Here is a 56116-nt window from a genome sequence, read left to right on the forward strand (position 1 = left end):
CAACTGCTCTACCGACTGAGCTAACGACCCATATTGTGGTGCAACCTGTTATCAGACTGCGGACTTCCTCAAAGAGAAAGTGGTGGGTCGTGAAGGATTCGAACCTTCGACCAATTGGTTAAAAGCCAACTGCTCTACCGACTGAGCTAACGACCCACAAGGTATTATCGATGAACCCCAAAACCTTAGTTAGATACTGCCATAAGACAATGCTAACTTGTTGATTTGGTGGGTCGTGAAGGATTCGAACCTTCGACCAATTGGTTAAAAGCCAACTGCTCTACCGACTGAGCTAACGACCCATTCATCGTGCTTCGTTGCGGACTGTGCCGCTCCGAGGGCGCCTATAATACCTTTTTCGGCTTTGCATGCAAGTGCAAAATCCTGTTTTCCAATCGCTTGCCTGAAAAACAGACTAAGCGCATATTTTTTAATTAATTAACCTTTAAGACCAGCTAATTGTTGAGCAGCAATACGGGCTGAGGAGGTATCGGCGTACTCTTTTTGTACCTGCTGATAGAGATTTCTGGCCGACGTTTTATCGCCATTCTTCTCTGCGATCAGTCCCAACTTCAATAAACTGTCTGCACGTTTATTGGAGTCTTTATAACGAACAGCCACTGACGTAAACGCCTGCTTGGCTGCCGCATAGTCACTCTTATTATATTGCAGCTGCCCCAACCAGTAGTAAGCGTTGGCGATCAGGCTGGACTGTGGATACTGTTTGATGAAATCCTGGAACGCGAGGATAGCATCATCATACTTACGCTCTTTCTGCACCAGATCGAGCGCATGCTGATAACTGGCCGTCTCGCCAAGTGTTGCCGTGGCGGCGCCGGTTCCTGTTGACATGGGTGCAGTTGCCACTGGCGTGACCGCAACACTGGTTTTTTGTGCTGATAACTGAGCGATTTCGTCATACAACTGACGCTGACGCTCGAGCATTTGATTAAGTTGATAATTCTGCTGCTCAACCAGGCCTCGCAGATCCAGCACTTCTCTTTGTAGAGTATCGACCCGGTTCTGCAGTTCAAAGTCTGCCTGTTGCTTGGCTTTAATAATTCTTTCCAGGCGTGCCACTCTATCGGTGGCACTACCGCTGCCCAGATCTTCAACCGGAGCAGGGCTGGCGATTGCCGCCCCCGCTCCCATGAAAATCAAGCCGGCCAAAACCGCTTTTTTCATGTGTTGTTTTCCTGACTATCAGTACACCAATACGGCGCGACGATTCTTGGCAAATCCATCATCGGTACGGGACAGATCCAGTGGCTTCTCTTCACCGTAGCTGACAATGCTCATTTGTCCTGGCAGTACGCCCATGCTCTGCAGGAACTTGGCCACGGCTTTGGCGCGACGCTCACCCAAAGCAATGTTGTATTCAGGAGTGCCACGCTCATCGGCATGACCTTCAATCAACACCCGCACATTGGGATTCTCCACCAGGTAATTGCCATGAGCCTGAATAATTTCCAGAAACTCTGGCTGTACTTCACTGCGGTCAAAATCGAAGTAAATGACATGTTCACGGCGCAGCTCCTGCTCTTTCTGACGCTGCTGCTCTTCCGGTGTCAGCATCTGGCTGGCACTGCCAGTTTCTACACCACCGGTTACTGAGCCAGATGAGCTGGTGCTGCTGCCGACACCTTCGGTGGCATCAGTGCCAGACTCGGAAGTTGAGCTACAGGCGCCCAGTGCCATCAACGGCAGTGCAACGGCTATGGCTTTCAACAATTTGTTCAGTTCCATGTTTTTATCCTTTTCGTTTGAATCGTTAATCAGAGAAATGGCGACCAGGAAGGTGATTTCACATCTCCCTGCCCCGCCGGCAATCGAGCCTTAAACCGTCCGTCCATCGACACTGCAGCCAACACCTGACGACCATTGTGGGTAGTGCCATAAATCACCATAGTACCATTGGGCGCCACACTGGGCGATTCGTCCAGACGTGTGGAAGTCAAAACCTGCATAAAGCCGGTTTGCAGATCCATACGGGCAATGTTGAACTTGCCATTGGTCCGGTTGACAAACACCATACTGCGGCCGTCGGGCGTAATGCTGCCGCCCAGATTCCACTCGCCTTCAAAGGTCATACGGGTAATCTTGCCGGAAGCCAGATCAACCTTATAAATTTGAGGACGCCCCCCCCGCTCTGAAGTAAACAGCAGGGCGTTGCCATCGGGGAACCAGGATGGCTCGGTATCGATGGCATAGTGATTGGTAATACGCTTGATGGCGCCGGTGGCAATGTCCACCGTATAGATTTCCGGTTGACCGTCTTTTGACAGGGTTACCGCCAGTTTCTTGCCGTCAGGTGAGAATACCGGTGCACCATTGATACCGGGAAAACTGGTCACCTTTTTGCGCACCTGGGTATAAATATCCTGCACAAAAATCTCGGCCTGTCGGTTCTCGAAACTCACATAGGCCAGCTGGCGACCATTAGGTGACCAGGAAGGCGACATCAGCGGCTCAGGTGAACTGAGCAACATCTGTTCGTTGAAACCATCATAATCGGCAATCATCAACTGGTATGGTTTGGGCTTGGAATGATCCACCACCACATAGGCGATGCGGGTCAGGAATGCACCGCGAATACCGGTCAGCTTCTCAAACACCACATCACTGATCCTGTGACCATACTGGCGGAATTGGCTGGCGGAGATCACGGTCTGGCGGCTGTCCATCAGCAAATCGGCCCTGTCGGTTTTGCCCTGGGCAACCTGCATCTGGTTTTTGATCAAATCAATCAGTTCAAATTCCACCAGATACTGGTTCGTGCCATGAGGCTTGATGGAGCCCATCACCAGCGCCTCTGCATCAACATTGGCCCAGGCAGAAGGATTGAACTGCGCCACCTGACTGATGTTTTGCTGAGGCAGCGCAGTCAGGGCGATTGGCTTAAAAGTACCGCTGCGGGTCAGATCCGACATCACCACATTGGCAATTTGCTCTGGCACCGGGCCTGTCCCCTGCCAAACAAAGGGCATCACCGCTATCGGACGTGCGGTATCGACCCCCTCGGTAATCACAATATCCAGCGCGGCCTTTGACGGCAGGCTGACCACAATCAACAACAGGGCAAAAATTTTCCCCAGGATTTTCATGAGACGTCCTTAATTAAACTCAGGTTGTACTGTGAGATTGATTTCTTTGAGCTGCTGGTACACATCGGCCTCAGGCGACACCGGCAGGCGTCCGGCCCGGGTAATGGCCGCCTCGGCCGCGCGGCAAACTGTCGAGTCCCCGGAGAGCACCCTGGTTGCCGTCACAAAGCCATCCTTCGCCAGACGAATATACACCTGACAGGATTTACCCCGCATCGCCTCGTTTACCACCAGATTTCGCTGGATGGTGGCTTTGATCATGGCAGTGTAACGTGATACTTCCGATACTACCTGCTGATTACGTCTCGATGCCAGTGCAGCCTGCTCAGCCGCCATGGCTTCTTCCATCATGCGCTCCTGCTCACGACGGGCTTTCTCTTCAGCCTGGCGTTTTTTCTCTGCTTCTTCGCGGCGTTTACGCTCTTCAGCCGCTTTCTTGGCCGCCGCCTCTTCTGCCTTGCGTTTTTCCTCCGCTTTACGGGCAGCTTCTTCTGCCGCGGCCTTCTCCACTTCCTTACGCTTACGCTCAGCTTCCGCAACAGCCGCTTTCTGTTTTTCTTCCTGCTCTTTTTGCTTGGCGACCCTAGCCGCTTCTGCAGCACGTTTGGTTTCCTGCTCCTGCTGCTTGCGTTCAGCTTCCAGTTTGCGGATACGCTCCTGCTCGCGCTCGCGGGCCTGTTTGGCTTCACGGGCTTTGCGATCCAGCTCCTCCTGACGGGCCTGCTCTTTGCGTTGCTCATCCAGCTTTTGCTGCTTGAGTCTTTCCACCTGAGCCGCCACCTTTTGCTGATCGACCACCACGGCCTGCACAATAGGCTCATTCACTGGCTGTGGTATGGGCTTGGGCGCGTCAACCGCAAAGTCGACACCCAGTACCAATAAGCCTATGATGCCAAGATGAATTCCGGCTGAAATCAGCATAGGAACCGTTAAATCCTGTTTTGCCAACTCAGTTTTCCTCCGGTGATTCGGTCATCAGGCCAACAGACGGCACACCAGCCCCCTGCAAGGTCACCATTAGTTGGATCACTTTTTCATAGGCGATGGATTTATCAGCCTTCACCACCACAGGACGTTCTGGCTCCAATTGCACAATCGCGGCCACACGCACCGCAATCTCTTCCAAATCCAGGGTTTCATGGCTGGCCGCAGCGCCAATATCCAGATAGTAATCGCCAAACTCATCAATGGAGGCCACTACCGGCGGTTTACCTTCGGCAGGTAATGCCTCGGCCTTGCCCTGAGGCAAGTCGACCTTGACACCCTGAGTCACGATGGGCGCGGTCACCATAAAGATGATCAGCAACACCAACATGACGTCGATATAGGGAACCACGTTGATCTCCGCCACCGGCCGCCGGCGTTTGCGTTGATAACCCTGCATCATCACACGGCTTCCTTCTCGCTGTAGGCCTGACGATGCAGGATGCTGGAGAACTCGTCCATAAAGTTGGCGTAGGCCAGTTCAAGCTTTTCTACCTGAGTGGCAAAGCGGTTGTACGCGATAACCGCCGGAATGGCGGCAAACAAACCGATGGCCGTGGCAATAAGCGCTTCAGCAATGCCGGGAGCAACCATAGCCAAAGTGGCATTTTCCACCGCGCCAAGAGCAATAAAGGAGTTCATGATGCCCCACACAGTACCAAACAGACCAATATAAGGACTGGTGGAACCAATGGTGGCCAGCAGCGGCAGGTTGGCTTCCAGCGCCTCAACTTCGCGGTTGAGCGACACCCGCATCGCACGGTAACTGCCATCCATCACCGCAGAGGGCGTCCGGCCACTGAGTTGACTTAAACGGGAAAACTCTTTAAAGCCGGCAACAAACATCGCCTCCATGCCGGAGTTTTGCTCCCCCCGGGCCTGCAATTCAGCATACAGTCTGTTCAGGTCAACACCGGACCAGAATTTGTCTTCAAACTTGAGCATGTTGGCCCGAGCCTTGGTCAGCAGACTGCGACGCTGAATAATCACCGCCCAGGACATAATGGACAGACTCAGCAGTGTCAGCATCACCAGTTTCACCAACAAACTGGCCTGCATAAACAGCCCGACAAACGACATATCAGCGTGCACTTTCAAACTCCTGAACAATAAAAGGGGGAATTGCATGAGGTTTCATGCAGGACAACTGAACGCAGGCAACGGTAATTTCTGCCTCGCAATAACACTGACCATCGGCATCCACCAGACGCTGATGAAACTTCAGTGATGCCCGTTTCAGCTGACTGATGCTGGAGACCACCTCCAGCGTCTGCTCAAACTTTGCCGGGCGCCGGAAGTTGATATCGGCGTGACTGACCACAAAGGCAATATCCTGAGCGAGCAGTTCAGTCTGCCCAATCCCCATGGATTTGAGCCATTCCGTCCGGGCTCGCTCGAAAAACTTAAGATAATTGGCATGGTATACCACACCACCGGCATCAGTATCTTCGTAATAAACAGAAATAGGCCAATAAAACATAAAGTCGGTGCTGCAATTTCAGTGCGTTAAGAGATGCCTAACTATACCTGTCCCGCAACGGGAAGTGAATGCCACCACATATAACGCCCGCATGCAAATTGACAGATAAAGCAATAGACACAAAAAAGGGGCAAAAGTGCCCCTTTTCATGCTTTTTGTCGCTTTTTACAGACTCTTTGGCATCTTCAGACCAAAGTTTTCCCACAGGAAGAGATAAATGTCAGCAAACTCGTCAATGCGCATGGCGGTCGGTTTACCTGCACCATGACCGGCTTTGGATTCAATACGCATAATCACCGGCGCATCCCCCAGCTGCTTTTGCTGCATCATGGCACCAAACTTAAAGCTGTGTGCCGGCACCACGCGATCGTCATGATCAGCGGTCATCACCATGGTCGCAGGATATTCACGCTCAGTCAGATTGTGATAAGGCGAATAGGCCAACAGCGTCTTGAATTGCTCAGCATCTTCAGCGCTGCCATATTCACTGGCCCAGGCCCAGCCGATGGTGAACTTGTGGAAACGCAACATGTCCAGTACCCCGACCGCAGGCAACACAGCGGCAAACAGCTCAGGGCGCTGAGTCACCGCCGCGCCCATCAGCAAACCACCGTTACTGCGGCCATAGGCACCGAGCTTGCCCGGATTGGTGTACTGCTGGTCAATCAGGTACTCGGCAGCGGCATAATAGTCATCAAACACATTTTGCTTTTTGTCCAGCATACCGGCCTGATGCCAGGCTTCGCCATACTCAGCGCCGCCGCGCAGATTAGGCACAGCGTACACACCGCCCATATCCATCCAGGCGATGTTGGCCGGGCTGAATCTTGGGGTCAGGGAAATCGAGAATCCGCCATAGGCATACAGCAGAGTCGGGTTATCACCGTTGCGCTTGAGCCCTTTTTTGTAGGACACCATCATGGGCACTCGGGTGCCATCCTTGCTGGTATAAAACACCTGCTCAGACACATAATCCTGCGGATTGAATGCGACCTTGGGCTCAGCAAATACAGTCGACTCACCGGTGCGGAAATCGTATTTGTAGATGGTGGTTGGCTGCACATAGGAGTTGAAGCTGTAGTAGAAGTAATCCTTGTTGCGCTTGCCACTGGCATCGGACACTGTGCCCTGCCCCGGCAATGCCACATCCTGACGCTTCACGCCGCCCAGGCTGTAGATAGACATTTTACCGAGCACATCATGCATATAGGTCGCGACAAAATGGTCGTTGACGATGTCAACACTGCTTAAGGTGTCTTCACTTTCCGGGATCAGCGTCTGCCAGTTGGCTTTGGCTGGCCTGGTCACATCGATGGCAATTACTTTGCCCTTGGGTGCATTCAAATCGGTCTTGAAATAAAACACAGCACCATCATTACCGATAAAGCTGTATTCGGCCTCAAGCTCGCTCACCAGCTCAACCACAGGCGCATTTTTCTGGGTCAGTGACTTATAGAAGAAACGGTTCCGGGAATCCGTCCCCTGGGAGACTGAAATCAGCAAATAGTCGCCTTTATCAGACACTGTGCTGTAAAAACCCCAATCTTTATTCTGTGGGCGCTCATAGATCAGCAGATCGTCAGTCTGAGGAGTGCCAATTCTGTGGTAGTACACCTTCTGATTGAAATTCACATCCGCCAGTTTGTCGCCACCGGCCGGTGCATCGTAACGGGAGTAGAATACGCCCTTGTTGTCGTGATCCCACTGGGCAGATGAAAACTTGATCCACTCCAGTTTATCACTCAGCAATTTGCCACTGCCGACATCCATAAACTGCCACTGCTGCCAGTCTGAGCCAGAGCTGGAGACACCATAAGCCAGAGTTTTACCGTCATTGCTGACAGACAAACCTGACAGCGCCACCGTGCCATCCTCAGACAGCTTGTTGGGATCGAGCAGCACTTTTTCCTGACCGTCTTTACCCTTGACGTACAACACGGACTGAGCCTGCAAACCATCGTTACGGAAATAGAACTGGTTGTCACCGTGTTCAAATGGCGCGGTTACCTTTTCGTAGTTCCACAATTCGGTAATCCTGTCCACCAATACCTGCTTGCCGGGAATATTGGCCAGATAATCCTGACCGAAAACCTGCTGCGCTTTAACCCAGGCTTCGGTTTTGGCGTCATTGACTTCAAGGAAACGATAAGGATCAGCCACCTGCACACCATGCAGGGTTTCAACCAGATCATCGGTCTGGCTGATGGGGTATTGGTATGCTCCTGAAGTGGCGTCAGTCGCTGGAGTATCTGTGGAGTGACAGGCAGTCAATGCGCTTCCCAGCATCAGCGCAATGGCGCTGTGCTTCATTCCTGTGAGTATTGTCATCTTGGTTCCTTGTTATCTTTCTTGTTTGTTCCCGGCGAATTTGGGTCTGGAACGATGCTGCAGATTGGCCGCACAGCACGAAACCGGGCAATCTGAAAGGAACATGCAGGGAGTGCCCTTTGTCAGTTGATTGCCCCTGTGACAAGCGCTGCAGGCGCTATCCGGCATGGCCACCCGGGGTTTGGCTACTATACAAAGAATTGATAACAAAGCAACGCCGGTCCGCTCCTGGACTGTCAACAAATGTAAGTCTGTAATGGCAAAGGATATCGCCAAAGCAATCTGCCGCTTCCTGTTTGCGATATCTGCAAATCAATCTATCGATTGTGCCTCACCGATCACCGCTTTTAACAATTCGTTTTCATAATGCGATGCAGTGAACCGCTTAAATATGCAAATATTCTGAGTATCTTACTGTTAATGACGATTTCACTGAATTTGCGTGACCTGGCTCACCCAGAATGCCATTAGATTTACTTATCTGAAATCAGAATATTTCTCGTTTGGCAGAAGCTCCCTTTCGACCTAAAATTCTCCTCGTTTTCAGGAAGCTCCCGCCAACTGCGGGCAGTGAAAACAAGAACTTCTGACTTGTGTGAAATCTTTCACATCTGTCAATCCCTGGTTCTTATGCTTGACTTCCTTCCTTCAATTTGTTGATTGCAATGCTTTATTTTGCGGCCCGCTACCCCTGATAGCGGGCTTTTTTTTATCCGCAGCATTCCTGAGCCAACAAATTCACCGGCAACAATTCAAAGCAAAAGGCCCGGTCTTGTGCAGACCAGGCCTTAAAAAGATCATTGCCCCAGCTTTATTTACTGATTCTGACCACAACCCGCCGATTCAGAGCCCGCTGCTCCGGCGTTCCATCCGGCCCGATGGGACGGGTTTCTCCATGCCCGGCCGTTAAAATACGCTCTTCCGGTATTCCGCCTGACACCAACAGTGCTTTCACGCTCCCCGCTCTTTGCTCAGAGACCCGTTTGTTGACACTGCGACCTCCATAGCTGTCGGTGTAACCATCCACCAATACCAGTTCGACCTCAGGATCATAAGTCAGGTATTCCTGTACCCGTGCAAGCTGGGTCTTGGAAAATTCAGTCAGTTCAGAGCCGCCACTGTGATAACTGAGCACAGTAAAGGCAATATCATCGAAACTGTACGGCAACAGCGATGCTAGACAAGCCTTGAAGTCTGTATATTTACCACCGAAATTGACCGCAGAGAGTCCCACCGCCACCTGATTGGAAGCCTGATACCAGTCTCTGTAGTAAAAAGTCGGCTCCATCCCCCGCTCCAGCTCACTGAGCATCGACCAGGCCGCTTTTTTAGGTACTTCGCCATTAAAGTATTTGTGATAAGTCAGCGAGGTGATCTCATGGGACGGAACTCCGGGGCGCCAGCGCGGCGCATTGCTGATAAGTACGGCTTTGGTGGCTGCATCAGGTTTTGCCCACATATCCAGAGTAAAAGCCATATTCAGCTCTTTTCCTGCCCGGCTGACAAAAACCGCCTTGCCGTATGCAGGAATATCGTGTTCCAGACGACATTCAATACGGGGACTGGCTGAAAAACGCCACTGAGAATCATCCAGACCTGCCCGATAATGCCTGAGTTCAGCCACTGCAGAAAAGGAGATCCCAAGGCAAAGCAGGCACAGCAATGTTTTCGACATAGCGCTCGCGACTCCCGGGAAGGCTTCAAACTAATCCTTTATCGGCAAAAATATTCGAACCTTTAGCTGATAATTCAGCCAATCAGGCATGACACTTAAGGCTATCTTTAGCATAATACCGGCTCGATTTTTTGCCCGAGAGAGTTATGAGCGAGATTAGCGACGCCAACAAGATGAAATACCGTTTCCGCGGCTATTTCCCGGTAGTGATCGATGTGGAAACGGCAGGGTTTAACGCCCAGACCGATGCGTTGCTGGAAATTGCCGTAACCATGCTCAAGATGAACGAGCAGGGCGAACTGGAGCTGGATCAAACGCTGCACTACAACATTGAGCCCTTTGAAGGTGCCAATCTTGAAGCAGAGGCGCTCGCCTTTAACGGCATTGACCCAAACAATCCTCTGCGCGGGGCGGTGAGTGAAAAAGAAGCCTTCCTGGATATTTTCAAAAAAGTGAAAAAAGCCCAGAAAGCCGCGGACTGTCACCGCAGTATCATAGTGGCGCACAATGCCGCCTTTGATCATGGTTTTGTCAGCAAGGCCATTGAACGTAACGATATCAAGCGCTCGCCTTTCCACCCCTTTGCCACCTTTGATACGGCAACCCTGGCAGGACTGGCTATTGGTCATACCGTTCTGGCGAAAGCCTGTAAAATGGCGGGGATTCCCTTCGATAACAAAGAGGCCCACTCCGCACTGTACGACACAGAGCGCACCGCTGAGCTGTTTTGTTATATCGTCAATCGCTGGAAAGCCCTGGGCGGCTGGCCAATACCTGTCCTTGATGCTGAGTCTGAATCAGCATCCAGTGACAATGATAACTCAGCAGAGTAACTCATATTTCAGTGATAAAGAGCCGGACTTGAGTCCGGTTTTTTATTGGCTAAAAGCCTGCTGCGGCGTAATGCACTCGTCCACAGCAAGAGGCTGAGGCTGCTTCCAGCTGGTCGTCCAACACTCATCATAAATGGAGCAATAGCAGAGTTTAAGCTCTGTTTCTGATGATGCCTTATGGAGTAAGGCAATCAGCTCTGGCTTGTCACTGGACATCACCTTAATCTGTTTGGTCGCTGGTAGAACACTGGTTGAGATATGGGATTGGCTATAGTGAATCGTATCAGCGTCCGGCTTTTTGTCCCCCGCTATGCTGGCCATGTACTGATCCCAATGAATTTGAGGTTTGCCTTTCAGCGTCAGTTCGGCCCATTTTACCACTGCTGGTCCGGTACCATTATTGGTGACCAGATAGGCATAGACGTCAGAGTTAAATGATCTGCCCACCTCCAGCCTGGGCCAAACAGAGGCTCTGGCATAAGCTCTGTCGATATACGCTGAGTACAGCGCTACCCCCACGGCCACCAGACTGACCAGAAGTGCCGACAGCCCAACGATCATCTCAGGTTGTTGAAACCAGCTTTTATTTTCCATACCGCCCTGTCTCCCAATTTTTTTAGGATAAGCTAATCAACGAAGGCGTCAGGTTCAAGACAAGCATAAAAAAAGCTGCCCGCAGGCAGCTTTAAAGGAACTTATCGCAGAATCCCTGTTACAGGTCGTCAGCGTTTTCAGCCAGGTAAGAAGCTACGCCGTCTGGGTTGGCAGACATGCCCTTCTTGCCTTTTTCCCAACCAGCAGGACATACATCACCGTGCTCTTCGTGGAACTGCAGCGCATCGATCATACGCAGCATTTCATCAACGTTACGACCCAGCGGCAGATCGTTCACTACCTGGTGACGCACCATACCTTCTTTGTCGATCAGGAAAGAACCACGGAAGGCAACACCGGCTTCTGGGTGCTCAACATCGTAGGCTTTACAGATGTCATGCTTCACGTCAGCAACCAGAGTGTACTGCACCTGGCCAATGCCGCCCTTGTCAACCGGGGTGTTACGCCATGCGTTATGGGTAAACTGAGAATCAATAGACACGCCGATCACTTCAACACCACGCTTCTTGAATTCGTCCATACGGTGATCGAAAGCGATCAGCTCAGAAGGACACACGAAGGTGAAGTCCAGTGGGTAGAAAAATACAACGGCTGGCTTGCCCTTGATGGCAGCAGTCAGGTTGAAGCTATCAACGATTTCACCGTTACCCAACACTGCCGCAGCGGTAAAGTCCGGGGCCGGACGGCCAACTAATACGCTCATTTAATACCTCCATCTATGGACTGAGCTAAGGATTATTCCCGTAAATCAATTGGCATTATAAGAACTTGGCCCGCACAGACAACCTATTTAGGATCAATATCATGGTTTCGCTGAAATTTTGACTCAGAACTTAAAACCCCGCAGGCTCATCCGTCGGCAAAGTCACACAGTCAGGCAGTTTTCGAGCAATCACGCGCTTTACACTGGACATTGGCGCAAAACCCGGTAAAAACTATCGGCTTTGTCACTTAAAATAAGAAAATTCAAATATGAACGCAGTCGTTGTCGCTGTGAGCCTGATGCTGGCCCTGAGCCTGGCCAGGGTCAATGTCGTGATCGCTCTGACCATCAGTGCTCTGGTGGCCGGTTTGCTTGGCGGACTTGACCTGCATCAGACCATTGCAGCCTTTAACACAGGTTTGGGAGGGGGAGCCCAAATCGCACTGAGCTACGCCTTGTTGGGAGCATTTGCCGTGGCGCTGAGCCACTCCGGCTTAACGACTCTGTTGTCCAATAAGCTGATCCGCTCTGTGGGCAAAGAGCCCAACGACAGCAATACCAGGATGGTACGTTGGGGGCTATTGATTGCTCTGCTGGCCATGGCTATTTCTTCACAAAACCTGTTACCGATCCACATTGCCTTTATCCCTATTCTGGTACCGCCACTGCTGCATCTGATGTCCAAACTCAAACTGGACAGGCGTATGGTGGCCTGTGTGCTGACCTTTGGTTTGGTCACCACTTATATGATTTTGCCCGTGGGATTTGGCGGCATCTTTCTGAACGATATTCTGCTGGCAAACCTGAAAACCAACGGGCTGGCAGCAACGGCAGGTCAAATTCCTCCTGCCATGATGTTACCGGCACTGGGCATGCTGCTGGGGATGTTGACCGCGGTCTTTATCAGCTATCGCAAACCCAGAGAGTACAATGAGCAGGAAATTCTGCGCGCAGAGCCGGAAGAGAAAATCAACAAGCGCAATATTGTGATAGCCCTGTTGGCGATTGTCGCCACCCTCTCAGTGCAGCTGTATACCGATTCGATGATCTTCGGCGCACTGGTCGGCTTTATGGTGTTCAGCTTCTCCGGTGCACTCAAGCATGTGGCAGATCAGGACATCTTCAATCAGGGTGTGCGCATGATGGCAAACATTGGCTTTATCATGATTGCAGCGGCAGGGTTTGCCGCGGTGATCAAGGCTACCGGCGAAGTCGGCACTCTGGTGTCTGCCATTGGCGGTATGCTGGGCGACAACAAGGCATTGGCAGCGTTTTTGATGCTGGCTGTGGGACTGCTGATCACCCTGGGTATCGGCTCCTCCTTCTCGACCATTCCGATTATTGCCACTATTTATGTGCCACTGGCACTGAGTTTCGGCTTTTCGGTACCGGCCACCATTGCTCTGGTTGGCACTGCCGCCGCCCTGGGCGATGCCGGCTCACCGGCATCGGATTCAACACTGGGACCGACTGCAGGTCTGAACGCTGATGGCCAGCATGACCATATGCGCGACAGTGTCATCCCCACCTTTATTCACTACAACATCCCATTGCTGGTGTTTGGCTGGATAGCGGCCATGGTGCTCTAAACCACACCAATCAATAGCCGTTCCGGTAAAAAGCCCCCGCAGTTCAGCTGTCGGGGGCTTTTGTTATCAGCTCTACATTGCCGTGCCCTGCAGCACCCGGCTTGGACGACTGCCAATTCCGTAATATCAACCCACACCGAGTTGATGTTTTAGCATATACTCCAGCAACAATTTGGCTTCCAGCCCGTTACTGCCGGTAAGCGCAGCCGTGACGCCCCGCTGATCGTCACAGGATCTGTGCTGCCCCAATTTTTCCTTGGCCTGAATATCGTCAATCTCAATCTGAAATCCCACCACAGCCGCAGCCAGTTTCTGCCGGTATTGTGCTGGCATCATCTGCTTATCCGTCAGCAACTGGGGCTCATATTCAGCAATCAGCGCATCCATCGACTGGGGTAATTGGCAGTCATCCAGCAACTCAAGCCGGCCATAGCAGTGCACCGCAGCATAATTCCAGGTGGGCACCGCCGGCGCGCTGGCGTACCAGTGTGGTGAAATATAAGCATGAGGACCGGAGAAAATGGCCAATACTCTCTGCCCTTCAATTTCTCGCCACAGATGATTGGCTTTCGCCATATGGCCTTGCAGCCATCGCCGACCACGCTCATCAACGTGCAACGTCAACGGCAAATGGGCAGCCTCCAGCGAGGGGGTAATCAAGGTTGCAAAACCATACTGTTTGATAAAAGCACCGACCCGCTCCGGCGGCATCCTGAGTTTACCCGGGATATACATATGTCTCCTTCCCTGAATGAAATTGCTATCACATCTACTGGCTGACCGAACCCTGTATGGGCTTGTGTGTCGTCCATCTACCGCTGCCAGCATAGGCTGAGCTTGAGGATTCGCCAAGCGTAATACCAATCCGCATAAGAGTTTAGTCACTCAGCGAGAATTTAAAGGTGTGAAGACAATCAGAGCAATCGAAGGTCTATCGGGATAAATCTCTCTTGGCGTCCAACAGTATGCTCTGGGCAGTATGCGCACCTTTAAACCTCGCCCTTCGGGAGGTAAGTCAGCCACACGATTACTGCACAAAATTGTTAAGTCATAAAACCACTATGCTCTCACCAATTTCGCTTGTACTCGAAAGGCTGACATGGCTCTGATGAGATCAATCTTCTATGCGGATTGGTATAATATCCAGACACAAAAAAAGGAGCCCTAAGGCTCCCTGATACATCGCAATCAGCAATGGTTATTTGGTACCGAAAATCTTGTCACCGGCATCACCCAGACCAGGCAGGATGTAACCTTTTTCGTTCAGGCACTTGTCGATAGAAGCTGTGTACAGCTCAACATCCGGATGGGCAGCTTCCAGCGCGGCAATCCCTTCAGGCGCAGCAACCAGCACCAGGGCCTTAATCGAGGTACAGCCACGCTTTTTCAGCAGATCGATAGTGGCGATCATGGAGCCGCCGGTGGCCAGCATAGGATCGACGATCAACGCAATACGCTCATCCACGTTGCTGGTCAGCTTTTCAAAGTAAGGTACCGGCTCCAGAGTTTCTTCATCACGATAGATACCCACCACTGAGATACGGGCAGAAGGGATATGCTCAAGCACACCATCCATCATCCCCAGGCCGGCGCGCAGGATAGGGACTACCGTAACTTTCTTGCCCTTGATCTGCTCAATCTCTACCGGGCCATTCCAACCTTCGATAGTGACGGTTTCAGTCTCAAAATCAGCAGTTGCCTCATAGGTCAGCAAACTGCCAACTTCTGCAGCCAATTCGCGAAAACGTTTGGTACTGATATCCCCTTCGCGCATCAGACCAATTTTGTGGCGAACCAAAGGATGTTTTACCTCAACGACTTTCATGGGTGTCTCCTGTTTTTCCTGCGTAACCATATGCAAATTTTTTCGAGTTTAGAGCATTTGTTTTTGCTATCAAACATAAAGTTTCTTCAGCGCGCCAAATCGTGAACCCCATCGCGACAAGCGTTTAAATATCAGGCAATCCGGGCATTTCACCGCGCCCCCGGCAGTACCAGTTGACTGCTGACAATTCGCCGCCAGCCCCCTGCACACGGGGACCGACAACTGTTGTGGCCAAAACTGCGGTTTAATCACTCACACCGCTCTGGTGGCAAGATCAACCCACAAAAGTTGGTTTTTACGCAGACACTGTCCGCCAGAACGGAAAATGTCAGCTTTCGACCCCGGCCCCAAGCTGATAGAATATGGCCGCACAAAAATCCAATAACGATGTACCCGAGAGGACCTCTGTGAGCACGCCTACCCCACTGAGCTACAAAGATGCCGGTGTCGATATCGACGCAGGTAACCAACTGGTCAATAACATCAAATCTGCTGTAAAACGTACCCGTCGCCCCGAAGTTATGGGTAATCTGGGTGGTTTTGGCGCACTGTGTGAACTGCCAACCAAATACAAGCATCCTGTGCTGGTATCAGGTACCGATGGCGTGGGCACCAAACTGCGTCTGGCGATTGACTACAAAAAGCATGACACCGTCGGAATCGATCTGGTGGCCATGTGCGTCAATGATTTGATCGTGCAGGGCGCTGAGCCTCTGTTCTTCCTCGACTACTACGCCACCGGCAAGCTGGATGTGGATACCGCCACCTCTGTGGTAACCGGTATCGGTGAAGGCTGTTTCCAGTCAGGCTGCGCGCTGATCGGCGGTGAAACCGCTGAAATGCCTGGCATGTATGAAGGTGAAGATTACGATCTGGCCGGTTTCTGTGTGGGTGTGGTAGAGAAAGCCGACATCATTGACGGCAGCAAAGTGGCTCCGGGCGATGCACTGATTGCACTGGCTTCCAGTGGCCCTCACTCCAATGGCTACTCACTCATCCGCAAAGTGCTGGAAGTGAGTCAGGCTGACCCGCAGCAGGATCTGTCAGGTAAACCCCTGATTGAACACCTGCTGGAACCAACCAAGATATATGTCAAATCATTGCTGAAGCTGATTGAACAATCAGACGTTCATGCCATGGCCCACATCACAGGTGGCGGCTTCTGGGAAAATATCCCCCGGGTGTTGCCGGACAATTGCAAAGCGGTGATCGATGGTCACTCCTGGCAGTGGCCTGTGGTATTCAACTGGCTGATGGAGCAGGGAAACATTGCAGAATACGAAATGTATCGCACCTTTAACTGTGGTGTCGGTATGGTCGTTGCTCTACCCAAAGACAAGGTGGATGCCGCTCTGTCCCTGCTCAATGCTGAAGGCGAACAGGCCTGGCTTATCGGCGAGATTGCAACCCGCCAAAGCAATGAAGAGCAAGTGGAGATCCGCTAATGGAATCAAGCTGTCGCATTCTGGTACTCATTTCCGGCAATGGCAGTAACCTGCAGGCCATCATCGATGGCTGCTGTGACAACCTTCAGGCCGATATTGTCGGGGTGATCAGTAATAACCCCGATGCCTACGGCCTTATTCGTGCCCACCAAAATGAAATCGATACCAGCTGTGTGATTCCCCACCAGGGTGAAAGCCGCGGTGAGTATGATGCCCGTCTGGATGCGGTTATTGCCAGATACCAGCCCGACCTTATCGTGCTGGCTGGCTTTATGCGCATTCTCAGTCATCAACTGGTTGAAAAGTATCAGGGACGCATGATTAACATTCATCCGTCACTGCTGCCCAAATACCCCGGGCTCAATACCCATGCCAGGGCAATCGAAGCAGGCGACAGCGAACATGGTGCCAGTGTCCACTTTGTGATCCCGGCGCTGGATGCAGGTCCGGTCATTTTGCAGGCCAAAGTACCTGTCTATGAAGATGATACCCCTGAGCTACTGGCGCAGCGGGTGCAGGAGCAGGAGCACGCCATTTATCCCCTGGTGGTGAAATGGTTCAGTCAGGGACGCCTGACGATGAAAAACACCGAAGCATGGCTTGACGGTGAGTTGATCGGCCCCAGCGGTTACGCGCCGGACTGATTGGTACCAGCGTAAAAAAAACCGCCTTTCAAGGCGGTTTTTTCATTCCTGAAATGTTATCCAAAGCTCGTGGATGGTGTCCCACTCCAGATAAATAACAACCATCAGCAGCAGTAACAGCAACTTGACCAGAATGGAGACATAGATATTCAGCGTTTCCAGTTTCAGTTGCGCAATTTCAACTTCTTTCGTTCTGATAATCAGCGACTTCTGACGCTCAACGCCATGCTTGTCTGTATCTTTGGTGTCAACGGGTTCGGGCGTCAACAGATCCTTGTCTTTCATCAATATCACTCTGAGTCACCGTTACGCCAGCATCCAGCTGCCAAGCCAGGTAATCGCTGTGCCATATACAGCCACCAGGATCAGCAAAGTCGCGATATTGTCTATGGTTTCTGCTTTAATTTTTCGAACTTCGGCAATCTGCCTGGCCATCTCCATATCCCTGAGATCTTCATCAAACTTTAAACGTCGCATCCCTGTATCCTGCTGCTCATGGTTGAGCAAATAACTATCACCCGTTAACTGTACCAACAGGTTACCAGCTGATTTGGTTAAAAAAAAGACCAGATAATCGACAGCGCTCACAGTTCAGCCATCTAACATTTCAAAGATATGCTGCTGATATATCAGATGCGCATTCGGCAATACGCAAAACAGCCTCCCCTAAGTCACTGACTTGGTCATACCAACAAGCCATGCTGTTAACAAATATTTCATTGAAGCCTTTGCCCAACACACTATAGATTGAGACAGACATTAATTGAGAGAATACGAATGAAGAATATTATCTGCGATATCGATGGCGTTTTATTACACAACAACAAACTGATACCCGGTGCTGACAAATTTATCCACCGCATACAGGAACAGGGAAATCCTCTGGTCATCCTCACCAACTACCCGGTCCAAACAGGCAAAGATCTGCAAAATCGCCTCGGCGCGGCCGGTATCAATGTCCCTGAATCCGTGTTCTACACCTCCGCCATGGCGACGGCCGATTTTTTGACGCACCAGGAGGGCAATAAAGCATATGTGATTGGTGAAGGCGCCCTGGTACACGAACTATACAATGCAGGATTTACCATTACCGATATCAATCCTGACTTTGTGATCGTGGGCGAAACCCGCTCCTACAACTGGGATATGATCCATAAGGCAGCCAGATTCGTCGCTCAGGGCGCCCAGTTTATTGCTACCAATCCGGACACTCATGGTCCGGCATTCAGCCCAGCCTGCGGTGCCCTGTGCGCGCCCATCGAGCGAATCACTGGCAAAAAACCTTTCTATGTCGGTAAGCCCTCCTCCTGGATCATCCGCTCCGCCCTCAACAGTATCAATGCGCATTCGGAAAACACCGTCATCATAGGCGACAATATGCGTACCGATATTCTGGCGGGTTTCCAGGCCGGACTGGAAACCATTCTGGTGACCAGCGGTGTCAGCCAACTGGACGACATCGACAAAGAGCCGTTCCGCCCCAACCATATCTTCCCCTGTGCCGGGGACATTGATGTGGTGTAATTCCTGGCAAACTGGTGCTCAGGTGACCGGAGCTATCTGCCGGATAGATGGCTCTGGCTCATCGGCAACACTCAATCACTGACTCGACCAAAATGTCAGCCCTGATTATCCAGTATCCACACCCGCAGAAGGCTTTCACTCTGGTGCCGGGACACTGACCGGATAACCTGCCGGCATGATGTCCGCACCTGATTGAACACTATCCGTTAGCTCCACCGGGATACCAGGGAGAAAGCACAATAGATGACATGCAGCAGATATCAGCAGCAGGACTCTCATCGGCGCCCTGTTCCTCTTCAGCGGATTGTTTCCATCCTTTAGCAGCGTGGCCCGAAGAGCACTCATCATTCAGCAGTTGCATCATCACTGCTCAACATGGCAATTCTTCAAATCACGATAGTGATCTGCTAATTCAAACGCCCCGGCGACAGCACAAATTATCAAATCAATACAACATTCAACAAACAAAAACACAATCAACAATAATCACCCCAAATATAGTGGCGTTAACACACCAAAAACCACAAAAATACCAATGATTATTCATTTTCAAATTTGGCATTTTAAAAAAATCATGGCACAGTAAAACCAATTCACTGCATTGGTTTTGTTGGAGTATTTTTTATGTGTTCTATTTTCGCCATTCTCGATATCCAATCCGATCCTGCCACTTTACGCACGCTGGCGCTGGAAATGTCCAGACTGATGCGTCACCGCGGCCCGGATTGGTCAGGGATCTATGCCGATGATAAAGCCATCCTGGCGCATGAGCGTCTGGCGATTGTCGATGTCGATCACGGTGCGCAACCCCTGCTCAGCGCAGATGAGTCACTGGTGTTGGCAGTCAATGGCGAAATCTATAACCACAAGGAGCTCAAGGCCCAATTGGGTGATAAGTACAGCTATCGCACCAATTCCGACTGTGAAGTGATACTGGCGTTATATCAGGAATACGGTACTGACTTTCTGGATATGCTCAACGGTATCTTCGCCTTTGTACTGTATGACAAGAAGCAGGATACCTGGCTGATTGGTCGTGACCATATGGGGATTATCCCGCTGTATACCGGCTTTGATGCCGAAGGCAACTTCTATGTGGCGTCTGAAATGAAAGCGCTGATGCCGGTGTGCAAAACTGTCGCCGAGTTCAAACCCGGCCAGTATCGTTATGGCAAAGATACTGATCCGGTGCGCTACTACACTCGCGACTGGATGAGCTTTGATGCGGTTAAAGACAACAGTGCCGACCGTCAGGAGTTACGTCAGGCGCTTGAAGGTGCAGTCAGACGTCAGCTGATGTCCGATGTTCCCTATGGCGTGCTGCTATCCGGCGGGCTGGACTCCTCTATTATTTCCGCCATTACCCAGACCTTTGCCAAGCGCCGCATCGAAGATGACGGGGCTTCCGATGCCTGGTGGCCGCAATTGCACTCCTTTGCTGTAGGCCTCAAAGGCGCGCCGGATCTGGCTGCAGCGAAAAAGGTGGCTGATGATATTGGCACCATACACCATGAGATCCATTTTACCTTTCAGGAAGGCCTTGATGCGCTGCGTGAAGTGATTTATCACCTGGAAACTTATGATGTCACCACCATCCGTGCCGCCACGCCAATGTATTTGATGGCGAGGAAAATCAAAGCCATGGGTATCAAAATGGTACTGTCCGGAGAAGGTGCAGACGAACTGTTTGGTGGCTATCTGTACTTCCACAAAGCGCCCAATGCTCAGGCGTTCCATGAAGAGCTAGTACGCAAACTCGATAAGCTGCATCTGTTTGACTGTCTGCGGGCCAACAAAGCCATGGCAGCCTGGGGGGTGGAAGCCCGGGTTCCTTTCCTCGACAAAGAGTTTATGGACGTGGCCATGCGCATCAACCCTCAGGCCAAAATGTCCGTCGATGGGCGTATTGAAAAACAGATCCTGCGTGAAGCCTTTGAAGACAAATTGCCGGCTGAAGTTGCCTGGCGTCAGAAAGAGCAGTTCAGTGACGGGGTTGGCTACTCCTGGATTGATGGTCTAAAAGAGCAGGCCGCCGCCCAGGTCAGTGACAAAGATCTGGCCAATGCCCACTTCCGTTTCCCTTACAACACCCCGGAAACCAAAGAGGCCTATTGCTATCGCAGCATATTTGAAGAGCTGTTTCCCCTGCCCTCTGCTGCGCAAACTGTACCGGGTGGCAAATCAGTCGCCTGCTCGACACCCGAAGCACTGGCGTGGGATGTCAGTTTGCAGGGCGTGATTGACCCATCAGGTCGAGCAGTACGCTCGGTTCACGCAGATAGTTACTGAAAAAAAAACGCTGTGGGAAACTGCAGGTAACCTTCCAACCTGCACTGCCCATACAACCAGTCCCCTCCCGGTGCGAACATCATCACTGGAGCACAATGCACAGCGATCCGGCTGGAGCCGGCTCGCTTTTTATCTCATAATGAGTTTTTCCCCTTTCACCACCAACAACTTATGACATCAAACCGCTTGTTGATGGGCTATAGTCTCATTTTTGCTGTTGTTTTTATCTGGTCCGCCATTGCGCCTTTGGACCGCTTTACCTGGTTTCTGGAAGTCCTGCCGGCCATCATCGGCTTTGTACTGCTGGCCACGACCCGGCATCGGTTCCCCTTTACACCTTTGCTTTACAGCCTGATCCTGATCCACTGCATTATTCTGATGGTGGGCGGGCATTACACCTACGCCGAAGTGCCGCTGTTTGACTGGCTCCGCGATGCCACCGATGGCAACCGCAACAACTATGACAAACTGGGACATTTTGCTCAGGGATTTATTCCCGTAATGATTGCCCGGGAAATTACTATTCGCCGCCATGTGTTTAAATCCGGCAGCTGGCGCAATTTCTTCATTGTGTGTTTTTGTCTGGCCTTCAGCGCATTTTACGAATTGATTGAATGGTGGGTTGCGCTGGCATCCGGAGAGGGTGCCGAGGCTTTCCTCGGCACTCAGGGTTATGAGTGGGACACTCAAAGTGATATGGGCTTTGCGCTGCTGGGCGCCATCATTGCGTTAATCACGCTCAGTCGAACACACGACAGGCAGCTGGCAGAATTACCGTCAGCCTGAGGTCACTGCGTGTCCCCAAACGGCATATTCATTGCCGTTTGGGTCTGCAAAATGAAAACGTCTGCCGCCGGGGAAACTGAAAATCCCTTTGGTGATCTCTCCGCCGGCATTCTCAACTGCCGCCTGAGTCTGCTCCAATTGTTGGCTGAACAGTACGATCAGCGGGCTGCCTTTGTTGACATTGAATGTCAGCGCATCCTGATAAAACCCGCCGTCTATCCCGGCATTGGTAAAACAGCTGTAGTGTGGACCATAGTCCACAAACTGCCAGCCAAATACCCGGGTAAAGAAGGCTTTGGTGGTATCAAGATCCCGTACCGGCATCTCGATGTAATTGATGCAGTTGTGACGTTCCATCGGCAAGACCCAATTTGAGGACTGGAAGTCTCAGCTTAGCGCTGCATCACGGCGGCGGCAAATCCAATCACGCCACCAAACACCCCACCCCAGACCACCAACCAGCCAAGATGTTCACGGATCATCTGCTGCACCATGATCTTGACCATCTGCGGCGTGAGCTCATCAAGCCGTTGCCGGACGATCTCTTCGATGTTTTTCTGCATCTCCGCCATAATGTCGGGCTGCTCCAGCTCACCTTTAAGCAGTTCATAAAACTGCTCACTGGAGGCCATTTCCGTCAGCGAGGATTTCATTTTGTCGATAAAAGGCTGTTTCAGCGGCTGCAATGCCTCGACACCTCCAAACATGGCCAACATACCACCAAAAGATGACTGACCAACGGTTTCAACCAGAGCGTCAAACGAAGGCTCCAGATCAATTTTCTGGATCACAGGCGCCAAATCCAGATGTGCCGGACTGCCCTCAGACTGACTGAGAAAACGGTCAATATTCTCGCGGGTGAAAAATTGCTCCATCATCAGGGTTGCGATAGCCGCTTTGAACTGTTCGAACCTTGCCGGAATGACACCAGACCCATAAAGGCCGGGCACTTTTTCAAACAACATGTGCACCGCCAGCCAGTTGGTCACCGCACCGGAAAGTGCAAATAACCCCACTGTCAGCAGGATATTGGAAGGTAAAAGGTAACCGGCAACGACCAGTGCCGCCGCCAGTAGATTGGTAACCAGACTTTTATTCAAGGAAACTTCCCCATACAAATCAGTGAATAAAACGCGCGTATTGTAATACGAAATCCACCGACCGCCAGAGGCAGTTCACATCCAGGTTCTGGGGTGCTTTCTTAACTCGCGGTAATCAAAAGACAAAACATGGATACGTTCGATGGGGACCCCACCAAGAAACGCCCGCTCCTGGCCTTTCAGCACCATCTTGGGTTCACCGCACAAAAACACCCTGTGACTGCGGTCATAGCTATGTCGGCCTGCCGCAAGTTCCAGCGGGTCCGCTAGGCGCACCCGTTTGCCGTCAACCTGATGCTTTTCAGACTCGGCACTGATACAGGCCTGATAATAGAAGTTGCGGTGCAGCAGCATCTTTTTGAGCATCTCTTTGTGCTGATACAGATCCGCTGAATTCTTGCCACTGTGATACAGAAAAATATCGCCTCTGTGCCCGCGGCTCAGTGCTTCTTCGGCAATACCGGCCACAGCGCCAAGACCGGTGCCACTGCCGATAAGCACCAGAGTATCGTCGGGCAATCCGGGAAAATAATGACAATAGCCCCAGGGCCCCTGCAACTGCAGCAAATCATCCCGTCGGGCGCTGTGATACAGCCACTGACTGAAATCCCCATTCACCTTGCGCCTGACGTGCACTTCGACCATACCCGGTTCAGCCACTCTGGCAATCGCATAAGTACGGCTGACGCCATCGGGACGTCTCAGGTTAATACATTGACCAGCCTGATATTTTCGGTCTTCCGGAACCCTCAGGGTAACGGACACGATATTGTCAGTCAGTATCCGCTTATCGGCTATCGGGGTGTCGAGATACAGAGCCTGAGGCTCAGGTGTTGTTAACACCATATTGGGCGCTGGAATGCACTGACAGGCAAACACCAATCCGGCACGCTTTTGTTCCGGCTCCAGTCCCCGCTGAGAGATCATCGTCAGGTCGCCCTGAACATGCTGCAGCAGACAAGAGCGACAGCGGCCCTTCTTGCAGGAATAATTGGCCGGATATTCATACCTGAGCAGAGTGTCCAGCACGGTTTCGCCCGGTTGGGCGTGAAAACATTGGCTATCCAAATAAAAAAGTGTCATTTCCCCACCAAAAACCTGTCCATGCCTGAGCGCATTTAAAGAGGTCACCCGGACCAAAGGTCCAATCAGCGGCTGCTACTTTTTTATTATGGTTGCTGAATGAATATCAGCATCTTTATTTGAGAAATTACTCCCATGAATCAGATTGCCCTGCAATCTGTCAGAATAAAAGCGCTTTCTCATGATAGTAAGCCTATGTCTTTGGTATCTGCTGTCAAGTACAGCGCCATTGCAACAGCCCGGTCTACGGCAAAAACAGACTGGTAATATATTGAAAGTAATTACTTTTTATTACTGCCTCCCGGCCAGTATTGATTGTCCCTGAAGTCATATAACCATTCTGGTCGATAGACGACCAATAACGTCAGCGCCATCCCATTCAACAGCGCCTCGGGAAATGCCAGCAGTGGAATAAGGTTGAAGTAACGATCCACCAACTCTGCCCAGGAATAATCTGTCGTCAGCCACAACCAGGAGCCCCAAAGCAACATATGGCTTATCAGTACCAGTCCGGCATTAAAAAAGCCGGCGCAGAACAGATAAACAAACAGGTTTCTGGGTAACAGATGAAACCCGCGGCTGTATACGGTGAAACTGATAAACAAAGGTAAAACTGCGCCAAACAATGCGTAGGGCGCGATCCAGCCAGCCTGTCCCTGAACCAGCAAGGCGAACAGACTCACCGGCATAATCACGGCGATACTGGCAAGGCGCCATCCAAACATCTGCATCAATACCACCAACCCGAGAAAATGCACATGCAACTGTTGATAAATGCTGGCATTGAGCATCCACAACAGATTGAGCGCCATCAAGGACCACAGCAGGCGACGCTGCCTGTCTTTATCAGCAAGCAATTGACCGACATCCCGTTTGGGCCAGATAAGCCAAAACCAGATGAGCAGTAACACCAGGGCAAACAAATCGCCAGGCGTAAATTGCCAGTCAATATGAGTCAACTTGCCGCCGACCAGATCCCAAAGCGTCACAACTCCCCCAAACCGACGAATAAGGTTATGATAGACAAAAGCATAATATTGGGCCCCCACAAATGTCGACCCACCAGATTCTGACGCTGTTGTTAACCGGAACCCTGCTGGTTGGCTGCAGTACCTCCCCCTCCCCGGAAAAATACGCAGGCAAAATCCGTGATCAGCTCACCACAGATATCAAAGACAACAGCCTGAAGCTTTTTACTTACCGGGCAACACTGGCACTGCCTCCGGCACTCTCAACCGCCAGACCACAAAACCGGCAGGAGGCAATTAAAATTGCCCGACAGACGGAAGATGCCAGGGAGGAATTTGAACAGCAGTTTGAACTTGGACTGGCCAGAACCCTTGAGATGACGGGCTATTGCCGTGAAGGCTACCTGGAGCTGTTTCGTATTGTTGAAGCAGATCGCGGAGAATTAAAGGGCGAGTGCAACGAAGGCGCCAGTGCCGAAGATATAAAGCGTTTCAGTCACAACTGAATACCATGCCTCAAGTTCCGGCATCCATCATCTGTACGGGAGTCGATTCAAGTGGCTGACAAAACCGGCAGTCCGCGGATTCGCTGAATTCATGTCGGCCATATCGCCGCCAGTCTTTGCCCAACTCAAAGGTTGGGCAAAGACCTTGAGTGGCAAAATAACACCTCTAACTAACTGCAAAACAGCGCATTCAGCGCCGAGAGCCTGCCACGCCAGCGCCACCAAACATGATCAACTGCGCTCTGTCGTTCCACTGCCTGTTTTAACTGCAATCAACTCACTTGCAAGCACTTCATGCATGTGATAATCGTGTTAACAAAATTTAAACATGGAGAAGAACATGAACAAACTACTGCTGATTATCCTGGCCATTTTGCTGCCACCTGTCGCTGTATTTCTGCAAAAAGGAGTCGGTCAGGATTTGGTGATCAACATCATTCTGTGCCTGCTGTTTTTCGTGCCAGGCATCATACATGCGTTGTGGGTGATTACCCGCTGAGTCCAGACAGGCGTATTGCTGCGTCAGTGGAGTTTAACTCATACACTACCGCGATACGCCGAATAATTGCCGGTTACAGACAGTGCTCTGAGAGCACTGTTTTATTTTGCTCATGTCCACAATCGCAGGAGCTCTTCGACCGTCGTATCAAGCCATGAATGACGGACATATCCGGCGGGCCTAACCGCCTTTACATTCAGCCGATGGCCCAACGCAAGCGACCTGGATGCCCGGATCTCAACAAAGCTCAAAGCTGATTTTGTACAGGTGGGTTATCCCGGGATAGATCTGCTGGATCACTGCCTTGAGTTGCTCCAGCGACATATTTTCCTGCTGCGCCTCTTTGGGCCCCAGATCGTCAAATTCAATCTCCTGCACAGCAATAATGCGGATATCACAAAACCAGCGGTCATCTTCCAGGGTGTAAACGGGCAACTTTTGCCCGGCAATCACCCCGGATTCACTCTCATCTCTGAGGGTAATGGTCTTTTTTCCAGCCAGTATGTCGGCTTCAAAACGGCTAAAAAATGTTATCTTGTCCACAGAGTTAATCTCAGTACAGTCTGCTGGTTTAATGAGTTTGCGCGGATTATATGACGAGACCATGTCAAAGCCCATGCCAAACAGCAATATTAGCCAGATGCCCCGGCATGGGGTAGAATGCGCGCCCAATGCAGATGACCGCCCCGACAAGCCGGTCCCGGAGTATGCCATGAACAAGAAGCAAAAGTTGATCAAACAGATGGCCAAACGTGCCAAGGCCAGAGAAAACAAAAAAGAGAAGCCAAATCCAAGCAGTAAAGCCAAGCCCAAGTACATTTCCAAGGCTGAGCGGGCCAAACTGGAAGCGCTGGCGGCAACTCAGGATGACGCTCCTGCACAAGAGCAGGCCACATCCGGCAGTCAGGAGCAGGCTGAATAATATCAAGGACCCATTCGGGTCCTTTTTATCGCCTTTAGCCTGTAGGCTTGCGCTCGTCCTGCTCACCCAGTTGCATCTGCACACAGGATGACGACAACGCACTGGAACTGGCCGGGGTCAGATCGTCAAAGCCATCCGGCTCAGGTCGATGCAAACGCTGCACCCGGCTGACCAGTCTGAATGCCACCCATACCCCGGCCAGCCCAAACACCACTGCCCCAAACGCCTGTCCCAGTAATACGCCATGCACTCCGCCCCACTGCCCGCCCAGATAGACAAATGGCACAGTGCCCAGAGTCGCCTTACCGACATTAAACAAGGTGGAATACTTGGCCTGACCGAGGTTGTTGAAAGAGGCATTGGCGACAAACAAAATGCCGTTAAAAATGAAGAACACTGCGATATAGGTCAGGAAGAAGCTTGCGATATCAGCGCTTTGTCCACTTAAATCAAATGCATCAATGAGCGGCTCACGGCACAACAGCAGGATCAGGCAAACGGCCAGCACATACAAAGTACAGAACTGAATCGCCCTGATAAGTGTTTCCCTGACCCGCTCAAATGCCCCGGCGCCGAAGTTCTGGCCGACAATCGGCCCAATGGCGCCGGAAAGCGCGAATATCATCCCAAAGGCGACCGGGATCACCCGCCCCACCACTGCCCAACCGGCGACGTAGGCATCGCCATACTCAGCAACCGCGCGGGTAACAAACCCATTGCCGATGGGCGTCGCGATATTGGTGAGCATGGCCGGAATTGCGATAGCCAGAATCACCGGAAGATCCATTCTGAAATCTGCCAAGCTGAATTGCCCAAGCAGACGATGCTTCACTACCACGCCCCGCGCAGCAACCAGCAGCACAGTGATCCTGGCCAGCACAGAGGCGACTGCCGCACCTTCAATGCCCATGGCAAACAGAAAGATAAACACAGGATCCAACGCCGCATTCACCGCCCCACCGGCAAGTGTCGACATCATGGACAATCTGGCGTCGCCCACCGCTCTTAACGCCGCCCCCAACGCCATTGCCAAACAGATAAAGGGCAATGATGGCACCAGAATATAGAGATATTCCGAAGCCAGTATCTTGGTCCTGCCACTGGCCCCCACCAAATCCAGCAATTGGGGAATTTGCCAGGTCACCAGTGCCGAAACCAGTATTGAGGTGATCAGGGTAACCAGCGCCGCATTCATCAGCAGCCGACGGGCCGCCGCCACGTTTTTCTGCCCTATCGCTCTGGATACCACAGCGCCCAGCGCAATAGAAAGCCCGATGCCGATGGAAGTGGTGAAAAACGAAATGGTGCCCGCATACCCCACAGCAGCAGCCAGCTCCTCTTCCCCCAGCAGGCTGAGGAAAAACATATCCAGCAGGTCCACCACAAACAGCGCAGAAATCCCCACTGCTGCGGTGGAACTCATGACCCAGATATGACGCATAATGCTGCCGTCAACGAACTTGGCTTCCCCCATGAAACTCCCTTTTATCCTGTCGTTTTAAATATCTTCAGGTAACTCGCTGCCACAGCGATTACAGTAAAGAGCCTGAGGATCATGTCCGGTTTTCAAACAGTTGGGACAACGGCGTAAATCACGCCGTTGCACAATTTGCTGATGGATCTCAGCAGTCACAATACCGCTGGGAATGGCAATGATGGAGTAACCCACCAGCATGGTGAAGGCGGCGATGGCCTGCCCCAGAGCCGTATGAGGCGTGATATCACCATAGCCGACTGTGGTAATGGTCACAATGGTCCAGTACATGGACTGGGGAATGGAGGTAAAACCATTATGAGGTCCCTCAACGACATACATGATGGCACTGAGCACCATCACCAGCAGACTGATAGAAAAGAAAAATACGAAAATTTTACGGCTCGACAGCATCATTGCCCGCAGCAGCATGTTGCCCTCACTCAGGTAACGGATGAGCTTGAGCACCCTGAATACCCTGAACAGCCGCAACACCCGGATAACCAGCGCCATATGCGCGCCGGGAAACAACAATTCCAGGAAACTGGGCAGTATCGACAACAGATCAACCACCCCATAAAAGCTGCGCACATATTGCCAGCGCGATGCCGAGCAATAGAGTCTGAGTATGTATTCGATGGTAAACAGGATGGTAAACATCCACTCCAGCAACATGATCTGCTGACCATATTGCTGTTGCACATGGGAGACGGTCTGCAGCAACACCAAAGCCACACTGAGAATAATACAAATGATCAGGACGATATCGAACCAGCGTCCCGCCGGGGTGTCGGTCCCGAAAATGATGGTTCTGAGCTTCAGTCTCAGTACACTGTCTTCAGACTCTTTGGTCATGGAATTACCTGTAAGATGGGATCTTTCTCAAAAAAGCTGCCGATACTGTTACACCGGCGGGGTGAAATCTCAAGCCCAAATCCTGCTGTATCCACAGCGAAATAGTGTAAGATGCAGCGGTAAATTTGCCTTTCATTCCGGAGCGTCGATGCGTTGCCTGCTTGCGTTACTTCCCCTGCTCGTCAGTCTGCCTCTGCAAGCCGTGGATCTGGTTGTCGTTGAAAAAGCGCAGCGCACCATGACCCTGTATCAGGACGGCCAGGAAGTAAAACGGTTTCATATTGCCATGGGCGATTCACCGAGCGGACACAAGCTGCAGGAAGGCGATCAGCGAACCCCACAGGGCCGATATATACTGGACTACAAAAAGCAGGACAGTGCCTATTACCGCTCCATCCATATCTCCTATCCCAATGCGGCTGACCGTTTACGGGCAGAAGCGCTGGGCGTCAGCCCAGGTGGTCAGATCATGATCCACGGGGAAAATCCCAACTCAGCGCTTTCCCCTGAAGAGCAGCAAGCCTACAACTGGACCAACGGCTGTATCGCCGTCACCAACAAAGAGATGGATCAACTCTGGCAGCTTATCCGCCCCGGCACTCCCATTGAAATCTGGCCTTAAAGTCCATGTTGAGAAACCAATGAGCACACAACCCCTATTAAGCATCCATACACTTGACGCAAGCTGGAGTGATTTTGCCCGCGAAATTGAGGCATTCATTGCCCGACTGGGCCTCAGCCATCTGCAGTTAAGCTGCGATCACGCCGCGCTGCGGGTCAACGATAGTGATACCGCGGCCAGACTGGCCGATGAATTTACCCGCCGGGGCCGGGTAATCTCCAACAACATCATCAATGGCCGGCCGATCCTCATCATCAAACTGGATGAACCTTTGCAGCTTGGCGAGCAGAGTGTCTACTGTGTCGAGTTGCCGTACCCCGGCGACAAACTCTACCCACAGCAAGGCTGGGAACATGTTGAGCTGGTACTGCCGGTCGCCGCCACTGACTGCGAACAACTGGCCAGCGCCCTGAGTGAACAGGTTCCGCACATCGCCGCCGTGTTGTCCGGTGACACAGAGATCAAGGTCAAATTAAGCTCTCCCCGGGGTGAGCATGAACGTTTGCCCAATCCAACCATCGCTTTCAAGCTCGGTGGACTGTGTGTCAAGATACATGCCCACAGCATTGAAGCTGTCATCGCCAGCGAACAAGGCTGCCAATAAAAAGGAGAACCGACCTTGGCCTCAACCCTGCCGTTTTCTCAGGCCTGTGAAAATAACAGGCACCCCATTCTGGATGAACTCAGGCCAAGGTTAAAAACCGCGCTGCGGCTGCTGGAAATAGGCAGCGGCACAGGTCAGCACGGCAGTTTCTTCGCCACACGTTTACCCCATCTGGAGTGGCAGATGTCGGATTTGCCGGGCAACATACCTCATCTGCAATTGCGTCAGGCTCAGGCTGGCCGTGCCAACCTGCCGGCAGTCATCACGCTGGATGTCACCCAGCCGACTCATCTGGGTCAGTTTGATGCGGTATTCAGCGCCAATACCCTGCACATCATGCCCGCCAGCGCCATCAGCAACTTTTTTGAATGTGCCGCCATGCATTTGCCCATCGATGGACAACTCTTTGTTTACGGCCCTTTTATGTATCAGGGACTGTATACCTCAGAATCCAACCGGGAATTTGACCTGTGGCTGCAGGAACGCAATCCCCGCTCCGGATTACGGGAGATTGATGATATCTGTCACTGGGCACGCGCCGCCACATTACAGCTGCAGGAAGATATTCCCATGCCTGCCAATAACCGTTTGTTGGTGTTCGTAAAACATGCAGGCTATTGAAATTTAATCAAGTGATGCATTTTCAGCGACGGCTGGCTTATGTGTAACAGCCTTAGCGGGTATGCTGATACACGAATAGTGCGAAAACCTAAGGAAATATCATGGGCTCTGTTGCCACCAAAACCCATCCAAACGGGCTGGAATATGTTGAAATCAGTACCGCCCTGTGCAAAGCCCGCATCTTCATGCAGGGTGCCCAAATCGATTACTTTGAACCCGTTGGGAAAAAACCACTGCTGTGGGTATCCAGCGCCGATGACTATCAGCCCGGCAATGGTATCCGTGGCGGTATTCCTGTGTGCTGGCCCTGGTTTGGGATGAGCGATAAAGACGGCTTTCCGCAACACGGTTTTGCCCGTACCCGCCTCTGGTCAATGGAGTCTGTACAACTCCACGGCGATGTTGCCAAACTGAAATTTGTGCTGCATATCAAGGATGCCGATCGCCAATTCTGGCCTCATCTCACCCGGGTCGCCATTGAGTTTGAGTTGAGTGATACCCTGAAAGTCAGCCTGGTCAATGAAAACTGCGGCCATGAAACCGTCACTCTGACTCAGGCGCTGCACACTTACTTCCCCATTGCCGATATTCATCAGCTCAAAGCCAGTGGTTTTAGCGGTGCCAAATACATTGAATTTGCCCGGGGCCCTTATGTTCAGGAGGGCGATGAGGTGCTGTTCGACCGGGAAACCGACCGGGTCTATACCGAACTGTCGCCAGTACAGTTGTTGCATACGCCCGATGGCACCATTGAAGTTGGCCGTGAGCACAGTCACTCAGCAGTGCTGTGGAATCCCTGGATTGATAAATCCAAATGGCTCAGCCGCTTTAATGATGAAGACTATCTGACCATGGTGTGTCTGGAAGCGGCGAATGTGCTTGAAGATAAGCTGGTACTGGAGCCGGGCCAGTCGCACACCCTGACCACCACCATACGCTGGCTGTAACAGGCAACAGAATATGAATGGCAAACGCTGGCTTTGGGGACTGGGCACCACACTGCTGCTCAGTCTGCTTCTGCTGGTGCTTTGCCGGCAATGGTTGGTCAACACTCTGGCCAACCACTTCCTGGCACCCTATCAACTGCAGCTTAAGTCGCTGGACTACAGCATCACCGATCTGCGCTCTGTCACCATTCATCGGCTGCTGCTGAGCCATCAGCAAAATACACTCACCCTTGAGCAGGTCGACATCAATTTGGGTGTTCCTTTCTACCGGATAAATCGCACCAACATCGCTGCTATCCACGTCCAGGCTCAGGAACTGTTGCTGACCCTCCCCCAGCTGCCATTCATACCATCAGCGCCGCAACAGCCCAGCACGGATCACAGTCAGGCCTTTCCCATACCGGGAGATTGGGTCACACTGCTGCCGCACCTTGATATTGCCCGTGCGCGTTTGAACCTTGCCGGAGTATTGCTGGATATCGATAAAGCGGCGTTGGCAGCTCTGTCATCTGCCAAGGCAAATCACCCTGAGTCTCAGGGCATCAGATTCAGCGCCCGCTTGGTTCAGGCCGGGGCGGTCTCAAAAACTGCGCCTCACAACCAGCCAGCGCTGGCCACGCTGAGTGGTCAATGGACCCGCAGCCAGCTGACGCTGGATATCGGGCTTGAACTGTCGCCGCTGCCCGCCCTCGCCGCTGACCTTGACAATGCCCAGGACAACTCATGGCGCAACGCCCAGGATGCTCAGACCAAGACGGTGACCGCATCCGGGGCGCCATCACCAATCCCCAACGACCCGAGCATGCGCGCTATCAAGGCGCTCGCTCGCGTTACGTTGACCGGTCAGGCGCAAGTGAAGATGCAACTCAGTCCCGATGAGGGTCTCAATGCCCGGGGCGAGCTTTCCAAGGTCACTGTAGCCGGGGAACTTTCAGACATTTTGGCAAGCCCCTTCACACTCATCCCGGCTGACGTCAGCGCGGTGCACTCACAATCCCAGGGCTTCAAAATAAGCACCGATCTGCTGGCATTTGGCTTTACTCAACGTGAACAGCACAGCCGCTTACTCAAGCTGCAACCTGCAATACTGACGCTGAATATCGACAATCTGCCCGCGCTGTTGGCCGATAGGCTGATACCGACACACTCAGTCACAGCTTCGCCGGCGGCAGCTGCAGAGTCGGCGATGGCGACGGACACAGATACAGAGTCAGGCACTGGGACAACGACTGAGACAGTTGCGGGATCAGTGACTGGGCCAGGTTTAGCAACCGACAACGCCGCAGAGCCGGTAAGGAACAAGCAGCCACAATCGCTGCGCTCTGTGCTGGCAATACCTGAGCTGTCGCTGCAATCACCACTGACTATCAGCTGGCACTCCACGCTGACTCTGGCGATTCACTCAACCCCGGCAGCATCACATGATCCGGACGCCAAATCCCAAACAGAGCAGCAACAAACGCAGCAATCAGTGCAAATGCCACATCCTGATGCTCAAGACAGGGCAGCATCCGCGCTCAAGCAAACATTTGAGCCAGGACAAGTGACTGCGACCGAGCGAGAGCTCAGTGCCGGAACCACAGGAGCGCTGACTATCACCCTTGGCCCTCAGTCACTGATATTGACACAGCCTGCCCTCAGCTGCCGGGCGAGCTGTGCGCTGACTGCCGCCTATCAGCTTACACTTAAACATCAGGCGCTTGATGGTTCCCGGCTGCAGTCCTATGTCCCGGTTGCCGCGCACTGGCAACTGGGCCAGGGCACAATAACGGCCAGCGGCCGGATCGCCGCTGATTTTCCGGTGAATAAACAGGACTCAGCTCAAGCGGCAACGAAGGGCAATGAGTTACCCTTGGCAGAAACACTGCAGGCCAAGATTAACGGCGAGCTTGACTGGTCACCTGCATGGCTGAAACATGGCGCGGAGTTTTACACTCAAGAACCACAGTTGAAGCTGGGCACTGAGATTGAATGGGACAAAGGGCTGATTCGTGTGCAACAAACCAGCCTCAATCTAAAGCTGCCCAGTCTCAGGCTGGATCAGCCTCAGGGTTATCTCGACGCCGCCTTCAATACCGCGCTGTCGATTGACTCGCTGATCATTGACCCACGGCTCAATGACTCCCGGTTAAATGACTCAGCACGCGTTGATTCCCACAGCGGTATTGATTCACACCGCGGCGCCGCAACGGCCGATGACACACAGATTGCGGACTCAAAATCCCGGGAATCCCGGCTCCCTTTCACTGTGCAAACGGCAGCGCCAATCAAACTGTCCATGGAGCTGAATGATGCCAGCGCTGAATTGAATCGTCGGCACTGGACCTTACCACCGGTCAGTCTGAAGCAGACACTCAACTGGTCTCTTACGGCTGACTCTGCAGTAAAGACAGTAAATTCATCGGCAAATCAAACCTGGTTAACCAGTGATGAGCGCTGGCAATGGGGCGACATTTCTGCCACCAGTCAGCACCGCCTCACCGGCTCGAAAGATGCCCGCTGGCAGTTGCAGGGACAATGGCAAACTTTCGCCTTACTGCCAACACTGCAGCAAACACTGGCATCAGCCGTGCCACCTAAGCTTTGGCGCCAATATTATCCGCAGGAACTCACTCTAAAGGGGTCGGTACAGCTGCAGGCAAGCACGCAACTGGATGTAACGTTGCCCGGCAGGCACAAACTTTCGCCTGTCGCTAACTGGCAAATTGACTTGCATCCTGAATTCAACCTCCCTTCCGCCAAATGGCAGCAAATCATCTTTGAGCAGGGTAAATTCAGCGGCCATTGTCGCGCCGGCGCTCAATTTGCCGATGTCCGCTGCGATGACCTGTTGCTTACACTGGGCAACTTCAATCCCGGTCTGCCCATCACCGACATCCATCTTGCCGGTCATATCAATGCCGAAGTCAGCGGTGGGGGCGAACTGAATATTCAGGGCCGGGGCAAGGTACTTGATGGCGAATTTCTGCTGCCTGAATTCATCCTCAGCAAACACTCGGTATCCAGCGCCTATTTGGTGTTGCAGGGGTTGAGTCTGCCCAAATTATTGGCCTTGCAACCGCTGGAAGGCGTTACCCTCACCGGGATTTTTGATGGCGTGTTGCCCGCGAAAATTGATCATGGCAAGGTCAGCGTCTCAGGAGGCCGCCTGGCCGCCCGCGCCCCGGGAGGCCAGATAGCCATTACCGACAACCCGACCATCACTCACCTGAGGCAAACTCAGCCCCAGTTGGATTTCGCCTTTAATGTCCTGACAGATCTGCATTACAGCAGTCTTTACAGCACCTTTGATATGCAGCCCACTGGTGAGGCGGAATTAAAGGTGCATATCGAAGGCAACAGTCCGGGCATTACCCGCCCTATTGAATTCAACTACACCCATCAGGAAAATCTGTTGCAGCTGTTGCAAAGCCTGCAAATAGGCAACACACTGCAACAACGACTGCAAGACTCACTCGAATAAGGGGAATTTCGGTGAAACTAATAACCCACGCCAGCCTTGCCACCCTTGCGTTACTGCTCGGCGCCTGCACGCCCACAGTCAAAATTGAGGCGCCGGACAAACCGATTGTGATCGATCTGAACGTCAAGGTGGAACATGACATCCGCATTAAAGTCGATAAGCAGGTGGATAGCCTGTTGCAAGACAAGAGTTTGTTTTAGTGAAAGGAGTACAGCCATGAAAACCATTTTCGCTGCCTTTGCCGCGCTGCTGATCTCTGTAAGTGCCTATGCAATGACCTTGCAGGAAGCCAAAACCCAGGGATATTTGGGGGAGCAACTTAACGGTTATCTGGGTCAGGTTCATCCTAACCCGGCGGCAGCCGCTGTGATGCTGGAAGTGAATGCCAAACGAAAGGCCGAATATGAAAAAATTGCCAAGCAGAATGGCGTCAGCCTGACCTTTGTCGAACAACAGGTAGGCAGTAAAGCCATCGCAGCCGCCAGTGCCGGGGAATACATTCAGAGTGAGCAAGGCGGCTGGGTAACCAAACCCTAATGTTTGCGCACAGGCGGCACTGTCCACCAGGTCAGTGCCCGCCACAGCCACTCCATCGGTCCTTGTCTGAAGTACGCAAGCCACACCGAACTGAGCATAATCTGCCCGATGCCAATCAACAGCGCGACCACAAACAGCATCTCCCGCCCCAGACTGGCGTACCAGCCCAGCCCCCATCCGAAAAACAGCCAGGCCAGGATCAACGATTGGCTGAGATAATTGCTCAGCGCCATCTGACCGACCCTGCGGATCCCCTGCTGCAGCCACAGCCATTTGCCTGATTGTAGCCACAGACACAGCGCTCCCATATAGCCCAGCGACATCAGTACAGATGCCAGCAGATTGGGCAGGCTGCCGAAATTCAGCCAGGCCGCCATGTCCCAGCCCCGAGCATGATTCCACCACACGCCCCAGAGCGACATCAGCAGCCCGGAGCCTATTCCCATCAGCGCCAGCCGCTGGTACCCGGATGTCTCACCACGTCCCTGCAGCACGCCCTGTCTCAGCAGCGCCGCCCCCAGACACATCATCGCCAGCGCTTTGCAGGCGACGGACAACAGTAATTGCGTCAGCACATCCATCGCCGACCCGGCCATTTCACCGCCATCCCAATTACCGCCGCGCATAAACTGCATCAGCTGATCATAGTCCCCGAGATAAATCTGCCGGTAGGCCAGCAACTGCACGTCATCTGGGGTGAATACCGCCTGCAGATCGCGCCAGCCATCCGCCCCCAATTGCGTAGGCGTCACCGCAGAGATCGCCCCGAAATACAGCGCCAGCACCATGAATAGCGCAAAACCGCCATAAAGTCCGGATACAGAGAGTCGCAACAGCGGATACAGCAACAACCCCAGCAGGGCGTAGATAAACAGAATATCGCCATTCCACAAAAACCAGGCGTGCAGAAAGCCAAACAGCAGCAGCCACAGCTGCCGCCGGACAAAGATGTCCACCGCCCTGCCCCGTTGGCTCACCAGTTTATCCTTGAGCAGAGCCGCTCCGGCGCCGAACAGCAAGGCAAACAGGCACAAAAAGCGCTGATCGAAAAATACACTGGCAAACAGGAAGAAAGGGTAATTGAGCGGATTGGTAGTATCCCATGACAGAGGGTTGAGATAGGCGCTCATGGGCATGGCAAAGGTAATGATATTCATAAAGGGCAAGCCAAGTACGGCTATCCCGCGGATCAGATCCAGGCTATCCAGTCTTGTTGCCATCGGCCACTCCCTGACACTGTCGCAGGCCAACACGTGCCCGCCGGATGAACAAATTTTGTCAGAGAATGGTTCACGATTCGAGCAAAAATATCCTCAGGGCATCAAGTACTGCCTCGCCTCCCGGTAAAACCACAGCGGGCAGCGGGGCTGAGAGTCTCAATCACCATATTTTGTCACAGCGGCCAGACGGTCTGCTCGGCGCCCCCGTCCAGCTCCAGGATTTTTCCTGTCATCCAACTGCTGGCATCCGATGCCAGAAACAGCGCCGCCTGAGCGATATCCTCCACAGTGCCAAGACGTTTCAGCGGCGTGCGCTGTGCCATCGCGGCCAGCAGGTGCTCAGGCACAGCCCGTGCCAGCGCGTCGGTCAGTACAGGTCCGGGCGCGATACCGTTAACCCGGACAGTGGGTGCCAGCTCCTGCGCCAGCAAGCGGGTCAGCTGTGACAACGCCGCTTTGGCGGTGCCATAGGCAGAAAAATGAGACTGGGCATAGCGCGCAGCGGCCGACGAGATGTTAATAATACTGCCTCCACCAGCCATGTGCGGCACGCACAACTGGGTAAGCGCAAAGGCCGGTGACACATTGAACGCAAATACCTGCTCCAGCAGTTGCGGCGGACTGTCCATCGCCACATTGGGGCCACCGCCGCCGACATTATTCACCAGAATATCCAGCTGCTCTGTGTGGGCCACAACGGCGCTCAGCAAACGTTGGCGGGCGTCATCACAGGTCACGTCACAAGCGAGCGCCATAGCCTGTCCCCCCAGGGTTTCAATCTCTCCCACCAGCTGTACCAATGCCGAATGATCCCGCGCGCTGACAATCACCTGCGCCCCGGCTCTGGCCAGCGCCATTGCAATGCCTCTGCCTATTCCCTTGCTGGCACCGGTCACCAGCGCTGTTTTTCCTGTCAGTGAATACATCAATCCCTCTCCCTGCGCCTTGTTGAGCGTCCAGCCTGCCCCACCCCGGCGACAGCGCCATCGTCCGACAAGACCAGAGCATGGAACAGAGCGGATTGAAGGGAACATTAGCGAGTGTATTGATGAGTGCCTTGAAACCCGGTCACGATGCAGAATATTTAGGCACGAAACAGATACTGATTTGAGAACAGATTGCCATGTCACAACATCGGTACAAAGCAGCCAAACAGCAAATAAAAAGCCGGCGCATTGGCGCCGGCGACTAAGGTTACAAACAGCTCGACTAACAGCTTAGAAACTGAAGCTGGTGCTGTCTGTCAGGCCATTGTTGTCTGTCACCGTCAGCGTGACCTGACTGGCGCCAGTGCCGCGGTAAATCGCCACGCGACCGATATGCACAGTGCCGTCATTGAACTCCCAGCGATGCTCTGTGATACGGCCATCGGGATCGTAACTGCGGGACAGGAACAAATGCAGATGCCTGAAACCACCGTGGAAGATTTGCGCCACCGGGGATAAGCCGGCATCTATGGTGACAGTTTGCGTACTGCTGGCCTGGGCACCATTGTTATCTGTCACAGTCAGCGTCACCTGATATTCACCTGAGGCACTGTAGCGGTGACTGACTTGCTCGCCACTGGCACTGCTGCCATCGCCAAAATCCCACAGCCAACTGACTATCTGACCATCAGGATCGACAGAGCTGGAGCTGAAACCGGCCAGATTACCCTGCACCTCGGCGCTGAAGGCCGCTTGTGGTAACACGTTGGGTGGCGTCATATCCAGGCTGACAATCACAGGATCATGATCCGATGAGCGGTAAGCGTCCGGTGCATACCAGTCGGCCTGCTGGGCCGGAGACTTGAACTCAGTGTTGTAATCCAGCGCCCTGGGCTCGTCGGCATTGATGTTCCAGTGCGAGCCATCCAGCAATTTGTCTGCCAGCGACGCATTCAGCAAGGCATGATCCAGCGACCCGGTTTCACCGGAGAACACATAAGAGTACTCATCCGGTTTGCCCAGCAGCTCAAACAGATTATCAAAGCCGCCTGACGCCAGTTCAGTAATAGGATCCTCCTTGGCATAGGCATTCATATCACCCACCACCAGAATCGCCTGCTCAGGATACTGAGTCGCCAACCAGGTGTGGATTGCCCTGGCGGCACGGGTTCGGGTCAGATTACAGTTGCCCTGACCATCACCGGTATCCGGATCGCCCAGACTGTCACAGCTGCTGCCCTTGGACTTAAGGTGATTCACCGCCAGAACCATAAACTCACCGGTGTCATTGTGACTGAACCCTTGCGTCAGCATGGGTCGGTTGCTGGTGTCGAGGAACAAAGGATCGCCATTGTCATCCACCGGCGAATTGCTGCTGTCCAGAATCGCCGCAGCACCGGCTGGCGTAACCACCGCCGGGCGATAGATAATACCCACCGCAATCGCGTCCGTGCCAATCTGCGCAACACCCGGGTTGAGCACCGCATAAGTGCCTGCACCGGCAATGGCATTGAGGCCATCAACCAGATCCGCAATTGCGCTGTTGGCGCCATAACCGTCGTTTTCTATCTCCATCAGACCATAGATATCCGCATCGATGGCGAGCATGGCTGTGATGATCTTATCCCGCTGACGGGCAAATTCCTGTGCAGTATTGGCACCGCGGGAGGTGGGGAAGCCGCCGCCCATACCATCACCATTGAAATAGTTCAGCACGTTGAAACTGGCAACCTTGAGATTACCTGTCATGTCAGGCGCATCGGTGCGCGGGTTAGCGTGCACTACATTGACAATTTCAGTGGGCATCACCCGATAAACCCCAAAGGCGTAATGCAGCACACCGTCGAGATCGGTCACGCTGTCACCAACCCTCAGGGTATTGGCTGCGCTCAGACCAGGAGCCGGATAAATAACCGGATCAGGATTCTGCGCCGTCAGACCATCATCCAGCAGGATACTGTCTCTGGCATTGGCAGCACTGACCGCCAGCGCAGGGGCGCCGGGCAGCGCCACCTGAGTGCCGATTGAGTGACGGGCAGAGCCCAGGCTGACCTCACCATAACGGGCCAGGTTGTAGACGTCATTCACCACCAGATTCTGGGTAAACTTCACCTGCATGCCTTCAAAGGCTTCCAGCTCGCTGACTGCAGCTACCGGCAGGGTGATGGTAACCGGGGAAGGTATTGGCTGAGCAGAGGCGCACAGCAGATCATCACTGACATTACTCAGTTCAGTCAGGCCACTGAACTCCACCACTTTGCCGCGAAAGCGAGCCAGATCGCCCACCTGATAACTGATATCCGTGCTGCCCAGATACACGAACAGACCTTCAGAGGTTGCCGCATCGTCATCAGTCGCGTTGTCCGGCATCTGCAGATACAGGCCCTTGAGCCCTGGCATCACGCCCGTTACCACCGCCTGCACATCTGTTGTGCTGTTGACCAGAGGGCTGGCATCGCCGCTGCCCTGCACCGTATGCAGTGGTGTAGCTTCCAGTTCACAGGAGAAATCAACCGGTGGCGGAGGCGGTGGTGGCGTGCCACCCTCATACTGCCCCAAATCATCGAAGGTGTTATTGGCAAAGCCTTCCCAGCCGGCCAGCGTCACCTCATCCTCAACATTGGTATCGGCTTGCAGCACGGTGCGGCGCAGCGTATTGTCCGCGGTGGACAGCAAACCACTGCCCCACTCGCTGCCTGGGTCTTCACCCAATCGCCCGAGACTGTCGATGATGATGTCACCTTTATACAGCACCAGCGCATCATCGCCGTTAAAGAAACTGGCATTGCTGGTTTGGTCGGCTACCGCCAGAATGGCGGGATCAGCAGAAGCGTGAGCGACAACGAACACTTCGCCGGCTGCCAACGTTCCACTCAAAGGGACAGTAGCAGTGCGGTCTCTGTAGCCATTGAAGAAAAACTTGAGCTGGTAATTGGATAAGTCGATGCTGGCGGCAGTCGGGTTGTAAAATTCAACCGCTTTATTATTGGAACTGCCCTCAACATATTCGGTCATGATCAGATCATCGGCCGCAAAAGCCATCACACTGACGCTGCTCAGGGCAAGCGCCAGCACATGTCTGCGATTGGACATGGTATAAACCCCTAAAGTCTGAAACATCATTGATGAAATACGGCAAAACGACAGCACAGAACAATGCGACTCTTTCTGTGACGCCAAAACTGCGTATTTCGTTTATTTATGGCGGGATTGATACGACCGGATTCCTTCCCGAATTGCGTAATATAAGTGACAGGAGTTACAAATAAATGTCAACCGCCGGCATCATTCAAACCGGTGCAAAAAAGCGCATACCATTATTCTCTTTGGGATATTTACCGGATATACCCGGTAAGCGATATTAATCATTATTATCCACAAACAAGAACAAGCTGGAATTTCATACAAATTAATTATCTAAAAAACATATAAATAAACAAGAACGCACAACAATAAATTACCACAAACAATAACCTCAAAGACAATGGCCCTATGCAAATGAAGTTACCTATTGGCAGTGCAGGGAAAAAACTGCACAATCCGCGCCGTTCGATATTCAGCGCTTCAGGCCCTGCCAATGCAGCGGTATGATATGTTTTTTGGGGATAATCTTGCTGATAAATACCCGCAATAACGCGGCACTACCCTGATAAAAGTATTAGTTGTCATCACCCCGTCTCATTCTTTGTTCCTATCTGCGCTGGCTGTTGTATTTTATCCTGCCAAAATACTGACATAAATTGTCAGCATATCGAAAAACCTACATAAATCAGACCAAATCAATTTACCGATAGCAGCAAGAGCGGTGAACACTCAATTAATCAACACGCTGATGTTAAATATTGACGGAGAATATTCTGTTCATCAAAGAAAAGCCGGGGATACAAAGATACCCGGCTCAGATTCAGTCTCGTTGCAATGCAACAATCGGATCCAACCTGGCGGCCTTTTTCGCCGGATACAGCCCAAAACCTATCCCCACAGCCATACATACCCCAAGGGACAGCAGAATCGCAAAGGGTGACCAGGCAACAGGCCAACCGGCGGCAGTGGCAATCACCAACGCCAGCAACATGCCCATGGCAATGCCTATCACTCCGCCGGTGGCAGAAATCACCACGCTTTCCAGCAGAAACTGTCTGGCGATATCCCGTTGCCGCGCTCCCAGCGCCCGCAGCAGGCCTATCTCGCCGGTGCGCTCCAGAATAGTGGCCAGCATGATATTCATAATGCCGATACCGCCCACCAGCAATGAAATACCCGCTACACAGGCCATCACGATATTGAAAATATTCTGGGTGCGCTGATGCTGCGCCAGCAGATCGGCGGGCACCACCACATCGAAATCCTGTTCGCCGCCGTGACGCCTCGACAGCAGATGGTTAACGGATGCCGCCGCCAGTGACGGCTCGACGCCCTGTGCCAGCGCCAGCTTAATTCGCCCCAGCTGATCATCCAAAGGCTCAGCGTGCATCTTCTTAAGTGCCGTGCTGAGGGGGATAAAGACCTGATTACGCTCACCGCCCAGCTTCACCCCATCAATTTTCGACTTGATCTCCTCCCCCTGGGCCAGCACCCCAATCACGGTAAACCACTGATGATTTACCTTGATAAGTTGCCCAAGCACATTGCCCCTGGGAAACAGGCTGCGGGCCGCTTCGGGCCCAAGCACTGCCACCTGGGCAAAGTGCAGCTCATCCTTTGCATCAATGGCGCGACCGTTGGCCAGGCGCAGCGCGCTGAGCTCAAAATAACTGGGTGTTACTCCCACCACTTTGGCATCACTGCTGCCAGCGGCGCTGAACAGGCTATAGGTGGAAAGAGGTTTCTCAGCACTCCAGCGGGTAACAAATGGCAGGGTATCGCGAATCGCATCCACATCCCGTAGGCTCAGACCCACACTGTGCTCCCTGACGGCCTTTTTGGCTTCCCGGCTCATCGGACGGCTGTCCACCACCAGGTTGCGTACCCCCATGGACTCGATCATCTTGAGCGCTTCTTTTTCAGCACCTTCGCCGACACTGAGCATGGCAATCACCGCGCCTACGCCGAAGATCATCCCAAGTAAGGTCAGCGCCGTGCGTAACTTGTGGTGGCGCATTTCTGCAAATGCCTGTACCACGCCCTGCCAGTACTCCTGCCACAAACTGTTACTGGTCATAGCGCCTCCCCCGGTTTGGTCAGGGCGACAATATCCCCTTTGGACAGACCTTGGGTGATGACAGTGCGGTTGAGGCTGCGCTCTCCCAGCTCAACCTGCTGGCGGCGATAGTCTCGCCCCTGCGCCACATACACCCAGTATTCGCCCTCTTTCTGGAACAAGGCCTGATTCGGCACGGTAATCACCTCGTCAAGCTCAAGGATGTCGATGATGGCGGTCACCTGCCGCCCTGGCTTCATCAGCTCAGGCACAGTTTCATCCAAGGTCACCACCAGCTCAAAATAATTAACCGGACTGTTTTTCTCCCGCGGTTTTGCCAGTGCATCCACCTGTGACACAGTGCCGTAAAACACCCGCTCCGGGTACGCATCCAGACGCACCTGCGCCCTTTTGCCCACCGCCAGACCGGCAGCTTCCGACTCCAGCACATATAACCTGGCCTGCATGGTCGAGGTATCAGGCAAGATCCCCAGCTCCATACCAGACCAGACCATGTCTCCTACCGCCGGTTCCTCGCCGCTCCAGCCCTTGCGGTAAACAAAAATGCCATCGTGCGGCGCTTTGATCTCCATATAGGCCAGGTTGTTTTCATAGCGGCTCATCTTGCTTTGATGACTCTTTTGCTTGAGCGAGAGCAACGACTGTTCGGCCTGCGCCTGACTGTCATGCTGCTCCAGTCCCCAGAGCAGATACTCCTGCCGGGCTTCGAGATAAGACTGGTTCCGCATCTGATCTATGATGTCGATCTTGGTATACACCCGCTCATCATCACTGAAAAACCGCTGTGCCAATTCCAATTCCTCGACATTGACATCCGCATCCAGCGTCAGCTGCCGGTTGGCAGTGGCATCCTTTTGCGTCTGGATTTCCCGATCAAGCCCCAATTTGTCATAGGCGAAGCGTTCCAGCTCCAGATTGTAGCGCTCCCGCGAAGGGTCCAGTCTGGCGACCACATCACCGGCTTTCACCTCACTGAAATTATCAGTCAGCCAGGCCAGCGACTGCGGCCCGCGCGAACGAGTCGGCACGGACACCGGGGTGGACTGACTGGCTTCCAACTCACCCAGGGCGGGAATGGTGACCTCAAAAGCGATGCTGTCGACCTCCATCGTCAGCACATCATTGCGATGCTCATCCGAGCAGGCCCCAAGCCCCAGTATCACTGCCAGCATCGCCGCCAGAGTGCTCAGTGTTATGATCCGCGCTTTCATGGCAGACTCACCTCATCTTCGCCGGATAAACCATCAACAATCGCCACCAGTCCGTTGGCAGATGCTCCAACAGTGACATCGACCCGCTTGTCACCAAACAATGAGGGCACATACACAAAGGCCTGACCATCTTCATAATGAACGGCCTGGCTGGGGAGCAACATCTGCTGCTGATGACTGGGCAGCTCAATACTGATTTTTGCTGTCATTCCCGGACGCAGCAGATCCGGGTCAGGATCTTCAATGCTGGCCAGGGCATCAAACACCATCAAGGGAACGTTCTGATTCTTGGGTCGGAATACGGCTCCCAACTCGATAATTTTGCCCCTGAAACGCCGCTCTGGATTGGCATCCAGCCGGATACTCACCGTCTGCCCGACTTTGACGCGTCGGGCCTCCACTTCCGGGATCGCCATATTGACCCGCATCTGATCCAGATCCGCGATACTGACGACTGTACCGCCGGCGAATATCGACTGACCTTCCTGGATTTTATTGCCTTCATGATCAGTGCCATACACCAGCATCCCCGGACGGGGCGCTTTGAGAGTCATGGCATCAATGGCACTTTCCAGCGCACTGACCTCGGCGGCAAACTTCTGTCGGTCTCCTTCCAGCATGGCCTCGCGTTGCTTGATGCTCTCACGCTCGAGCGTCAGCTTGCGCTCCACCAGCACCACTCTGTCGCTGGCTATCTCGGCATCCCGCTGATATTTCAGCTTGTCAATCTGAGCCACTGTGTCATCGGACAGGCGGTACTTCAAATCCGCTTTTTCATATTCCATCCGCGCCTGCGCCAGCTCCAGTTTCAGCTCCTCAATCTTCTGCGCATTGCGCATTTTCGACGTTTTGATGTCCTGAACCGTGGCATCCAGCTCGGCCTGTTTCACCTGCAAGCGCTGAACAATTTCTGACGTATCCAGTCTGGCTACCACCTGTCCGGTGGTGACCGGCTGACCTTCCGGAGCCAATTGCTTCACCTGATATTGCCACACCCGTCTCATGGCGGGGGGCATCATCGAGACAGTACCGGCGGACTCCAGCTCACCACTCACCTCGATGGACTGAGGCAATACCCCCTCAACAACCCGGGTTTGCGGCGCCTGATTGCAACCGCCCAGTGTCAGCAGCGCCAGCGGCATCATCACTGTCAGTAACACGCGACGTTTGTCAGCCATTGGAACCCTCCAGCAACACCTGAACGCTCATCCCCGGCTGCAGGGCCAAATCCTGCTCATCTATGCTCAAGTCCACCTCGAACCAGTTACTCTGTCCCCAGGCCTGTTTTTTCTGGGCCTGGCTGCTGATGCGCGCGACCTTAGCGGTAAACCGGCGTTCGAGCTGGGCGTCAAGCCGCAATTCAGCGGTGTCTCCCACCGCCAGTTTGTCGATATCCACCTCATTGACCCAGGCCTTGACCTGCAGTCCATCCATCGCCGGAATCGACGCAATCAGCCGGCCGACCTGCACGGTATCGCCCACTTCGGATTTACGGTCGGTATCCCCGTTCTGGGCATACAGCATGGGACCGGCAAAACGAGCCTTCAACTCAAGACTGTCGAGATCGGCCATGGCGCTGTCCAGTTTGAGCCGGGCTTCCTCCCGATCCAGCGCCAGCTTCCTGAGGGTTGCTGTCTGTCTGGCGTTGGCTTCCTCCAGTGCTTTGGCGGCCTTATTCACCTCAGCCTCGGCCTGCAGCAATTTGAATTGATTATCGGCATACTCCTTGGCCGCAATGAAATCGGCAGGAATATCTGCCTCAAGCTGCGCTTTTTCCAGTTCAAGCCGGGCTTTTTTGAGATTAAATCTGGCTTGCAGCAGGGCTGCCTGCAATTCATTTTGCTGGCTCTGCTCCTGCGCTGTCACCCGCAGCAACGTTGCTTCCAGTTGCTCAATTTGATTATCAATCTGACTCTTGTCGAAAATCACCACGGTCTGCCCCACTTCGGCAAGCTGACCTTCGGGCAACATCCACTGGATTTGGTAACGCCAATTATCGCCAGCTTTCGGCACGGTAAAACGCTGGGATTTGGCCGATGCGATTTGTCCTGTCAGCAACAGCTGGCTGGCGCTGGCCTGACTGATTCCCAGAGCCAACGTCAGCGTCACCAGAGGCAACATCAAAAAACTAGGCCGCATTGTTCCCCCTGAGCTCGATTTTTACCACTTCACCATCGCGCATCCGGATGATCCGCCGGGCATAAGCCGCCACTTCTTCTTCGTGGGTCACCAGAATAATGGTTTGCCCGGCCCGGTGCAGTTCACTGAACAGCGCCATAATTTCCACCGAGGTCTTGCTGTCCAGTGCCCCGGTTGGCTCGTCGGCCAGCAAAATGGCGGGTCGGTTCACCAGTGCCCGTGCAATGGCGACCCGTTGCCGCTGGCCGCCGGATAACTGGTTGGGGCGGTGTTCCATGCGGGTGCCAAGCCCTACCCGCTCCAGCAGTGCCCGGGCATGAGCCTCATCGCCGGCCGGCGGACGGGCAAAGCGCAGCGGCAGCAGCACATTCTCCAGCGCAGAGAGTCGCGGCAGCAGGTGGAAACTCTGAAATACAAAGCCGATATCCCGGTTACGGGCCGCAGACAGTGCATCGTCATCCAGCAACGCCACTTCATGGCCGTTGAGGCAATAGCTACCCGACGAAGGGCGATCCAGACATCCTATGATGTTCATCAATGTCGACTTACCAGAACCAGATGGTCCCATAATGGCAACAAATTCATTGGCCTGAATGTCGAAACTGACGCCTTTAAGCGCCCTGACCTCTGTCTCCCCCATACAGTAAGACTTGGTCAGTCCGTTGACTGTAATCATTTCGCGTAATCCGGTGAAAACTGATAGCAGGCAGTCTGCCCGCAGCAAGTAGATAAGCCAATCATATTTATCAAAATTTGCATTTGATGACGAACGCTGGCGGGTAAAATTTTGATCATCATATCAGGCGGTCAAGCGCATGCCTGAAGGATGGCGGCGAGTTCAGCGGCGCTGCAGGTCAGCCGTCAACGCCCAAAGACACCATGAGCCGGGTGACTGTACGTCCCGACTGACGCTGCCAGAGCCGAAGTGGATAATTAAGTCAAAACAGAGGATGGGAGAGCAGCGCCAGAATAATCAGAGCAGGCACCAGTGCCTGCATCATCCACAGCAGATGACGGCTTGCGTCAGTCGTCCCTTCGGTTAATACACAGTAGAGTGTCCAGACACTGCCCAACGCAAACTGCAGCGCAATAAACAGCAGCAGGGTGTAATTTTGCTCCAGATTCAACAAGTCGGCACCAATGGCCAGTAACAACAATGCCGATAACAGTGACGGAAGCCATACCACAACCACGACCAACCCCGGCAATGATTGCTGACCTGCCAACGTTTGGGATATGTCCCGCTGCTGTCTAATAGCAACTCCCAGAGCCAGCGGCGCAGTCAACAGCAGAAGCGGGATCATGATGTTCTCTGCTCAGCGATGGCGGATCACATGGTCGCCATCGCCCAGTATTCCAGACGGGCTTTGGGGTCAGCCAAAATACTCTTGCACTGTTCTTTATGGGTGGCCATCAATCCTGCCAGATCCTTGGCATCTTTCATGCTCAATATCTGTTTCTGGCGGGCAGCATCCAGTGCCTGGATCAGTTCGTCGGCGGGCAAATAAGTTGCCGCCAGCGCTTTGGACTCTTCTGCCTGCGATGACAATCTGGACGCCACACTCGCCATCTGAGGAGAATTCATGGATGCGACAGCTTCAGAGGCAATCTGATAATACGCAGAACAATCCAGCAACTCGGTGGCAAACGCACGTTCTGCCTCATCCGCCATCGCAGCCTGTGACACTAACCCTATGGCAACCAAAACATATTTGAATTTCATCAATCTTCCCTCAACGAACCACGATGCGTGACAAATGTCACATCAAGGTACCAAAACAAGAGGTTAATCGCGAGTCAGATAGCGGAATTTTATCAGCGATAGAGTGCCAGTGGTTTATCTCCCGGACTCATTTGCCAGTCCTGCGCATAACGCAGCCCAAGTTTTTCCAGCAGTGCGATAGATGGCAGATTATCGTGATTCACTATGGCCACCACCGGGCCAACGTCCAGTGTTGCAGCTTGCTGCATAATTGCCTGCGCCGCCTCCAGCGCATACCCCTGCCCCCAATAGGCAGGTAAAAACGCGTAACCTATATCTACATTGTCCAGCTGCGGCCGATTGACCAGCCCGCACATACCGATCACGTCGCCGGTAGCTGTGATACTGATCCGATAAAGACCATACCCCCAATCCCGGTAACTGGCACCGGGGCCATTTTCGATATATGCCAGCGCCTCCTCACGGGTTTTAACGCCCTTATCGCCAATGTGTTTAATGAACCCCTCAGAATTGAGCAGCTCAACAATAAAATCTGCGTCATCTGCCGTAAACGGCTGCAGCGTCAGTCGGTTGGTTTGAATTGTCATAAGTTTTAATTAATTTAGTAAGTTAATCATCATCCCAGCACACAGTGTCTATACTTTGCAAAGGTCTGACATGGAGTGTGCGATATGACTGAACATGCGAAGCGCAAGCGCCCCTATTACGTGATTGTGGCTCAGGTCGCCGCAGAACTGAATAAGACGCTTGCCAGTTGCCGGAAAATCAACCTTACCGCCAGTAATGCCCAGGCGGCTTCTACCCGCATTGGCAACACAGCCATGGGGTTTAAGGTGCTGACCCATTTTATTGATGAACTGGCCAGCGAAACCCAAAAAGCCGCCAAAGAGATCAACCATCTTGCCAGACAGGCCAGCACGCTGGCGACTTATATTGCCCGCTCGCAGATGGCACTCAAGCAGTTCTCCAGTGCCCGGGCCAGACTCGGCAGTGATGCGGAGCAACCGGCAATGCAAAGAGCAGAAGTGAACACTCAGGCCAGATACCAACAACAGCGGCACGAATTCAACGACATGATTGATCAAATCCAGTGCAAACTGGACGAGCTTAAAAAGACCCTGCGTACCGCCAATGCGCTGGCGTCGGTTTGTCGTATCGAGGCCTGTCGGGTCGACAAACAAAATCAGGACACCTTCATCGGCGTCGCCGACAAGGTCGATGAAGTGGCCGAAGCGATTCGCCAGCGGGTAGATACCGCTATCACCCTGTTTACTCTCACCGAAGATAAGGAAGCTGCCTGATGAAATGTCACCAATTGACCGAAACTCCCAGTCACCAGTGGATATTCTTTGGCAGAGATCCGGACCGGCCGAACAAGATCATCGACACCAATCAATACATGATCACAACAGCCAACAAGGCACTGCTGATGGACCCGGGCGGCATTGAATTATTTGCCCCCATGCTGGCAAGCATAGTCAAGCTGATCCCGCTGGAGCAGTTGACTCATCTGTTTGCTTCCCATCAGGACCCTGACATCATCTCGTCGCTGGGATTGTGGGATCAGACGCTGCCCGATGCAAAACTCTATTCAGCCTGGATGTGGGAGGGCTTTATCCGCCACTTCGGTATGGACAACATCAGCTATGAAGCTATCCCGGATGAAGGCTTAACCATTTCGCTGGATCAAACAGAAATCAAATTTATCCCGGCCCATTATCTGCACTCATCCGGCAATTATCATGTCTATGATCCTGCGGCAAAAGTATTGATGTCCGGTGATGTCGGCGCCGCACTTGAAGGCCCTGATGCCGGTATATTTGTTGAAGACTTCGAGGCCCACACCCAGAAAATGCGCTTTTTCCATCAACGCTGGATGCCGTCAAACTCGGCCAAAAACAACTGGATAGCCAGGGTGAGACAGCTGGATATTGAGTATCTTTGCCCACAGCATGGACGTATCTTCAGGGGTAAGCAGGTTCAGCAATTTCTCGATTGGTTCGAGCAATTGGAAGTCGGTACCGGGCTCAGTAAAAGCACCTGATCCGGTGGCGATAAAAAAGGGCCAATCTGGCCCTTTATTTTTTCTCGGCTTACAAAAAGCGGGCACTGTCCATACCTGATTTCTGTGCTTTCAATGGCGCCTGGACAACCGGCGTACCCAAATACAGAAAACCCACTATCTGATCCGCCTCAGCCAACCCCAGCAAACGATGCACTTCACGGCTGAAGGCATACTCGCCACTGCGCCAGATCCCTCCCAGACCCAGGGCAAATGCTGCCTGTTGCATGGCCATCAGTGCACAGCCCGCTGCCAACTGTTGCTCAAGCTCAGGCACTTTGGGATGCGGACGGCATTTGGCAACAACAGTAACAACTATAGGGGCACGAAACGGCAGGGTCGCCGCCTTCTCAATCTGACTGTTATCGGCGCCATCGGCTATTGCCGCAGCCTTTAAGATATCGGCAAGTTTTTGCAGCCCCTTCTCTTTGGCGATAATGAATTCCCAGGGTTGCAGTGCGCCATGATCCGGAACCCTCACTGCCGCATCCAGGATCTGCTGCAGTTGTGTGTCGTTTGGACCGGGAGCCTGTAATCTCGGGCAGGATTGGCGGGTTAACAGTAATTCCAGTGCTTCCACGTGACTTTCCCTTTTCGCTTAGTTGCCGGAAGGTTATCACAAAGGCGCGAAAAAAAACCTACCTGTCAGGTAGGTTTTATCCCGGCCACAAGTGCAGGCAGAGGCGGCATCAGCAACCTAACCATCACCGTCTCTCAGGACCGCTGCAGGTATTTGCGGCTCAGCAGGTAATCAATACTGGTGTAACGCCCCCCACCAAACATAAACAGCACCAGTAACATCACAAAGTAGGTGATGGCAAACTCAATACCATTGTTGAGCACCACAAAATTGCCAGAGCTGGTCAACCAGTCATAATTCCCGTACTCCTGCAGAATTTCCTTTGCCCTGCCAAGTTTTTCGGCAGAGGCCATGACCTGCTCGTTGGCCAGCCAGGAAGATGGATCGGCAATCGCCAGCCAGCCGTTTTGCCAGTGCACCGCAAACGCGGCCACCAGCATGGTAATCATCAGCGGGACTGAAATCAGCCTGGTCGCCAGACCAAGCAACAACAACATGGCACCAAAAAATTCAGTACCGGCTGCCAGTGCCGCCATCACCTCGGGCATAGGCAATCCCAATCCCCAGTCCGGATTCCCAAACCAGGCGGCAGTATCTTCAAAATGTGCCAGTTTGTTGTAACCGGCCTGCATCAGTACCGGGGCCAGATAGAGCCTGATAGCCAGTGGTGCCAGTCCGTCAAACTGTCCAATACCGTCAATTACCTTTCTTGCCAAAGTGATCATCCAAATGCCTCTTGCCAGTCATTACTGTTATCCAGATTGTTAGGTAAGACCTGCGCGCGGGCATTCTGCTTTCATGCCCGTGTCGCTTCATCTATCACTTGAGAGGAAAAAGCCGGTTATCCGCCGCACCAAGCGCACATCAGATATGCTCAGCATGGCACAGGCAGGATATAAAATCCTTAAGACAACATGAGTTCAGATTGGCTGAACCACGTCATATATTGTGGCTCCTGATGTACCGCGGCCTGCAACAATGCCCAGCAACAGCTGAACACCCAGTAGATATTGACCGCCGCCACAATCGCCTTGTATGGCAACGTTGCGTATCCCAGTTTGCTCAGATACTCATGGCACAGCCAATGGGTATCCGGCGCTGACCAATTGTGGGTCGCCAGCACAGTAGCCAGCTCATTGAGCGGGCCAGCACCACAGGTATATTCAAAATCAATGGCCAGGCATTTTTGTGCAGACCAGAGCAAATTGGCTGGATTCAGATCTCTGTGACAAAACTGCAACCGTCCCTGCTGCGCATCCGTCACCGTGGTTATCCAGTCCAGTATTTGTGTCCTGCGCTCAAGTATCCGATAAATGCCCTGCTGCACGCCTTCGGGCGCATCCCCCATACCAGCCTTGAGCGCGCTGTCATAGCGCTGCCATTGCTCAAGTGTACTGATTGTCAGCTCCGGAACAGGTAAGGTCGCTAATTGACACAGCAAATTACCCAATCTTGAGACGGCGCTGTTTGATGGCTCCGAAGGCGGCCGGGCGCCAAGCAAATCTACAATCATGGCACCGGATCGCCCCAGCACAGAGTCTGAGTCTGCGGTATTGGTACTCTCCGGCGGCTCGTTGGGCACATATTGACTGAGATAGCAGTGATAGTCCTGACTGACCCACACAAGTGCAGGGGCCAGTCCGGCGGACGCGGCCTGACGCCACGCCCAAACTTCGTTGACCCGCCCCACCCCCAATGCGGCAACATCCCGGTTGACCCTGAGCGCCAAGCGGCTCAGAGCCCCATCGCACTGTTCGCTGTGGCTGTCATTAACGCCATGACAATGCTGCCTCCGGGGCGCGGCACCTTGGCCCAGCACATAGTTGTCATTGGACAAGCCACTGCTGAGCAAGCACAAAGGCGCGTGCCTATCATATCCCAACCCGGCAATCGCCTGACCAAGTCCTGGACAGGAAGCCATCAGTTTAGCCAGCATCACACCCGCACCACATCGGATTGGGCGGTGACACGGCTGAGTTGCGATGCCTGCCAATCCCGTCGCCACATCAAGTAACCTGCGGCGGCCATACCGACATACAGCACAAACAGCATGGAGGTCAGCATCAATCCCTTACTCAGATACAGGTAGATGGAAACCAGATCAATCACCACCCAATAGAGCCAGTTCTCCACCACTTTGCGCGCCACCAGAAAGGTGGTCATCACCGCAAAGCAGGTAGTGACGGCATCCAGATAGGCAAAAGACGCGTGAGTGAAACTTGCCATCAGCCAGCCAACCGCTACGGAGACCAGTGCTGTCACACCAATCAACAGCGCGTGTCGTTGCCAGGACCAGGACACCAGTGCCACACCATGCTGCTGACCGCCGCCCCGGGTCCAGAGCCAGTAACCATAAAGCGCCATCCCCATGTAATACACATTGAGGACAGACTCCATCAGCAGCGCCACCTGCCAGAACAGCACGGTATAAATCGCGGTGCTGACAAATGCAGCGGCCCAGCACCAGACGTTTTCCTTCATCGCCAGCAACAGATAGGCGACAGCCAGGATCACGGCAATGCCCTCCCACAGGGTCATCGCCTGCACCTCTCCAAGCGCCTGCATCAGGGAGGCCGGTACGGATTGCAGTTCCATCGTCATGGCTTACTCGCTGTGGCTGAGGTCGAGTTCACGGCCAATGAATTTACACACAAACACCGCTTTACCGAACTTCTCATGGGCAGAGTGCATTTCAGTAGCCAGCATCGACATCACCTCCTGATAGTCGCCCTGCACCTGAGTTGCCATGGCGTTGGTAACCCGAACGATATTGGGGTAACTATCCAGACGCTTAATAAACCATTGAATAGGTTCAAGATAGTTCTCGGTAAATGGATACATGCTGATTTCAGCGGTCAATATCATGGTCAGTTTCCTTATACTGCTTGTCAGAAACGGCGGTGACTTAAGTCATCGACCTCAGTCACCGCCTGTATAACGCACCCGATAACGGGATTAAAAATAGTCGTACCTGAAGGTGATCCCCAGCTGGCGCGGATCGCCATAGCGTACATATTGCTGATCGGCCCAGTCTTTATCCGGCTCATTACCAAAGAAGAAGCCGCGCACGCCATACGCTTCATCAGTGAGATTGCGCCCCCACAGATACACCGACCAGTTATCTGCCTCATAGCCCACTCTGAGATTGAGCAGATGATAGTCCTCAGACACAAAATCATTACTGTCGGAATAGTAGAAGCTGTCCATGCCGGACAGATTCAGGTTGGCAAACAGACCCCAGTCACCGCGCCAGGTGCCGCCCAGCTGATAGTTGTAGCGTGGCGCATGGGCCAGCTCGCGACCCGACAGATCGATTATCTCGCCGGATTTTTCATAGCGATAGTCATCGTAGCTGGCACGCAGCAGCCCAAGTGAACCATAGAGTTCCAGATTGCGGGTCAGGTAATAGCGCACTTCAGCTTCCAGCCCATAGTTGGTGGAACTGGTGGCATTGGCGGTATAGAGAATGAAATTGCCACTTCCCGGGATCTGCACTGAGGCATCAACCTGCTGATCCTGACGGTCCATAAAGAACAGCGCCAGGCGGGTATCCAGATTACCGTCAAGCAAACTGGCGTTGTAACCCAGTTCATAGTTGTACAGGGTCTCTGAATCAAAGGCGCGATATTGGTTCAGCTCGGCAGGCAGGTCGGTATTGAAACCACCGGGCTTATAGCCGCGGGCCAGTTTGGCATACAGCATCTGCTCGTCATTGAGCTGGTAACTGACAGACAAATGGCCGCCCCACATGGTTTCCTGTGGTGCAAACGCTTCCCCCAGGCTGTCACGGTAATCCGCCTGCCAGCGCTCAAGGCGCAGGCCAGCGGAGTAATGGAAACGGTCAATATAGGTATCCAGCTGGCCGAACAGTGAATACTTGTCTGCCCGGTAGTCACTGGTCATGGCGCTGGTATACAGATCGCCCTGTTCATAGCGCTCTGCAATCTGCAGCAGATTGTCTTCACTCAACCGGTTGTAATACGCCCCCACCAGCCAGTCGGTAGTGCCATTAAACAGGCGGCCGTTGTCTGTGCTGAGCAATCGCAGGTCCTGACTGATATTGGTGCGATCGGCATTTTTATCCCACCAGTAGTCATAGACACAGGGACCGGCGCCATAACACACCTTGCCCGCCCAATAATCGGGATTGGACCAGTCACCATCATAAGCATGACGCTGGCTGGTATCGGCAACACTGGTGATGCTTTCCAGCACAAAAGCGTCATCAGCATCCCAGCTGAGTTTCAACGCGCCGCCATTGGTGGTCTGGGTATCGACTCCGGGGCGATCTGAGTAGGAGTACTGACCATTGCTGTCCAATGACCAGGCATCATAGCCGTTATCAAAGTTACCGTGCAGCAGGGTTAAATCTGCCTGCAGCGCATCTGTTATATACCAGCGCAACTTAGCTTTGGCGGAGATCTCATCACGACGGTTGGTGTCGTTTCGTCCCAGATACAGGTTGTCCATAAAGCCATCCTGCTGATGGCTCTGCACGGAAATACGTCCAAGCAGACTGTCATCACTATTCAGACTGCCACCGGCATACACGCCAGCGGTCAGCAGTGAGTCACTGCCGGCCGAGAGTTCCAGCCCCGCTTCGGGCGCGGCTGTAGGTTCTGCACTTTTCAGATAGATGGCACCGGCCAGCGCATTACCGCCAAACAGAGTACTCTGTGGCCCACGCAGCACCTCAACCTGTTGAATATCAAACAGGCTGGAAGCCATGCCCAATCCGGACAGATCGATATCATCGACAAAGAAACCGACCGAGGCATTGGGAGCCCCCTCATACTCTTCCTGATCACCCACGCCGCGAATTTGGAAGTAACGGGCACGGGAGCTGCCGCCGGACCAGTTCAAGTTGGGGATGGCGTTAAGGATATCCTGGAAGTTTTCGCCCCCGTCATCCTCGAGTTGTTGCTGCCCCACCACACTGATGCTGGCAGGCACACGGTCAATTTCAGTGGCACGAAAATCCGCGGTAACCACCAGGGTTTCCATGGCTTCGTCATCTTGGGGAGCGTCAGCCGCCAGGGCCGGCAATGAAAGCGCTGTCAGCACAGCGG

At 53.0% G+C, this 56116-nt stretch carries 58 protein-coding genes and 2 tRNA genes (1 of these 60 cut by a window edge); 19 read left to right on the forward strand and 41 right to left on the reverse strand.

Annotated features, from left to right (window positions below; translation table 11 throughout):
* Positions 1-80: 80 nt before the first annotated feature.
* The 11 genes from ACRRUX_RS18000 to ACRRUX_RS18050 form a co-directional block, all read right to left on the reverse strand.
* Positions 81-156 (reverse strand) — tRNA-Lys (locus ACRRUX_RS18000).
* Between the two features lie 70 nt (positions 157-226).
* Positions 227-302, reverse strand: a tRNA-Lys gene (locus ACRRUX_RS18005).
* A gap of 136 nt (positions 303-438) precedes the next feature.
* On the reverse strand, positions 439-1185 hold the full coding sequence (ybgF, locus tag ACRRUX_RS18010; RefSeq protein ID WP_432532911.1) for a tol-pal system protein YbgF: 747 nt from the start codon (positions 1183-1185) through the stop codon (positions 439-441).
* A gap of 18 nt (positions 1186-1203) precedes the next feature.
* Entirely contained in the window at positions 1204-1746 is a 543-nt protein-coding gene (gene pal, locus ACRRUX_RS18015; protein ID WP_432532913.1) for a peptidoglycan-associated lipoprotein Pal, read from the reverse strand.
* 29 nt (positions 1747-1775) lie between these two features.
* Positions 1776-3104, reverse strand: coding sequence for a Tol-Pal system beta propeller repeat protein TolB (tolB, locus tag ACRRUX_RS18020; RefSeq protein ID WP_432532915.1), 1329 nt, complete (start codon positions 3102-3104; stop codon positions 1776-1778).
* 9 nt (positions 3105-3113) lie between these two features.
* The gene (gene tolA / locus ACRRUX_RS18025) at positions 3114-4025 is read right to left on the reverse strand and encodes a cell envelope integrity protein TolA (protein WP_432532917.1); all 912 of its coding nucleotides are present in this window, start codon (positions 4023-4025) and stop codon (positions 3114-3116) included.
* Positions 4026-4053: 28 nt separating this feature from the next.
* The gene (gene tolR / locus ACRRUX_RS18030; RefSeq protein WP_432532919.1) at positions 4054-4491 is read right to left on the reverse strand and encodes a protein TolR; all 438 of its coding nucleotides are present in this window, start codon (positions 4489-4491) and stop codon (positions 4054-4056) included.
* Complete coding sequence (gene tolQ, locus ACRRUX_RS18035) at positions 4491-5180, reverse strand: protein TolQ (RefSeq protein ID WP_432532921.1); 690 nt, start codon at positions 5178-5180, stop codon at positions 4491-4493. The genes tolR and tolQ overlap by 1 nt, the downstream gene beginning before the upstream one ends.
* Entirely contained in the window at positions 5170-5568 is a 399-nt protein-coding gene (gene ybgC / locus ACRRUX_RS18040; RefSeq protein ID WP_432532923.1) for a tol-pal system-associated acyl-CoA thioesterase, read from the reverse strand. The genes tolQ and ybgC overlap by 11 nt, the downstream gene beginning before the upstream one ends.
* Positions 5569-5733: 165 nt before the next feature.
* A complete protein-coding gene (locus ACRRUX_RS18045) occupies positions 5734-7896 on the reverse strand; it encodes a prolyl oligopeptidase family serine peptidase (protein WP_432532925.1) in 2163 nt (720 codons plus the stop codon).
* Positions 7897-8707: 811 nt separating this feature from the next.
* Positions 8708-9571 (reverse strand): flagellar protein MotY, encoded by an 864-nt coding sequence (locus tag ACRRUX_RS18050; protein ID WP_432532927.1) that lies wholly within the window; start codon positions 9569-9571, stop codon positions 8708-8710.
* 146 nt (positions 9572-9717) lie between these two features.
* Between ACRRUX_RS18050 and rnt the strand changes: the two genes are divergently transcribed.
* A complete protein-coding gene (gene rnt / locus ACRRUX_RS18055) occupies positions 9718-10404 on the forward strand; it encodes a ribonuclease T (protein WP_432532929.1) in 687 nt (228 codons plus the stop codon).
* Between the two features lie 42 nt (positions 10405-10446).
* Here rnt and ACRRUX_RS18060 read toward each other — a convergent pair whose 3' ends face one another.
* Positions 10447-10998, reverse strand: coding sequence for a hypothetical protein (locus tag ACRRUX_RS18060; RefSeq protein WP_432532932.1), 552 nt, complete (start codon positions 10996-10998; stop codon positions 10447-10449).
* A 118-nt stretch (positions 10999-11116) separates the two neighbouring features.
* The gene (locus ACRRUX_RS18065) at positions 11117-11722 is read right to left on the reverse strand and encodes a peroxiredoxin (RefSeq protein WP_432532935.1); all 606 of its coding nucleotides are present in this window, start codon (positions 11720-11722) and stop codon (positions 11117-11119) included.
* Between the two features lie 269 nt (positions 11723-11991).
* On the opposite strand from ACRRUX_RS18065, the gene ACRRUX_RS18070 reads away from it, so the two are divergent.
* Entirely contained in the window at positions 11992-13311 is a 1320-nt protein-coding gene (locus tag ACRRUX_RS18070) for a Na+/H+ antiporter family protein (RefSeq protein WP_432532938.1), read from the forward strand.
* A 126-nt stretch (positions 13312-13437) separates the two neighbouring features.
* Here ACRRUX_RS18070 and ACRRUX_RS18075 read toward each other — a convergent pair whose 3' ends face one another.
* Together ACRRUX_RS18075 and upp are read right to left on the reverse strand one after the other, a co-directional pair.
* A complete protein-coding gene (locus ACRRUX_RS18075; RefSeq protein WP_432532941.1) occupies positions 13438-14046 on the reverse strand; it encodes an FMN-binding negative transcriptional regulator in 609 nt (202 codons plus the stop codon).
* A 463-nt stretch (positions 14047-14509) separates the two neighbouring features.
* A complete protein-coding gene (gene upp, locus ACRRUX_RS18080) occupies positions 14510-15136 on the reverse strand; it encodes a uracil phosphoribosyltransferase (protein WP_432532944.1) in 627 nt (208 codons plus the stop codon).
* Between the two features lie 407 nt (positions 15137-15543).
* Between upp and purM the strand changes: the two genes are divergently transcribed.
* Positions 15544-16581 carry a phosphoribosylformylglycinamidine cyclo-ligase gene (purM, locus tag ACRRUX_RS18085; RefSeq protein WP_432532947.1) on the forward strand — a complete coding sequence of 346 codons (1038 nt, stop codon included), beginning with the start codon at positions 15544-15546 and terminating at the stop codon, positions 16579-16581.
* Positions 16581-17225: a phosphoribosylglycinamide formyltransferase gene (purN, locus tag ACRRUX_RS18090; protein WP_432532950.1), complete on the forward strand. Its 645-nt coding sequence runs from the start codon at positions 16581-16583 to the stop codon at positions 17223-17225. Before purM ends, purN begins: the two co-directional genes overlap by 1 nt.
* A gap of 42 nt (positions 17226-17267) precedes the next feature.
* On the opposite strand, the gene ACRRUX_RS18095 is transcribed toward purN, so the two are convergent.
* Positions 17268-17510, reverse strand: a complete 243-nt coding sequence (locus tag ACRRUX_RS18095; protein WP_432532953.1) for a hypothetical protein — start codon at positions 17508-17510, stop codon at positions 17268-17270.
* Positions 17511-17531: 21 nt separating this feature from the next.
* Positions 17532-17702 (reverse strand): hypothetical protein, encoded by a 171-nt coding sequence (locus tag ACRRUX_RS18100; RefSeq protein WP_432532956.1) that lies wholly within the window; start codon positions 17700-17702, stop codon positions 17532-17534.
* Between the two features lie 300 nt (positions 17703-18002).
* Here ACRRUX_RS18100 and ACRRUX_RS18105 point away from each other — a divergent pair, with 300 nt between their 5' ends.
* The 3 genes from ACRRUX_RS18105 (at position 18003) to ACRRUX_RS18115 (ending at position 21824) form a co-directional block, all read left to right on the forward strand.
* Positions 18003-18749: an HAD-IIA family hydrolase gene (locus ACRRUX_RS18105; protein WP_432532959.1), complete on the forward strand. Its 747-nt coding sequence runs from the start codon at positions 18003-18005 to the stop codon at positions 18747-18749.
* 624 nt (positions 18750-19373) lie between these two features.
* A complete protein-coding gene (gene asnB / locus ACRRUX_RS18110) occupies positions 19374-21038 on the forward strand; it encodes an asparagine synthase B (protein WP_432532962.1) in 1665 nt (554 codons plus the stop codon).
* A gap of 171 nt (positions 21039-21209) precedes the next feature.
* Positions 21210-21824 carry a DUF2238 domain-containing protein gene (locus ACRRUX_RS18115; protein WP_432532965.1) on the forward strand — a complete coding sequence of 205 codons (615 nt, stop codon included), beginning with the start codon at positions 21210-21212 and terminating at the stop codon, positions 21822-21824.
* Here the strand turns inward: ACRRUX_RS18115 and ACRRUX_RS18120 are convergent.
* The 4 genes from ACRRUX_RS18120 to ACRRUX_RS18135 form a co-directional block, all read right to left on the reverse strand.
* Positions 21816-22181: a VOC family protein gene (locus ACRRUX_RS18120; protein ID WP_432532968.1), complete on the reverse strand. Its 366-nt coding sequence runs from the start codon at positions 22179-22181 to the stop codon at positions 21816-21818. The genes ACRRUX_RS18115 and ACRRUX_RS18120 overlap by 9 nt on opposite strands.
* Positions 22182-22216: 35 nt before the next feature.
* On the reverse strand, positions 22217-22924 hold the full coding sequence (locus ACRRUX_RS18125; protein ID WP_432532971.1) for a DUF445 domain-containing protein: 708 nt from the start codon (positions 22922-22924) through the stop codon (positions 22217-22219).
* Positions 22925-22999: 75 nt separating this feature from the next.
* Positions 23000-24007 carry a 2Fe-2S iron-sulfur cluster-binding protein gene (locus tag ACRRUX_RS18130; protein WP_432532974.1) on the reverse strand — a complete coding sequence of 336 codons (1008 nt, stop codon included), beginning with the start codon at positions 24005-24007 and terminating at the stop codon, positions 23000-23002.
* Positions 24008-24288: 281 nt separating this feature from the next.
* Positions 24289-24996, reverse strand: a complete 708-nt coding sequence (locus tag ACRRUX_RS18135; RefSeq protein WP_432532977.1) for an energy-coupling factor ABC transporter permease — start codon at positions 24994-24996, stop codon at positions 24289-24291.
* 62 nt (positions 24997-25058) lie between these two features.
* On the opposite strand from ACRRUX_RS18135, the gene ACRRUX_RS18140 reads away from it, so the two are divergent.
* On the forward strand, positions 25059-25481 hold the full coding sequence (locus ACRRUX_RS18140; RefSeq protein WP_432532980.1) for a hypothetical protein: 423 nt from the start codon (positions 25059-25061) through the stop codon (positions 25479-25481).
* Between the two features lie 340 nt (positions 25482-25821).
* Positions 25822-25980, forward strand: coding sequence for a YqaE/Pmp3 family membrane protein (locus ACRRUX_RS18145; protein WP_432532983.1), 159 nt, complete (start codon positions 25822-25824; stop codon positions 25978-25980).
* Between the two features lie 237 nt (positions 25981-26217).
* Here ACRRUX_RS18145 and yqfB read toward each other — a convergent pair whose 3' ends face one another.
* Complete coding sequence (yqfB, locus tag ACRRUX_RS18150) at positions 26218-26532, reverse strand: N(4)-acetylcytidine aminohydrolase (protein WP_432533136.1); 315 nt, start codon at positions 26530-26532, stop codon at positions 26218-26220.
* Positions 26533-26692: 160 nt separating this feature from the next.
* Between yqfB and ACRRUX_RS18155 the strand changes: the two genes are divergently transcribed.
* The gene (locus ACRRUX_RS18155; RefSeq protein ID WP_432532986.1) at positions 26693-26902 is read left to right on the forward strand and encodes a DUF2986 domain-containing protein; all 210 of its coding nucleotides are present in this window, start codon (positions 26693-26695) and stop codon (positions 26900-26902) included.
* Positions 26903-26936: 34 nt separating this feature from the next.
* On the opposite strand, the gene ACRRUX_RS18160 is transcribed toward ACRRUX_RS18155, so the two are convergent.
* Together ACRRUX_RS18160 and ACRRUX_RS18165 are read right to left on the reverse strand one after the other, a co-directional pair.
* The gene (locus ACRRUX_RS18160) at positions 26937-28376 is read right to left on the reverse strand and encodes an MATE family efflux transporter (RefSeq protein ID WP_432532989.1); all 1440 of its coding nucleotides are present in this window, start codon (positions 28374-28376) and stop codon (positions 26937-26939) included.
* 24 nt (positions 28377-28400) lie between these two features.
* Positions 28401-29231, reverse strand: coding sequence for an ion transporter (locus ACRRUX_RS18165; protein ID WP_432532992.1), 831 nt, complete (start codon positions 29229-29231; stop codon positions 28401-28403).
* Between the two features lie 148 nt (positions 29232-29379).
* Here ACRRUX_RS18165 and ACRRUX_RS18170 point away from each other — a divergent pair, with 148 nt between their 5' ends.
* The 7 genes from ACRRUX_RS18170 to ACRRUX_RS18200 all read left to right on the forward strand — a co-directional run bounded on the left by ACRRUX_RS18170 (position 29380) and on the right by ACRRUX_RS18200 (position 36025).
* Positions 29380-29853: a L,D-transpeptidase family protein gene (locus ACRRUX_RS18170; protein ID WP_432532995.1), complete on the forward strand. Its 474-nt coding sequence runs from the start codon at positions 29380-29382 to the stop codon at positions 29851-29853.
* A 19-nt stretch (positions 29854-29872) separates the two neighbouring features.
* A complete protein-coding gene (locus ACRRUX_RS18175) occupies positions 29873-30457 on the forward strand; it encodes a VOC family protein (RefSeq protein ID WP_432532998.1) in 585 nt (194 codons plus the stop codon).
* Positions 30458-30472: 15 nt separating this feature from the next.
* Positions 30473-31078, forward strand: coding sequence for a DUF938 domain-containing protein (locus tag ACRRUX_RS18180; protein ID WP_432533001.1), 606 nt, complete (start codon positions 30473-30475; stop codon positions 31076-31078).
* 101 nt (positions 31079-31179) lie between these two features.
* On the forward strand, positions 31180-32025 hold the full coding sequence (locus ACRRUX_RS18185; RefSeq protein ID WP_432533004.1) for a D-hexose-6-phosphate mutarotase: 846 nt from the start codon (positions 31180-31182) through the stop codon (positions 32023-32025).
* A 13-nt stretch (positions 32026-32038) separates the two neighbouring features.
* Complete coding sequence (locus ACRRUX_RS18190) at positions 32039-35488, forward strand: YdbH domain-containing protein (protein ID WP_432533007.1); 3450 nt, start codon at positions 32039-32041, stop codon at positions 35486-35488.
* Positions 35489-35499: 11 nt separating this feature from the next.
* Entirely contained in the window at positions 35500-35688 is a 189-nt protein-coding gene (locus ACRRUX_RS18195; RefSeq protein WP_432533010.1) for a YnbE family lipoprotein, read from the forward strand.
* 16 nt (positions 35689-35704) lie between these two features.
* Positions 35705-36025: a YdbL family protein gene (locus ACRRUX_RS18200; protein WP_432533013.1), complete on the forward strand. Its 321-nt coding sequence runs from the start codon at positions 35705-35707 to the stop codon at positions 36023-36025.
* Here the strand turns inward: ACRRUX_RS18200 and ACRRUX_RS18205 are convergent.
* The 11 genes from ACRRUX_RS18205 to ACRRUX_RS18255 all read right to left on the reverse strand — a co-directional run bounded on the left by ACRRUX_RS18205 (position 36022) and on the right by ACRRUX_RS18255 (position 48992).
* Complete coding sequence (locus tag ACRRUX_RS18205) at positions 36022-37245, reverse strand: DUF418 domain-containing protein (protein WP_432533016.1); 1224 nt, start codon at positions 37243-37245, stop codon at positions 36022-36024. The two genes, ACRRUX_RS18200 and ACRRUX_RS18205, sit on opposite strands and share 4 nt — an antisense overlap.
* Before the next feature lie 173 nt (positions 37246-37418).
* Positions 37419-38171: an SDR family NAD(P)-dependent oxidoreductase gene (locus tag ACRRUX_RS18210; RefSeq protein WP_432533019.1), complete on the reverse strand. Its 753-nt coding sequence runs from the start codon at positions 38169-38171 to the stop codon at positions 37419-37421.
* Positions 38172-38462: 291 nt separating this feature from the next.
* Positions 38463-41264 carry an ExeM/NucH family extracellular endonuclease gene (locus ACRRUX_RS18215; RefSeq protein ID WP_432533022.1) on the reverse strand — a complete coding sequence of 934 codons (2802 nt, stop codon included), beginning with the start codon at positions 41262-41264 and terminating at the stop codon, positions 38463-38465.
* Between the two features lie 811 nt (positions 41265-42075).
* Positions 42076-43332, reverse strand: a complete 1257-nt coding sequence (locus ACRRUX_RS18220; protein WP_432533025.1) for an ABC transporter permease — start codon at positions 43330-43332, stop codon at positions 42076-42078.
* The gene (locus ACRRUX_RS18225) at positions 43329-44543 is read right to left on the reverse strand and encodes an efflux RND transporter periplasmic adaptor subunit (RefSeq protein WP_432533028.1); all 1215 of its coding nucleotides are present in this window, start codon (positions 44541-44543) and stop codon (positions 43329-43331) included. The genes ACRRUX_RS18220 and ACRRUX_RS18225 overlap by 4 nt, the downstream gene beginning before the upstream one ends.
* Positions 44540-45721 carry an efflux RND transporter periplasmic adaptor subunit gene (locus tag ACRRUX_RS18230; protein ID WP_432533031.1) on the reverse strand — a complete coding sequence of 394 codons (1182 nt, stop codon included), beginning with the start codon at positions 45719-45721 and terminating at the stop codon, positions 44540-44542. Before ACRRUX_RS18230 ends, ACRRUX_RS18225 begins: the two co-directional genes overlap by 4 nt.
* Entirely contained in the window at positions 45714-46682 is a 969-nt protein-coding gene (locus ACRRUX_RS18235) for an HlyD family secretion protein (protein ID WP_432533034.1), read from the reverse strand. The genes ACRRUX_RS18230 and ACRRUX_RS18235 overlap by 8 nt, the downstream gene beginning before the upstream one ends.
* A complete protein-coding gene (locus tag ACRRUX_RS18240; RefSeq protein WP_432533037.1) occupies positions 46672-47358 on the reverse strand; it encodes an ABC transporter ATP-binding protein in 687 nt (228 codons plus the stop codon). The genes ACRRUX_RS18235 and ACRRUX_RS18240 overlap by 11 nt, the downstream gene beginning before the upstream one ends.
* Positions 47359-47620: 262 nt before the next feature.
* Positions 47621-47986: a hypothetical protein gene (locus tag ACRRUX_RS18245; RefSeq protein ID WP_432533040.1), complete on the reverse strand. Its 366-nt coding sequence runs from the start codon at positions 47984-47986 to the stop codon at positions 47621-47623.
* A 26-nt stretch (positions 47987-48012) separates the two neighbouring features.
* Positions 48013-48405 (reverse strand): hypothetical protein, encoded by a 393-nt coding sequence (locus tag ACRRUX_RS18250; protein WP_432533043.1) that lies wholly within the window; start codon positions 48403-48405, stop codon positions 48013-48015.
* Positions 48406-48497: 92 nt separating this feature from the next.
* A complete protein-coding gene (locus ACRRUX_RS18255; protein ID WP_432533046.1) occupies positions 48498-48992 on the reverse strand; it encodes a GNAT family N-acetyltransferase in 495 nt (164 codons plus the stop codon).
* 84 nt (positions 48993-49076) lie between these two features.
* Here ACRRUX_RS18255 and ACRRUX_RS18260 point away from each other — a divergent pair, with 84 nt between their 5' ends.
* Positions 49077-49706 (forward strand): chemotaxis protein, encoded by a 630-nt coding sequence (locus ACRRUX_RS18260; protein WP_432533049.1) that lies wholly within the window; start codon positions 49077-49079, stop codon positions 49704-49706.
* On the forward strand, positions 49706-50449 hold the full coding sequence (locus tag ACRRUX_RS18265) for an MBL fold metallo-hydrolase (RefSeq protein WP_432533052.1): 744 nt from the start codon (positions 49706-49708) through the stop codon (positions 50447-50449). The genes ACRRUX_RS18260 and ACRRUX_RS18265 overlap by 1 nt, the downstream gene beginning before the upstream one ends.
* Positions 50450-50498: 49 nt before the next feature.
* On the opposite strand, the gene ACRRUX_RS18270 is transcribed toward ACRRUX_RS18265, so the two are convergent.
* From ACRRUX_RS18270 to ACRRUX_RS18295, 6 genes are all read right to left on the reverse strand, one after another.
* Positions 50499-51047 carry an NAD(P)H nitroreductase gene (locus ACRRUX_RS18270; RefSeq protein ID WP_432533055.1) on the reverse strand — a complete coding sequence of 183 codons (549 nt, stop codon included), beginning with the start codon at positions 51045-51047 and terminating at the stop codon, positions 50499-50501.
* A gap of 134 nt (positions 51048-51181) precedes the next feature.
* Complete coding sequence (locus ACRRUX_RS18275) at positions 51182-51772, reverse strand: HvfX family Cu-binding RiPP maturation protein (protein ID WP_432533058.1); 591 nt, start codon at positions 51770-51772, stop codon at positions 51182-51184.
* A gap of 179 nt (positions 51773-51951) precedes the next feature.
* On the reverse strand, positions 51952-52983 hold the full coding sequence (locus ACRRUX_RS18280) for a phosphotransferase (RefSeq protein WP_432533061.1): 1032 nt from the start codon (positions 52981-52983) through the stop codon (positions 51952-51954).
* A complete protein-coding gene (pnuC, locus tag ACRRUX_RS18285; protein ID WP_432533064.1) occupies positions 52983-53648 on the reverse strand; it encodes a nicotinamide riboside transporter PnuC in 666 nt (221 codons plus the stop codon). Before pnuC ends, ACRRUX_RS18280 begins: the two co-directional genes overlap by 1 nt.
* Before the next feature lie 3 nt (positions 53649-53651).
* On the reverse strand, positions 53652-53912 hold the full coding sequence (locus ACRRUX_RS18290; RefSeq protein WP_432533067.1) for a YkoF family thiamine/hydroxymethylpyrimidine-binding protein: 261 nt from the start codon (positions 53910-53912) through the stop codon (positions 53652-53654).
* Between the two features lie 90 nt (positions 53913-54002).
* Positions 54003-56116: the 3' portion of a TonB-dependent receptor gene (locus tag ACRRUX_RS18295; RefSeq protein ID WP_432533070.1), read on the reverse strand. Its footprint extends 34 nt past the window's final position; 2114 of the gene's 2148 nt are visible here — the last part of the coding sequence; the start codon falls outside the window, past its right edge; its stop codon occupies positions 54003-54005.

This window comes from Shewanella sp. GXUN23E (genome assembly GCF_050865035.1).
Taxonomy (GTDB): Bacteria; Pseudomonadota; Gammaproteobacteria; order Enterobacterales; family Shewanellaceae; genus Shewanella.

What these genes read in the sequence shown, in the direction of transcription:
- ACRRUX_RS18120 (WP_432532968.1), bottom strand. Translation starts at nt 22,181, where the DNA reads ATGGAACGTCACAACTGCATCAATTACATCGAGATGCCGGTACGGGAT.
- ACRRUX_RS18045 (WP_432532925.1), bottom strand. Translation starts at nt 7,896, where the DNA reads ATGACAATACTCACAGGAATGAAGCACAGCGCCATTGCGCTGATGCTG.
- ACRRUX_RS18220 (WP_432533025.1), bottom strand. Translation starts at nt 43,332, where the DNA reads ATGACCAGTAACAGTTTGTGGCAGGAGTACTGGCAGGGCGTGGTACAG.
- ACRRUX_RS18105 (WP_432532959.1), top strand. Translation starts at nt 18,003, where the DNA reads ATGAAGAATATTATCTGCGATATCGATGGCGTTTTATTACACAACAAC.
- ACRRUX_RS18160 (WP_432532989.1), bottom strand. Translation starts at nt 28,376, where the DNA reads ATGGGGGAAGCCAAGTTCGTTGACGGCAGCATTATGCGTCATATCTGG.
- ybgC (WP_432532923.1), bottom strand. Translation starts at nt 5,568, where the DNA reads ATGTTTTATTGGCCTATTTCTGTTTATTACGAAGATACTGATGCCGGT.
- ACRRUX_RS18215 (WP_432533022.1), bottom strand. Translation starts at nt 41,264, where the DNA reads ATGTCCAATCGCAGACATGTGCTGGCGCTTGCCCTGAGCAGCGTCAGT.
- ACRRUX_RS18225 (WP_432533028.1), bottom strand. Translation starts at nt 44,543, where the DNA reads ATGAAAGCGCGGATCATAACACTGAGCACTCTGGCGGCGATGCTGGCA.
- ACRRUX_RS18065 (WP_432532935.1), bottom strand. Translation starts at nt 11,722, where the DNA reads ATGAGCGTATTAGTTGGCCGTCCGGCCCCGGACTTTACCGCTGCGGCA.
- ACRRUX_RS18100 (WP_432532956.1), bottom strand. Translation starts at nt 17,702, where the DNA reads ATGCGACGTTTAAAGTTTGATGAAGATCTCAGGGATATGGAGATGGCC.
- ACRRUX_RS18070 (WP_432532938.1), top strand. Translation starts at nt 11,992, where the DNA reads ATGAACGCAGTCGTTGTCGCTGTGAGCCTGATGCTGGCCCTGAGCCTG.
- ACRRUX_RS18175 (WP_432532998.1), top strand. Translation starts at nt 29,873, where the DNA reads ATGAGCACACAACCCCTATTAAGCATCCATACACTTGACGCAAGCTGG.
- ACRRUX_RS18190 (WP_432533007.1), top strand. Translation starts at nt 32,039, where the DNA reads ATGAATGGCAAACGCTGGCTTTGGGGACTGGGCACCACACTGCTGCTC.
- ACRRUX_RS18260 (WP_432533049.1), top strand. Translation starts at nt 49,077, where the DNA reads ATGACTGAACATGCGAAGCGCAAGCGCCCCTATTACGTGATTGTGGCT.
- ACRRUX_RS18290 (WP_432533067.1), bottom strand. Translation starts at nt 53,912, where the DNA reads ATGATATTGACCGCTGAAATCAGCATGTATCCATTTACCGAGAACTAT.
- ACRRUX_RS18265 (WP_432533052.1), top strand. Translation starts at nt 49,706, where the DNA reads ATGAAATGTCACCAATTGACCGAAACTCCCAGTCACCAGTGGATATTC.
- ACRRUX_RS18200 (WP_432533013.1), top strand. Translation starts at nt 35,705, where the DNA reads ATGAAAACCATTTTCGCTGCCTTTGCCGCGCTGCTGATCTCTGTAAGT.
- ACRRUX_RS18245 (WP_432533040.1), bottom strand. Translation starts at nt 47,986, where the DNA reads ATGATCCCGCTTCTGCTGTTGACTGCGCCGCTGGCTCTGGGAGTTGCT.
- upp (WP_432532944.1), bottom strand. Translation starts at nt 15,136, where the DNA reads ATGAAAGTCGTTGAGGTAAAACATCCTTTGGTTCGCCACAAAATTGGT.
- asnB (WP_432532962.1), top strand. Translation starts at nt 19,374, where the DNA reads ATGTGTTCTATTTTCGCCATTCTCGATATCCAATCCGATCCTGCCACT.
- ACRRUX_RS18275 (WP_432533058.1), bottom strand. Translation starts at nt 51,772, where the DNA reads ATGATCACTTTGGCAAGAAAGGTAATTGACGGTATTGGACAGTTTGAC.
- rnt (WP_432532929.1), top strand. Translation starts at nt 9,718, where the DNA reads ATGAGCGAGATTAGCGACGCCAACAAGATGAAATACCGTTTCCGCGGC.
- pnuC (WP_432533064.1), bottom strand. Translation starts at nt 53,648, where the DNA reads ATGACGATGGAACTGCAATCCGTACCGGCCTCCCTGATGCAGGCGCTT.
- ACRRUX_RS18205 (WP_432533016.1), bottom strand. Translation starts at nt 37,245, where the DNA reads ATGGCAACAAGACTGGATAGCCTGGATCTGATCCGCGGGATAGCCGTA.
- ACRRUX_RS18115 (WP_432532965.1), top strand. Translation starts at nt 21,210, where the DNA reads ATGACATCAAACCGCTTGTTGATGGGCTATAGTCTCATTTTTGCTGTT.
- ACRRUX_RS18210 (WP_432533019.1), bottom strand. Translation starts at nt 38,171, where the DNA reads ATGTATTCACTGACAGGAAAAACAGCGCTGGTGACCGGTGCCAGCAAG.
- ACRRUX_RS18140 (WP_432532980.1), top strand. Translation starts at nt 25,059, where the DNA reads ATGTCGACCCACCAGATTCTGACGCTGTTGTTAACCGGAACCCTGCTG.
- ACRRUX_RS18250 (WP_432533043.1), bottom strand. Translation starts at nt 48,405, where the DNA reads ATGAAATTCAAATATGTTTTGGTTGCCATAGGGTTAGTGTCACAGGCT.
- ACRRUX_RS18235 (WP_432533034.1), bottom strand. Translation starts at nt 46,682, where the DNA reads ATGCGGCCTAGTTTTTTGATGTTGCCTCTGGTGACGCTGACGTTGGCT.
- ACRRUX_RS18185 (WP_432533004.1), top strand. Translation starts at nt 31,180, where the DNA reads ATGGGCTCTGTTGCCACCAAAACCCATCCAAACGGGCTGGAATATGTT.
- ACRRUX_RS18145 (WP_432532983.1), top strand. Translation starts at nt 25,822, where the DNA reads ATGAACAAACTACTGCTGATTATCCTGGCCATTTTGCTGCCACCTGTC.
- ACRRUX_RS18240 (WP_432533037.1), bottom strand. Translation starts at nt 47,358, where the DNA reads ATGATTACAGTCAACGGACTGACCAAGTCTTACTGTATGGGGGAGACA.
- ACRRUX_RS18280 (WP_432533061.1), bottom strand. Translation starts at nt 52,983, where the DNA reads ATGCTGGCTAAACTGATGGCTTCCTGTCCAGGACTTGGTCAGGCGATT.
- tolA (WP_432532917.1), bottom strand. Translation starts at nt 4,025, where the DNA reads ATGCTGATTTCAGCCGGAATTCATCTTGGCATCATAGGCTTATTGGTA.
- ACRRUX_RS18255 (WP_432533046.1), bottom strand. Translation starts at nt 48,992, where the DNA reads ATGACAATTCAAACCAACCGACTGACGCTGCAGCCGTTTACGGCAGAT.
- ACRRUX_RS18170 (WP_432532995.1), top strand. Translation starts at nt 29,380, where the DNA reads ATGCGTTGCCTGCTTGCGTTACTTCCCCTGCTCGTCAGTCTGCCTCTG.
- pal (WP_432532913.1), bottom strand. Translation starts at nt 1,746, where the DNA reads ATGGAACTGAACAAATTGTTGAAAGCCATAGCCGTTGCACTGCCGTTG.
- ACRRUX_RS18060 (WP_432532932.1), bottom strand. Translation starts at nt 10,998, where the DNA reads ATGGAAAATAAAAGCTGGTTTCAACAACCTGAGATGATCGTTGGGCTG.
- purN (WP_432532950.1), top strand. Translation starts at nt 16,581, where the DNA reads ATGGAATCAAGCTGTCGCATTCTGGTACTCATTTCCGGCAATGGCAGT.
- ACRRUX_RS18165 (WP_432532992.1), bottom strand. Translation starts at nt 29,231, where the DNA reads ATGACCAAAGAGTCTGAAGACAGTGTACTGAGACTGAAGCTCAGAACC.
- tolR (WP_432532919.1), bottom strand. Translation starts at nt 4,491, where the DNA reads ATGATGCAGGGTTATCAACGCAAACGCCGGCGGCCGGTGGCGGAGATC.
- ACRRUX_RS18095 (WP_432532953.1), bottom strand. Translation starts at nt 17,510, where the DNA reads ATGAAAGACAAGGATCTGTTGACGCCCGAACCCGTTGACACCAAAGAT.
- ACRRUX_RS18230 (WP_432533031.1), bottom strand. Translation starts at nt 45,721, where the DNA reads ATGGCTGACAAACGTCGCGTGTTACTGACAGTGATGATGCCGCTGGCG.
- ACRRUX_RS18050 (WP_432532927.1), bottom strand. Translation starts at nt 9,571, where the DNA reads ATGTCGAAAACATTGCTGTGCCTGCTTTGCCTTGGGATCTCCTTTTCT.
- ACRRUX_RS18155 (WP_432532986.1), top strand. Translation starts at nt 26,693, where the DNA reads ATGAACAAGAAGCAAAAGTTGATCAAACAGATGGCCAAACGTGCCAAG.
- ACRRUX_RS18075 (WP_432532941.1), bottom strand. Translation starts at nt 14,046, where the DNA reads ATGTATATCCCGGGTAAACTCAGGATGCCGCCGGAGCGGGTCGGTGCT.
- tolB (WP_432532915.1), bottom strand. Translation starts at nt 3,104, where the DNA reads ATGAAAATCCTGGGGAAAATTTTTGCCCTGTTGTTGATTGTGGTCAGC.
- ACRRUX_RS18130 (WP_432532974.1), bottom strand. Translation starts at nt 24,007, where the DNA reads ATGACACTTTTTTATTTGGATAGCCAATGTTTTCACGCCCAACCGGGC.
- ybgF (WP_432532911.1), bottom strand. Translation starts at nt 1,185, where the DNA reads ATGAAAAAAGCGGTTTTGGCCGGCTTGATTTTCATGGGAGCGGGGGCG.